Below are 45,859 nucleotides of genomic sequence, written 5' to 3'. Positions count from 1 at the left end.
CAGCAGCTCGTCCCGGGTGAAGATCCGTCTCGGGCTGCGGGCCAGCACGGCCAGGAACTCAGCCTCTCGACGGGACAAGTCGACCTCGGTGTCGTCGATGACGACCCTGGCCTCGGCGAGCCTGAGCTCGCCGCGTCCGAGCGCGAGGGTCGCCGCGTTCCCGCCGCGCGGTCGGAGCAGGGCTCGCAGCCGCGCCAACAGTTCTTCGACCTCGAAGGGCTTGCCGAGGTAGTCCTCGGCGCCCGCGTCCAGACCTTCCACCCGGTCTGTGACGGTGTCTCGGGCGGTGAGGACGAGCACCGGGGCGAAGACGCCGCACGCGCGGAGTCTCGCCACAAGCTCCAGCCCCTCGATCGCGGGAAGGCCGCGGTCGACGACCAGCACGTCCCAGTCGCCGACGAGACCCCGGTGCAGACCCTCCTGGCCGTCGCGGGCGATGCTGACCGCATAACCCTCACCCGTCAACAGCCGTTCGAGCAGCCCGGACAGCTCCTTGTCGTCCTCGACGAGCAGCACCCGGGCACCGGTCGGCATCGGGGCATCGTGGCACGCGCTCCTCAGATCTCTCTGAGATCCACACCCTTGCATGGGGACATGGCTACTCAGACTCACCGAGCCCGGCGACCCGCTCCGCGCCGCGACCCGCCTGAGGTGCGACGGACCGGGCCGCGCGAGCGTCGGTGGCGGGCCCGAGTCGGGGACCTCCTCGAGCTCACGGCACTGGCTGGCCTGCTCCTCGTTGTCGCGCTGTTCCTCAGGGACGGTGGCAGCCTCGACCTGACCACAGGGTCGTGGTCGGAGCGGCTCGTCGCCGTGGGTCGCGTCACGGGCCTCGTCGCGGTGAACCTGCTGTTGTTGCAGCTGCTGCTCGCCGCCCGGCTGCCGTGGGTGGACCGGGTCTACGGCAACGACCGGGCCCTGAAGGCGCACCGGGTGTTGGGCCGGGTGACGGTGCCGCTCGTGCTGGTCCACGTCGAGGCCCTGGTCGTCGGGTATGCGGCCCGCGACGGCCTGAGCGCGTCGACCGGCTGGGCCGTCGAACCCTTCCGGATGCTGCGCGACGTGCCGGACATGCTGACGGCCAACGCCGCGACCGCGCTTCTCGTCGTCATCGCGGTCACCTCGGTGCGCGCCGCCGTCCGCGCCGTCGGTTACGAGAGATGGCACCTGGTCCACCTGACGGCATACGCCGCCGTCGCGTTGGCGGTCCCTCACCAGTTGTCGACCGGCTCCGACCTGTCCGCGTCGCCGACGGTGCGCATCTACTGGGTCGGCTTGTACGTCATCACCGCCGGGGCCGTGATCTGGTGGCGGGTGGCGGTCCCTGTCTTCCGCAGCATCCATCACCGACTGCGTGTCGACCAGGTCGTGATGGAGGGTCCCGACACGTGGTCGGTCTGGGTCAGTGGCCGCAACCTGGCCCAGCTCGACGCGCGGGCCGGACAGTACCTGAACTGGCGGTTCCTCGCGCCTGGACTGTGGGCGTTCGCCCACCCGTGGTCCCTCTCGCGTCGACCCGACGGTCACCGGTTGCGGCTGACCGTGCGCGACCTCGGAGACCACTCTCGCGCCCTCGCCGAGCTACGACCGGGTACGCGCGTGCTCATCGAAGGTCCGTACGGGGCGTTCACGAGTCGTAGACGGACGCGTTCGCGGGTTCTGTTGATAGCCGCGGGAATCGGCGTGACCCCCGTGCGGGCGCTACTGGAAGAGATGGTCCGGGACCACGCCGCCGAGCCGGGTGCTGTCACCGTCCTCTACCGCGCCGACACCGAGGACCAGCTGGTGCTTCGCGACGAGGTCGTCACCCTCGCCCGGCGCGGCGGGCACCGATGCCACCTGCTGACGGGGCTGCCCGTACCGGGGTCGTGGTTCCCGGCCGGCATGCGGGGGTCGGACGATGCGGACCGCCTCAGGCTGCTGGTGGGCGATCCCCGGAGTCAAGACGTGTACGTCTGCGGACCCGCCGTATGGATGGACCTGGTCAGGCGCAGCCTGCGTCGGGCCGGAGTGCCTCCTGCCCAGATCCATGCGGAACGGTTCACCTGGTGAGGCCGCTGACCGCCGTTGCGGCCTCCGCCGTGGGGGTCGGGGCGTTGGTTCTTGCCTGGAACGCGGGCGACCGACCGTCTGAGACCAGCGTCGCAGGCAACAGTCCCGCACCCTCGTCGACGTCGACCGCACGCCCGACCCGAGACTCGACGTCGGCGTCGCCCTCGGCGCCCTCGTCCACGTCCGCCGGGGGATCGGTGCCCTCGCCGTCCGCCCCGACCCCGTCCAACCGACATGTCACCGGCCCCACGGTGTCGACGCGGTACGGTCCGGTTCAGGTGCAGGTCGCCCTCTCCGGCCCCAAGATCACCGACGTCGTGGCGGTGCAGCTGACGAACAGCAACCGGACTTCGGTGCAGATCAGCGCCTCGGCCGCGCCCATCCTCCGTCAGGAGGCGCTTCAGGCCCAGTCGGCACAGATCGACACGGTGAGCGGCGCGACATACACCAGCGAGGGCTACCAACAGAGTCTCCAGGCGGCCCTCGACGCCGCTCACGCGTGAGGGCTGGGGTCCGGCTCCGATCGGTGAGGTCGACCTCCCACCCAAGCCCCCGGTCGCGATCGGGACGCTGTCGTTCGTTGTCCGGGTAGGGGATGTCGCCGGGGGCGCCCCGAAAGCCGTCCGGAAGAGGAGGACTCGTGACCGGGTACCTGATCCCCTTCAACGGAGAGTGGGTCCAGCGCGCTCAAACCGTTGGTGGCCGAGATCAAGGCCACTGGTGTCCTGTAGGTCGGACGGTGGTGTGTTCGCTTGAGGAGCTCGAGGTCGGGTTTGACGACGGCTGTCGAATCGCCACTCCCCACAGGGCGTATCCAGCAAACACGGCTAGCCTCGACTTCGCGCTACACCTGGCGAGTCGGCGTTGACAGCCAAACCGGCTGGTTGCGGAGGACGTAGGTGAGAAGGCCGATGGTCGGACTGCTTTACGCCATAGCGATGATCATCGTCGTGGTCGGGGTGGACCTCCTGTTCTTCAGAGACCACGGCTGGGAACGGCTGATGGTGAACGTGGGAATCGTCTTGGTATTCGCCGCGTGTTACCTACGATTCCTCAAGCCGTCCTGAGGTACCTCGGCGCAGGTCAGCAAATTCGCCGCCTGGCACGGTGCAGAACGCGAGAGGTGATGGGTCGGTCCAGGTCGACGAGGGCCTTGCGATCATGTCGATGCCCGAGGAGCCTCGAGACGTGAACCCACCTGGCTCCCAGGTACGCCAGGGGAGCCCTTCGTGCGCCACCACGTCCACCGGTGTGAGCCACGGGCGTGGGACCTAGGGATCCTCCGACCGGGGCCGGTAACGGGACGATTCGCGGGGATCGCAGCCGTCAACGCCCGAGATGGGTTAACGACACAACAAGGGAGGATGGCATGAGCACGACCGAGGCCGACAACGATGCAAGCGGGACCGCGAGCAGCGACAACGTCGATGTGAAGCTGGAGGTGGTGGTCATTCCTGTCTCCGACGTGGACCGCGCAAAGGAGTTCTACGGGCAGCTCGGGTGGAGGCTCGACGCCGACTTCCCGTTCGACAACGGGTTCCGCGTCGTGCAGTTCACCCCACCCGGTTCCGGCTGCTCAGTCCAGTTCGGCTCGAAGATCACCTCGGCCACACCCGGTTCGTCACCGGGTGTCTACCTGATCGTCTCCGACGTCCGAGCCGCTCGTGACGAGCTCGTCGCCAGGGGTGTTGACGTCAGCGAGGTCTTCTACCCCGGAACGCCGGGTGCTCAGTTCCAGGGTGAGAACCTGAGCGGTCGGGTCAGCGGACCGGCTCCCGATCACGCCAGCTACAGCTCCTTCGCCACCTTCAGGGACCCGGACGGAAACGGCTGGCTGCTGCAGGAGGTCACCACCCGGCTACCCGGCCGGGTCGACGCAGAGACCGGGTTCACCTCGGCGGCGGACCTTGCGAGCGCGCTCCGCCGCGCGGCGGCGGCCCACGGGGAGCACGAGAAGCGGATCGGGCAGGCCGACGAGAACTGGCCGGACTGGTACGCCTCGTACATGGTGGCCGAGCATGCCGGTGAGCAACTGCCATCGTGACCGACGACGTCGTCATCGCTATCGGCGGCGGTTCGCCCGGCCAGCACTGCGCCGGCCTCCCGGTCAACGGACGACGCAGCGGAACCCGATATGGGTCGTGGCCGAGTCGACCGACTGGGGGGACCGTGCCGCCGGGCGGTAGCGCAGGCAGTACTCCGGAGCGCACAGGTGCGAGCCGCCCTTGAGGGCTCGACGGGGCTGGGTCTCGCCGGGCGCGATCGACCGCGCGGCGAGCTCGTCCTGCGTGAGCCCGGGTCGCACTGCGGCGGCCGACGGTGCGCAACAGGCATCAGTCGTATGCGCGTCGCCGGGGCCCGTCACGGCACCGGTGCCCGCCGCCGAGAACCGGTCGGGTCCGGCGACGTAGTACGTGGAGGTCCACTCCCAGACGTTGCCGATCATGTCGACCAGGCCGTACCCGTTCTCCGGGAAGGTCCCCACCGGCGAGGTGCCGACCCACCCGTCCGCTCCGGCGTTGAGATACGGGAACCGGCCCTGCCACGTGTTGGCCATCAACCGTCCACCGGGACGCGGCTCGTCGCCCCAGGCGTACACGGTGCCGTCACTGCCGCCGCGAGCAGCGAATTCGAACTCCGCCTCGGTAGGCAGGTCACGGCCGGCCCAGCGCGCATAGGCGAGGGCATCCTCGTAGGCGACCAGCACGACCGGGTGGTGCTCACGTCCGGCCAGCCCGGTGCCAGGTCCGCCCGGTTCGCACCACCGAGCACCCGGGCGCCAGTGCCACCAGGCCGTCCAGTCGTTCAGGGGCACCGGCTCCGGAGTCGGCGCGAACACCAGCCCGCCCGGGAGCAGGACCTCGGGGTCCGCGCCGGGGAAGTCGGCGGGGTCGAGCGGTCGCTCGGCGACCGTCACGTAACCGGTGTCCTCGACGAACCGCCCGAACTGCTCGTTGGTGACCGGGTGCCGCTCGATGCGGAACGCCTCCACCGAGACCTCCGTCACCGGCGCCTCGTCGGGGTAGAAGTCCACGGATCCCATGGCGAACGACCCCGGTTCGACGCCTACCAGCTCGCTGAGGCCAGGACTCGTGGACCCCGTCATCGCGCCATCTCCCTCGTCAACCGGCCTGCACTCGCCTCCGGCATCGAAACCAGGGCCAAGTATGACGACCGTCGTTGTGCCCCAAGAGTCATCCCTACGCCGGGGGATGGCGCGGGCCGCCGGCTTTCGTGAGGCGGTCGGACCGGTCCTACAGGCCGGTCGTGCGGCGCACGGTCTCGACGCCCGTGATCTCGATGTGCGGCGTGCCGTCGGCCTCCTTGGCCAGCCGGAGGGGAAGGGTGACCCCGCACCGCTGGAGACGACGTCGCTACCGTCAGGCAGGCCCTGGAGGCCGAACACGCGAGGGCCGATCCGCAGCTGCAGCTCACGGCCCTGACGAACGACGGACCAACAGCTCGTAGTACCCCAGACAGGGCTCGGTCAGCTTCAGGTCCGCCGGCCGAGCCTGCCGGGCGAGACCGACCAGCGTGGCCATCCGGGTCGCGTTCGAGTCGAGAACCTGTTGTGGACCGGCGGGGTTGATCCCGAACCGCTGGGCAAGGAGCAGGGAGAGTGAGTAGAACGGCCAGAGATCGCCGCTGACCATGGTGTTGAGGCTGGTCGTGACGACGAGGCCGAGGTCGTGCTCCGGGAAGAACGCCATGAAGGTGTTGAACCCGTCGATGGCACCGCCATGCGCGATGAGGCGGGTGCAGCCGGCGTACTTCACCTCGTTCCAACCCATTCCGTAGCTCATCGACAGGGAACCCGGCAGGCCGGCCGGCACGTCGACGTGCGGTACGTAGCACTCGGCCAGGTTGGCCGCCGACACGACCTGGTGACCCGAGACCGAGCGGCCCCGGCGCAGCTGTAGCTGGACCCAGGCCGCCATGTCGCTCACGCTCACCATCGCCCCACCGGACGGACCGTAGGCACCCATCGGCGCGAACGGCACCGAGACCACCGTTCCGCGCAGGTCGAACGCCTTGCCGGTGGCGTAGTCCTCCACCTGGCCCCGTGGGTCGCCGAGGATCCGCGCATCCGTCATTCCGGCGGGGGGCGAACACCCGCTCCCTCACCTGGTCGGCACTGAAGAGGAGAGCGCCCCGGCGACGTTGGGCAGCGCGTCGAACGCCGAGGCCACCTTGCGGCCGAAGTCCGATCAGTCGGTCAGCCGGTCCTGGGGTTTCGCGGAGGCCGGCGCCGTCATCCAGGGCACTGCCGCCGCGGCCACGGCCGAGGTGGTCAGTCCTCGCAGAACGGTGCGGCGGGGCAGGGGCTCGGTCACGGGGGTACTCCCAGGGGTCGGGGCGGCCTCGCGACCATCCAGCCGGTACGCCCCCGGGCGCAGGACCAGTCCTACCCTGTCGCTCAGCCCAGGTCCGCTGATTGGCCGAAGTCGAGTGCCGGAACAAGCCGCCCGTCATGGCCACTGACTCGCGCTCCAGGTGGCCAGCCGCCGGACGCCGGCATCAGCGGGGGCCGAGCAGTCGCTCCAGCTCGACGGCGAGCTCGCTGCTGGCGCGGCGCGCGTCCAGCTCGACCGTAGCCCCGGCTCGAATGCGAGGCTCGACGTCAGTGACGTTGCGGACGATCTCCGCCCGGTCTTCGGGGGAGTTGCCGTACGGGTTGGCGATGCGGGTCGCCACCCGGGCGAGCAGCACGTCGACCGGGGCGTAGAGGTAGACCACGTGCTCGAACCGGTCGTAGAAGAGGCCTTGGTTGTCGGCCGTCCCCGAGACCGCGATGGTCGGGTGGCGGGCGAGCAGCTCGTCCATCCGAGACTCGACCCACCGACCGTCGGGCCGATGCCAGCCCTCGTCATCGGTGTCAACCGTGAGGTGGCCGCGGGCCGCCACGCTCGCCAGGAGCGTGCTCTTACCGGCTCCGGACATCCCCGTGACGAGGACGCGGGCCATCCGTCCAGCGTAGGCGACCTCCTCGCGCCGCCGTCCCGAGTCCGCTCGGTGGACCGCGCCGGGCCGCGTTGACGCGGTCGCGAAGCGGAGGATAGGTTCGGCCCCGGATCCGGTCCCCTTCCGGATCCAGCTCTGCTGCCGTGTGGGGAAGCCGGTGTGAGTCCGGCGCTGTCCCGCAGCCGTGAGAGGTCGCAAGGTCTCGAGCCGGATTACCGCACGGTCGCAAAGACTCCGACAGACATCGTCGTGGCCTGCGATGGGAGTTCCGAGCGGTCGCCCTGTGGTCCGTGGACCAGCGGGTGTCGACTGGTCTCGGGCCTCTGACCGGCTGCGGACGTCCGAACCGCTCGAGGAGCGATCCCATGCCGGTGCCGGCCACCCGCCCCACCCACCGCCGCCGGCGTACCTCACTCGCCGCGCTCGCGGCCATCGGCATGGGCTCGGCGCTGCTCGTCGGCGCGCACCAGGCGTCGGCCGCACCGACCGGACCTGACCCGCAGCGGGCCGCTGCCTACCTCACCGCGCCGGCCCAGCTGGTCGACGGCCACTACTACGACCCGTTCGGTCTCGGGCAGGCGGACTGGGGCCTGACCATCGACGGCGCCTTGGCCCTCGCCGCACAGGGGGGGAAGGACGCCGCATACGGCAAGCTCGTCGACTTCCTCGCCGCCAACGGCAAGGACCACGCCGGCACGGACGTCATCTCGTGGACGGGCATCGGCACCGGGTTCGTCGACGGTGGCTCGATCGGGAAGCTGGCGCTGCTCGCGAAGGTCGCCGGACGCGACCCGCACCGCTTCGCCGGCCATGACCTCGTCGCGGAGCTGGCCAAGGCCACCTGCACGAGCACCACGCCGATCAGCCAGTCCCCTTGCGCTGGGGCGGGCAGCTACGCCGGCAGCTCCTCGGTCTTCAAGCAGGCCCTCGGCCTCATCGGCCAGGTCCGCGGCGGTGCCGGGGACGCCGTCGTCGCGCCGGCGGCCGCGTACCTGCTCGGCCTGCAGGACGCCGACGGCGGCTGGCCCAGCCTCATCCCGTCGGGGGGAGCCGCCTCCGACGTCGACAGCACGGCCATCGCGGTCATGGCCCTCACCCTCGTGCCAGGGGACGCCGCGGCGGCCGCGACGGCACGCGGGATCGCCTGGGTGGCGCGCACCCAGCTCGCCGACGGCGCCTTCCCGGGGTTCGCGCCATCCGGCAGCGAGCCCGCTCACAGCACCAACTCCACGGCACTCGCCGTGCAGGCGTTGCGGCTCTCGGCGGGCGACCACTCGGCCCAGATCGCCAAGGCCCTGACCTTCCTCGCCGGCGCCCAGAACGGTGACGGCGGGTTCGACATCGACAGCGCCAACGACTCCTCCGACGTGCGTGCGACGGCGCAGGTGGTGGGTGGGATCGTCGGGCGTTCGTATGCGACCCTGCTGCACGACCTCGGAGCCTCGGCGCACGCCGTGACCGGGGCCGCGTACCTCGTCGGCCGCCTGACCGACGGAACCCACCTGGAGTCGTCGTTCGACGACGGTCAGGGCGGCACCGTGACGTTCGTGGACTACGGCCTGACGGCAGACCTGGCACTGGCCCTGGCGAGCGCGAACAGCCAGGACGCGACGCTGGCCAAGGTCGTCGGCTACCTGCGCGCCCACGTCGGCGACTACGTCGACCAGACCGGTGCCGCCGGCGGGCCCTACAGCGGCGCGGCCGGCAAGCTCGCCGTCCTCGCGGAGTCGACGGGGCAGGATCCGTCGGCGTTCGGTGGTGTCGACCTGCTGGCCCTTCTCACGGGAAACGTCTGCACGACCGGCAACCCCGACCCGAACGCGTTCGACGCGTGCACCGCAGCCGGCGACTTCCGCGGTGCGTACTCCGGTGTGTCGCAAGCCCTCGCCGTGCTGGCCCTCGGCCGCGCGGGCGTCGCGGTCCCGGCTGCGGCGCTGACGAGGCTCGGACAGCTCCAGTGCGCCGACGGCGGGTTCTCCAGCGTGCTCATCGCGCCGGGGGCTGCGTGCACCTCGGAGGTCGACACGACCGGGTATGCGGTTCAGGCCCTCAGCCTGCAGCCCAGCGGCCAGGCTTCGGTCGCCCGCGGCTGGGAGTACCTGCGCACCGCACAGAGCGCCGGCGGCGGCTGGTCGGGTGCGGCGGGGGTCAACTCGAACTCGACGGGTCTCGCGACCCAGGCGGTGCTCGCCCTCCTCGACCGAGGCGGGTACGTCGGGACGAAGGCGGCCGCCGCAGCCACGTCCGCGAAGGCGGCCGCCCTCGCGGCCATCGCCGGTGGCTCGACCCCGGCCGGCTCCGTCAACGGGGCGCAGGCCGCGTTCGGGTTCCTCGTCGGTCTGCAGCGTCCCGATGGTGGCTTCGACGTGTCGCCGACCGAAGCCGGTGACGACGGCACCCGGACCCGCGCGACGACCCAAGCGGTGCCCGCCCTCGCCGGAGCGTTCCTCACGACGCTCGTCGACCCGGTCACTCCGGTCGACCCGGCGCCACCTACGACCACCGCGACCACGACGACCACGACGACCACGACGTCGCCGACCACCACGACGACGAGCACCACCCCTGATCCGTCGGGCACGACCAGCTCGACCAGCGCCACGACCCCGCCGACGTCCACCGGGTCGGCGTCGTCGACACCCAGCGGGGGCTCCACCCCGGCCGGAACGGTGGCCGCCAGCGGCGGCCTGGCGTCGACCGGCACTCCGGCCGGTCTCATCGTGGTGGTGGGCGTGCTGCTTCTCCTCGCCGGGCTGCTGCTGCTCGTCGGCCGACGGATGACCGCAGGCGGCGGCCGCCGGTGACCAGGTGCGGACGCTTCCTGCCTCGGGTGCTGACGGCTCTGGCCGTCGCCGCGGCGGGTCTCGTCGGCGCCGGGGCGGCACCCGCTCTCGCGGACCCCGGGGCCTGCACGCCGAGTACCGGTGTCGTCGTCGTGGTCGACTTCCGCCCCTTCGGCGGTGGCCTCGAACGGGGCTGTGACCCGACCCCGACGACCGGGTTCGAGGCCCTCCACTCCGCCGGGTTCCCCTCGGTGGGAACGGCACACGACGGTCCTGGGTTCGTCTGCCGGATCAAGGGCCTGCCCACTGCGTCCGCCGACCCGTGCATCGTGACACCGCCGGCCACCCGGTACTGGTCCTACTGGCATTCCGACCCCGGGCAGTCCGGCTGGTCCTACAGCCAGCTCGGTGCGGTGAGCTACCGGCCCAAGGCGGGCAGCGTCGACGCCTGGGTCTACGGCGCCACCGGCTCCGACGGCACGAGCGGCGGGCCGTCGTTCTCGCCGGCCTCCGTCCGTGCCACCGCGCCCGCGCCCGTGGCACCGGTACCGACGACCACGACCACGGGTGGCGGCGGCACCGGAGGAGGCACCGGAGGCGGCGGCGGCACTGGGGGAGGTGGCACCGGAGGCGGGACGGGAGGCGGCACCGGCACCGGCGGGTCGACCGGCGGCCGGGCACCCTCCACCGCATCCGCCCCGGCACCCAAGGCCGGTGCGGCGACGGCGACACCGGGCACGACGACGGGCAGCACGTCGTCATCCACCATGTCATCACCCACCACGTCGGCGGCTTCGGACGCGTCGGCGACGTCGAGCGACGCGGCCGCCTCGAGCACCTCCGCGGTCCCGTCGGGGACGTCGACCGGAACCGGATTGCCGATCACCGACGTGCGAGCCGCCCCTACCGCCGCGGAGACGTCGACCGGCTCGCCCTGGCCGGCGGTCACCGCGATGGTCCTCCTTGTCGCGTTCGGTGCGGCCGCCGCGGTGATGGCCCTGCGTCGCCGGCGCACCATGGGTTAGGCGACACTCGATCGTGGCGTACCTGCGGCCTCACGGAGCGGCGCGGATCCCGCGTGCGCTGCATCCGATTGCCTGGTGGGTCTGGGCGATCGGACTCGCGGTCGCGGTGAGCCGCACGACCAACCCGCTGCTGCTCGTCCTCGTCCTCGGCGTGCTCGGGCTCGTCGTCAGCTCCCGCCGCACCCGGGCGCCGTGGGCCAGGGCGTTCAAGTACTACCTGGCACTGGCCGGCGTCATCATGGTGGTCCGCATCGCCTTCCGCGTGGTCTTCGCGGCGCCGGTCTCGCTGGGGGACCACGTGCTGTTCGATCTGCCGGCACTCCATACGCCCGGTTGGTATGCGGGGATCCAGGTGCTCGGTCCGGTGACCCTCGAGGCGGTGCTGGCGGCCGCCGTGGACGGGCTGCGTCTCGGCACCCTGATGTGCTGCATCGGAGCGGCCAACGCCCTGGCCAACCCTCGGCGCGCGCTGCGCGCGCTGCCGGGCGCCCTGTACGAGCTCGGGATCATCCTCGTCGTCGCCATCAGCATCGCGCCGCAGCTGGTCGAGAGCATCCAGCGGGTGCGGAACGCCCGCCGGCTCCGGGCCGGGTCGGAGAAGGGCCTGCGCGCCCTTGGCGGGATCCTCATGCCGGTGCTTGAGGACGCCCTCGACCGGTCGCTGCTGCTGGCCGCCGCGATGGACTCGCGGGGGTACGGACGGCAGGGCACGGACACGCCGAGGACCCGGCGGCTCACCGGCGGGCTGCTCGTGGCGGGGCTGCTGGGCATGTGCGCGGGCGCCTACGGCCTGCTCGACGGAACCGCGCCCCGCCTGCTCGGGCTGCCCTCGCTCGCCGTGGGGGCGGTCCTCTGCGTGTCGGGCCTCGTCCTGGGCAGCCGGCGCGTGACGCGGACGACGTACCGTCCCGACCCGTGGTGGTGGCCGGAGTGGGTCGTCGCCGGGTGCGGCGTGCTTACCGCCGTGGTGTTCTTCGTGACCAGCAGCTACGACCCGCTGAACCTCACCCCGGTGGTCAGCCCTCTGGCGTGGCCGACGCTGCCCCTCGTCCCCACCCTGGCCGTCCTCCTCGCCGCGCTGCCGGCGGTGGTCGCGCCACCACCGGTCCGGTCGACCCGGACGTCCCGACCAGTCGCGCCCCCGGTCCGAGAGCCGGTGCGTGCGTGATCACCTTCGACCGGGTCACCGTCACCTACGTCGACGCCGGGCGGCCGGTGCTGCGCGACGTGAGCCTCACCATCGAGGAGGGCGAGCTCTGCCTGGTGGTCGGGCGCACCGGCAGCGGCAAGTCGAGCCTCCTCGGGACCATCAACGGGCTCGTCCCGCACTTCACCGGCGGCACGCTCGCCGGCCGAGTGGTGGTCGACGGTCGCGACACGGCGCACCACCCCCCGCGCGAGCTCGCGGACGTTGTCGGCGTCGTCGGGCAGGACCCGCTGGCCGGGTTCGTGACGGACACGGTGGAGGAGGAGCTCGCCTACGGCATGGAGCAGCTGGCCGTGCCGGCGCAGGTGATGCGCAAGCGCGTGGAGGAGACGCTCGACCTGCTCGGGCTCGCCGAGCTGCGGGCCGAGCCGCTGCTCGAGCTCTCCGGCGGTCAGCAGCAACGAGTGGCGATCGGGTCGGTGCTCACCGCGCACCCGCGGATCCTCGTGCTCGACGAGCCCACCTCGGCCCTCGACCCTACGGCGGCCGAGGAGGTCCTCGCCGCCGTCACCCGGCTCGTCCACGACCTCGGGGTCACTGTCGTCCTCGCCGAGCACCGGCTCGAGCGGGTCGCCCAGTTCGCCGACCGGGTGATCCACCTGCCGGGTGACGGGTCCGTCCAGGACGGTCTTCCGGCCGCGATGTTCGCCTCGACGAGCATCGCGCCGCCCGTCGTCGAGCTGGGCCGGCTGGCCGGTTGGTCCCCGCTGCCGTTGTCGGTCCGCGACGCGCGGCGGCAGGCCCCGGACCTGCGCCAACGGCTTGACGGGCTGGGCCCTCCGCCGCCGGTCCGGCCCGAACCACCCGCCGGTCGGGTTGTTCTGTCCGCGACCGGGGTCGTGGTCCGCTACGGCGAGCTCGTCGCCGTCCGGGAGGTCGACCTCACCCTCCGCAGCGGCGAGGTGGTCGCGCTCATGGGCCGCAACGGCTCAGGCAAGTCGTCGCTGCTCTGGGCCCTCCAGGGTTCCGGGCGGCGGCAAGGGGGCCGTGTCCAGGTGGACGGCCACGACCCACAGGCCCTCGGCACTGTCGGCGCGCGCCGGCTCGTCGGGATGGTCCCGCAGACGCCGGCCGACCTGCTCAACCGGGACACCGTCGCGGCCGAGCTGGACCAGGCCGGCCACGACGCGTCGAGCCTGGCTGTCGGCCCCGTCCCCACCGTGGGCGGACCGACAGCGCGCGACATCCTCGACGGGCTCGCGCCCGGCATCGCCGACGACGGCCACCCGCGCGACCTGTCCGAGGGGCAGCGTCTCGCCCTCGTCCTCGCCGTCCAGCTCTCGGCGTCGCCCCCGGTGCTGTTCCTCGACGAGCCGACCCGAGGCCTCGACTACGCCGCCAAGGAGGCGCTGTCACGCATCCTCGCTGACCTGGCCGCGGCGGGACGAGCCGTGGTCGTCAGCACCCACGACGTCGAGTTCGTCGCCGGGGCGGCCGACCGCGTCGTCGTGATGGCCGAGGGCGAGATCGTCGCCGACGGTGACACCACGGAGGTCATCGTCGCGTCGCCGGCCTTCGCACCGCAGGTCGCCAAGGTGCTGGCGCCGCTGCCGTACCTCACCGTCGACCAGGTCGCCCGCTCCCTCCACCTGGTGCGCTCGTGAGCCGGACCAGTGCTGGAGAGGCGCGAGTTACTCTCCGAGTCAAGGCCGTTCGGCTCCGACCCCGCTCTGCCCTGGCCATCGCGATGGCGTCGTTCCTCGGCATCGTCGCCTTCACGTGGCCGTTCGTCGTCGAGCCCGGCGCCTTCGGCAGCGCGCAGACAGCGCCGCTGATGTTCGGCGTGCTGCTCGTCGTCGTCCTGGCCGTGGTCCTCGCGGAGGTCGCCGAGGGCGGGATCGATGCCAAGGCCCTGGCCATGCTCGGCGTCCTGTCGGCGATCGGTGCGGCGCTCCGGCCCCTCGGCGCCGGCACGGCCGGGATCGAGACCGTCTTCTTCACGATCATCCTCGCCGGACGGGTCTTCGGCGCCGGCTTCGGGGTCGTCCTGGGGTGCACCACCCTGTTCGCCTCCGCCATCATCACCGGGGGAGTCGGACCCTGGCTGCCCTACCAGATGTTCGGGGCGGCCTGGGTGGGGCTGATCGCCGGACTGTTGCCTCGGGTGCGCGGCAGGGCCGAGATCGTCATGCTCGCGGTCTACGGGGCAGTCGCCGGCTACCTGTTCGGCTTCCTGCTCAACCTGTCGTTCTGGCCCTTCTCCCTCGACCCGGGCAGCTCGATCGCCTACCTCCCGGGCGCCGACTTCTCCGAACAGTGGCATCGCTACCTCCTGTTCGACGCCGCGACGTCGCTGGGGTGGGACACCGGTCGGGCCGCGACGACAGCGGTGGTGATCCTGCTCGTCGGACCGGCGGTCCTCGGCGCGTTCCGACGTGCTGCCCGCAAGGCGGCGTTCGAAGCACCGGTCAGCTTCGAGCCGGAACCGGCCGTGGACCGTACAGCCGCTAGGCCCTGACCGGCTCGATCGTCGCCGCGCTCGGTGGCAGGTCCGAGGTCGCTGCGGCCTTCGCCGCCACCAACCAGGCGCTGGTGGCCGTGTTCGGCGGCGTCGGGCGCATGGTGAGCATCGCCGTCGTCGCGATCCAGGTGGCGGCGTTCGGTGGGCTGGTGCCCATCGAGACCGCGCCGGCGACCCTGCAGACGCTGAACGGAGTCCTCCCGCTCCCGCAGTTCGTGGCGCCGGCGGGACGGCTCCTTCTCGGCGGCGGGGGCGACGTGGTCGGCCCGTGTCTGACCTTGGTCGGCTGGACCGTCGGCGCGTTGCTCGTGTCGGTCGTGTGCGCGGCGCGGCAGCGGCCCGACCTGGCCGTCGCGGCCCGGCCCCAGAGCGCCCCCGCCCCGTCGTCGGTCATGGCCGAGACCTCATAGCGGGGCTCACTCGTCCTCAGTGGTGCGGTGGCGCGCGGAAAGCCGAGCGCTGCCGCCCTCCTGTCCGATGGAGCAGACCGCGTGAGCCCGGGATTCCGCCCGAGGCGACCGTCGGGCGGACGCGGGCGACGGGCATCCGCCGGCGACGACCGCTTGCTCCTCCTCACCGTGACGTAGCCGGCTCGACATACCTCTGCGGGGAGCGACGTCGGGGTCACCGCACCGACTTCCCTCCCCAGGAGGCCCCGGCGGTGGAGTGCTGAACGAAGCGAGTGTCGCTGGTACGGCGCCTTCGCTCCACGGCGACGGGTCAGGCGTTCGTCAGCCGTCCGACCAGCTGCATGAACCGGAACACCTGGTCCGAACCCGTCGCCTCGGCGTAGGCGTCGACCACCTGTGCCACGAACGCCGAACCCTCCTCCGCCGCCAGGTGCCCCGTCCACCCTCCGAACCCCACCGCACACCACTCGGTGAACGCCTCACGCGACCCGAAGTCCCACGACAGGTCGTCGACGCGGACGTCGTCCACCCGAAGTCCCACCGACGTCGCATCCCTTTGCCATTGCTCGGGTTCCGGGTGAACGAACGGCGCGGAGAACCCCCCGAACGACTCACCCCAGCGCGGCGTCGCCGTGACCGACATCGCGACGTCCTCGACGCTGGGCCGCGGACCCCCACACACGAACACCAGCACCGCCCGCCCGCCGACGTGCAGGGCCGCCCGAACAGCGGAGAGCGCGCGCCGCTGGTCGGTCACCCAGTGCAGGGCGTTGAACGAGACGACGAGGTCGAACTCGTCGTCGAACCTCATCGTCCCGACCGCATCGACCTCGAAGGTCAGGTTGCCCGAGGCCGGCGCGACGGCGATCATCCCCGGTGACGGGTCGATGCCGACGCACCGCCCGTCCGGGATCCGCTGGGCGAGCGACTGCGTCACGCGGCCGTCGCCGCAGCCGACGTCGAGCAGGCTGGTGACCCCCGTCAGGTCCACGTCGTCCAGCGCACGACGAGCGAGCCACTGCTGCACCGTGTTGACGCGCCGGTAGCTCGCACCGTCCCAGTCGGTCAGAGCGTCACCGGCTGGCCGGTCAGGAGCTCGGCCCAGACGACCTTCCCGCCCGGGACGGTCTCACAGCCCCAGTGGTCGGCGACGTCGGAGACGATGGTCAGGCCGCGGCCACCGAGGTCGAGCAGCCGGCCGTGGTGCTCCTCGACGGTGCCGGGGGCGACGTCCGACACGGAGACCCGGACCGAGTTCTCGGAACAGGTGACGGTCACCTCGAACGCGGACCGCGCGTGGGTCACGGCGTTGGCCGCCATCTCCGAGGCGACGAGGCACGCGTCGGCGACCAGGAGCTCGTCGAGCGGCCGGCCCCGCTGCGCGGACCAGTCGGCCAGCGCCAGGGCCACGAGGCGCCGGGCGGCGCCGACCGCCTCGGGCGCCGGGACGAAGACGCCGGTCGTGAGACCGGGCGCGACGAGACGGTCCGGGCCCGATGCATACGTCTCCGGGGCGACGACGTCGGTATGCAGCGCGCAGAGCCGTCCGACGACGTCGAGCCGGCCGCCGTCGAGGACGGTGGCGGGGTAGGGGCAGAGCAGGTCGAAGTCCAGGTCGTCGGCCAGCCGGTTCCAAGCCGCCTCGAGCGCCAGAGCCCCGGTGACGTTGCCCTCGGCCCAGAGCAGCGCGACCATCTCGCCGGCCGCTCGAACCCGACGCCCACTCTCGTTGAGGCCGGACAGCAGGGTGCCGACCCCTTGCGCGAAGAGCTGTCGGTCCGGAACTCCGTCGACGAGGAAGGTGCTCAGGGTCTCGCCGGCGTCGAGGAGGAACAGCCGTCCCTCGTCCTGGTCCCGCTCGACGTCGACTCCTCGTTGCTGCAAAGCCGCCCCCAGGGTATGGGCGTGCGCCGGCATGAGGACCGTGATGACCGCTTCACCGGCGTAGAGCCCCTCGGCGACGTAGTCGGCCAGCTGATCGACGGCGTGCCGGGCATGGTCGTAGAACAGGACCGAGTGGTCCCGTGACAAGCCAGCCCCTGACCGCGGCACCCGCCCAGGGTAGGGCCGAATCGACCAGTAGTCGCATCGTTGTTGAATCTTCACAGGAACGTAGCGCGATGCGTCAACACGTACCTGGGCGCGGGGGTGCCGGCCAGCCCCTTCGCCAGGAACGTCAGCACGTCGGGCATCGCGGTGTTGGCGATCGTCCCGTGGGTGTCGGTGGGGTACAGGCGGAAGGTCATCCGCCCACCCCCACGGCACGACGCCGCCGCGGAGCCCTCCGTCGCACTGGGGATCACCAGGGTGTCGGCGCCGCCCTGCGCGACGAACACCGGCAGTCCCGCGGGCGGTGCCCCAGGGGTGTTCTCGGCGAGGATGGCCGACCAGGGCTCGGTTGTCCGGGGATCGCTGGGCAGGTACCTTCCGAGCAGCGGCGTCGCCAGAGCGTGCAGCTTGTCGATGTCGCCGAACAGGCAGAGACCGGCCATCGTCTGGGTGACCGCCGCTCCGGCGTCCGTGAGGATGCTGGTCAGCTCCAGGCCCGGGGTACTGCGCCGCGTAGGCCTGCTGGTACGCCGCGACGGCGTACGACCCGATGGTGACTCGCGAGACGTCGCCGATGTCGTCGTCGAGCAGAGTCCCGAGGTCGGCGGCCGGGGCGACGACTGCGGCGGCGCGGACGATGAGCTCCGGCGCATACGACGCGGCCTGCAGTGCGGCGAGGAGGACGGCGTGGCCGCCCTGCGAGTGGCCCCAGTGGACGGTGGTGGTCGTCGCACCGGTCGGTAGCTCATGCGCGGCGCGAACGGCGTCGAGGAGGCACCGCGACCGCTGGTCCGATGAGGTAGGAGCTCGGGGCTGGGACACCCCATACCCGGGTAGTCGGGGGCGACGACGACGTAGCCGGCCCGGATGAGGTCCGGCAGCCCTTCGACGAGGAGGTACGGGTCGACGCCGTTGGAGGGGCGCAGCTCGCCGCGGCGCCGGTCGTGGGATGTCCCCAGCCGACGACGGCGCGCCCGGCCGCCGGCGCGGGGGAGTCCGGGGCGACGACGATGCCGGAGAGCACGGTGTCGCGGCCGGCGGGGTCCGTGGAGTGGTAGAGGACGCGCCACGCGCGCGACCCGTCGGGAACCGAGAGCAGCTCCTCCGACCGGACCACCGTCCGTGTGGCGCGGCGGGCGTCGACGTGGGGACGGCGTAGAAGGCCGGGTCGCCGGCCTCCAGAGCGCCGGTGACGAGCCGTCGCGGGCTGGCCGCCGGCAGCAGCAACATGGCCACTGTCACGACGACGAGCACGAGCGTCGCGACGACTGCCGCTGTGACGACGAACCCACGCCGAAAGCCGCCCCCGACCCGCCATGGCGTGGTGTCTAGCACGACTCCTCTGTACGACACGGGCGCTTTGCCGTCACACTTCGAGCAGCACACCCTCCGAGAAGGGCGACGACCTTGGACGGCAACATCGAGAAGACCGACTGGACGACCGTCTCCTCGTACCCGCCGATCGCGGAGTACGCGTTCCTGTCGGACTGCGAGGTGACCGCCCTTGTCGCTCCGAGCGGCAACGTCGAGTGGATGTGCCTGCCCCGGATGGACGGTCCCTCGATCTTCGGGTCGATCCTCGACCGGGACGCCGGCGGGTTCCGGTTGGGGCCGGCCGATGCCCGCGTGCCCGCCGCCCGGCGCTACCTGCCCGGCACGATGATCCTCGAGACCAGCTGGGGCACGCCGACGGGCTGGGTCATCGTCCGGGACTGCCTCCTCATCGGTCCGTGGCACCACGAGAACTCGCGGTCCAACAGCCACCGCCGAGCGCCCACCGACTACGACTGCGAGCACGTCTTCCTGCGCGAGGTGCGCTGCGTCAACGGCGAGGTGCAGATGTCCCTGGACTGCAGCCCGATGCTCAACTACGGCCAGGAACCGGCGATCTGGACCTTTGACGGCGACGGCTATCACGACGCCGTCACCGAGCCGAGCGAGTACGCGCCCCGGCTGCGGCTGACGACCGACATGCGGCTCGGCTTCGAGGGCCACCGGGCTATGGCGCGGACGCTGATGAAAGAGGGTCAGACCCACTTCGTCGCGCTCTCGTGGTCGCAGTACGAGCCCCCGCACACCCACGAGGACGCCTACAAGCGCCTCGTCTGGACGGCGCACCACTGGCAGCACTGGCTGGCGCGTGGCCGGTTCCCCGACCACCCGTGGCGCATCCACCTCGAGCGCAGCGCACTGACCCTCAAGGGCCTCACCTTCGCGCCGACCGGTGCACTGGTCGCCGCCGCCACGACTTCTCTCCCGGAGACCGTTGGGGGCGAACGCAACTGGGACTACCGATACACCTGGATCCGGGACTCGACCCTCACCCTCTGGGCGATGGGCCGCCTCGGTTTCGACTGGGAGGCCGACGACTTCTTCTCGTTCATCGCCGACGTGGCCGGCGTCGGTGACGACGTCCAGATCATGTACGGGATCGGCGGCGAGCGGGAGCTCGAGGAGCGGCTCTTAGACCACCTCGACGGCTACGAGAGCTCACGCCCGGTTCGCGTCGGGAACGGGGCGTTCGACCAGAAGCAGCACGACGTCTGGGGCTCCATCCTCGACTCGGTGTGGGTGCACAAGGGATCCCGCGACCGAGTGGACGACCGCCTGTGGACGATCCTCGCTCGGTTCGTCGACGCGGCCATCAAGAACTGGGCCGAGCCGGACTGTGGGATCTGGGAGGTACGCGGGGAACCCAAGCACTTCACCTCGTCGAAGGTCATGTGCTGGGTCGCCGCTGACCGTGGCGCGAAGCTGGCCCGCGTCCGTGAGCAGCACGAGCGGGCCAAGGAGTGGCAGGCGGCCGCCGACGAGATGAAGGCCGACATCCTCGCCCACGGGGTCGACGAGCGGGGCGTCTTCACCCAGCACTACGGGAGCTCGGCCCTCGACGCGTCGACCCTGCTCATCCCCCTCGTGGGGTTCCTGCCGGTGGACGACGAGCGGATCCGCAACACCGTCCACGCCATCGCCGAGGAGCTCACCGACGACGGCCTGGTGCTGCGCTACCGGGTCGAGCACACCGACGACGGGCTGAGTGGTGAGGAGGGCACCTTCACCATCTGCTCCTTCTGGCTGGTGTCCGCCTTCGCGCTCATCGGGGAGGTCGAGAACGCCCGGCGTCTCTGCGAGAAGCTGTTCTCGATGGCCAGCCCGCTCGGGCTCTACGCCGAGGAGATCGACGCCGCCAGCGGCCGGCACCTCGGGAACTTCCCCCAGGCCTTCACCCACCTCGGCCTCATCAACGCGGTCCTGCACATCATGTCTGCGGAGGAGCGGCAGAAGTCGGACTGACTCGCACCACCTGCTCGTCTAGGACTGAACGGCGAACCCCCCGTCCAAGGGACTTGCTGGGCCGCAGCCAGCTTGATCTGGAGGAAGCCCAGGGCTTCGAGCTGCCGGGCCCGGGAGCTCGATCCGGCGTAATGGCGGTCTCCTGCGGGTGTGAGGGTGGACGGATCTTCGGCCACGCTGACCCGCGGCGGTCGAACCCGGCGCGCCGGGACGAGCGGGCGTGGGTACCGTGGCCGGGTGGCCCTGATCAAACCGGCGCCGATCGACGACATCGACGAGTCGCAGCTCGAGGTGACGCCTCAGAAGGACGCTTCCGCCGGCGTCACGGCGGTCGGGGTGTCGATGGATCGCGCGGTCCGCTCGATGGGCGTGAGCCGCGCGACGCGCAGCCTGCTCAAGCTCAACCAGGTCGACGGCTTCGACTGCCCGGGGTGCGCGTGGCCGGACCCGGACCCGGGCCACCGGCATACGGCCGAGTTCTGCGAGAACGGGGCGAAGGCGGTCGCCGAGGAGGGGACCAAGCTGCGGGTCGGTCCGGAGTTCTTCGCCGCGCACTCGGTGGACGACCTGGAGTCGCACACCGACTACTGGCTCGGCCAGCAGGGCCGGATCACCCAGCCGATGGTGCGGCACGAGGGCGCCAGCCACTACACGCCGATCGACTGGGAGGACGCCTTCCGGCTCGTCGGGTCGACGTTGCGCACGTTGGACCACCCCGACCAGGCGATCTTCTACACGTCCGGCCGCACGTCCAACGAGGCGGCCTTCCTCTACCAGCTGTTCGTCCGGACGTTCGGGACCAACAACCTGCCGGACTGCTCGAACATGTGCCACGAGTCCACGTCGGTGGCCCTCGCCGAGGTCATCGGCATCGGCAAGGGGAGCGTGAGCCTCGAGGACGTCCACAGCGCCGAGCTCATCCTCATCGTCGGCCAGAACCCCGGGACCAACCACCCCCGCATGCTCAGCGCGCTGGAGATCGCGAAGCGCCGGGGGGCCACGATCATCGCCGTCAACCCGCTCGCCGAGGCCGGCCTCGCCCGGTTCCGCAACCCCCAGACGCCGCGTGGGCTGTCCGGGGTCGGGACCGAGCTCGCGGACCTGCACCTGCCGGTCCGGGTATGCGGCGACCTCGCGCTGTTCCAGGCGCTCGGCTCGCTCCTGGTCGCCAAGGAGGACGCCGCCCGGGCCGCCGGACGACCCGGCACGGTCCTCGACCTGGAGTTCGTCCGCAAGCACACCACCGGGTTCGACGCGTGGGCGGACCACGTGCGGGCGTTGGACTGGGACGCCGTCGACGCCGCCACGGGACTGGACCGCTCCCTCATCGAGCAGGCCGCCGACCTGCTCGCCACCTCGAAGCGGACAGTGACCTGCTGGGCCATGGGGATCACCCAGCACCGCAACGCCGTCGCGACGATCAAGGAGATCGCCAACCTCGCCTTCGCGCAGGGCAACATCGGCAAGCCGGGGGCGGGACTGTGTCCCGTGCGCGGGCACTCGAACGTCCAGGGTGACCGGACGATGGGGATATGGGAGAAGGTCCCGGACCACTTCCTCGACGCGTTGCGCGACGAGTTCCACTTCGAGCCGCCCCGCGAGCACGGGTTCGACACCGTGGACGCGGTGCGCGCACTACGCGACGGCAAGGCCCGTGTCTTCGTCGGGATGGGCGGCAACTTCGCGTCCGCCGCTCCCGACACCGCCGTCGTCGAGGAGGCGATGCGCGGGGCCGACCTGACGGTCCAGGTCTCGACCAAGCTGAACCGGTCGCACGCCGTCTGCGGGCGGACCGCGCTCATCCTCCCCGTGCTCGGTCGCAGCGAACGGGACCGGACCGGCGGCCGTGACCAGCGCGTCACCGTCGAGGACTCCATGTCGGCGGTCCATGCGTCCCGAGGGCCGCTCACCCCTGCTTCGCCGCACCTGAGGTCCGAGGTCGACGTCGTCTGCGGGCTGGCGCTGGCGACGGTCCCCGGGGTCGGGCGCATCCCGTGGGCCGACTTCCGCAGCGACTACGGGACGGTCCGCGAGGCCATCGGCCGCGTGGTCCCGGGCTGTGCCGCATACGCCGAGAAGGTCGACCAGCCAGGCGGATTCGTCCTCCCGCACCCGCCGCGCGACACCCGCACGTTCCCGACCACGGTGGGCCTTGGCATCTTCACGGTGAGCCCGACCGACGTGCTGCACGTCCCCGAGGGCCGACTGCTGCTGCAGTCCCTGCGCAGCCACGACCAGTACAACACCACCATCTACGGGCTGGAGGACCGCTACCGCGGGATCCACGGAGGTCGACGGGTGGTCTTCGTCAACCCCCTCGACATCGTCGACCTGGGCGTCGAGGACGGCGAGATCGTCGACCTGGTCAGCGAGTGGAAGGACGGCTCGGAGCGAGTCGCGCCACGGTTCCGCGTCGTGCCCTACGACACCCCGCGCGGGTGCGCCGCCGCCTACTACCCGGAGGCGAACCCCTTGGTGCCGCTGGACTCCACGGCGATCGGCAGCAACTGCCCCACCTCGAAGTCCGTCATCATCCGGCTGGTGACCCCATCGGGGAACGACCCGGGCGGTGACAGCTCGGCGGGCGCCGCCGTGGGTTCCGACGCCGGTCACAAGTCCGACGTGGAGCCGTTCCACCTCAGCTGAGCGGGTGTGACAGGGTCATGGGCGCTATGAGCGATCCACAGACCGACCTAGAGACCCTGGCCGTACGCACCGTGATGGCGTCGTTCGACGGAGGCACCCTCCCGGAGTGGGCGCGCCGACGGCTCGTCGGCGGAATGGCCGGGATCTGCCTGTTCGGCGAGAACGTCACGTCGATCGAGGCCGTCGGCCGGCTCTGCGCCGCTATTCACGAGGCCGCCCCCGACGCGATCGTGTCGCTCGACGAGGAGGGTGGAGACGTCACGCGGCTCTACTACCGGGTCGGCAGCCCGCACGCCGGGCACGCTGCCCTGGGAGCGGTCGACTACCCGACCCTCACCCGGGCGGTGGCCCAGGACATCGGCTCCGAGCTGCTGGCCGTCGGCGTGGACCTGGACCTCGCCCCCGTGGCGGACGTCAACTCCAACCCGCTCAACCCGGTCATCGGGGTCCGCAGCTTCGGGGCGGAGCCGGAGCTGGTGGCGCGCCACGTGGCCGCGTTCGTCGACGGGCTGCAGTCCGCCGGGGTCGGCGCCTGTCTCAAGCACTTCCCCGGACACGGCGACACGGTCGCCGACTCCCACGTCGCCCTGCCGGTGGTGGAAGCCCCCGTGGAGGTCCTTCGGGAGCGGGAACTGGTGCCTTTCCGAGCGGGGATCGCCGCCGAGGCGGTGGCGGTGATGACCTCCCACGTCGTCGTGCGGGCGCTGGACCCGGATCGGCCGGCGACCTTCAGCGCGCTGGCGACGCGGCTGCTGCGCGCGCCCGAGGCCGACGGTGGACTCGGGTTCGACGGGCTGTTGGTCAGCGACGCCCTGGACATGCAGGGGGCCAGCGGGGAGATCGGCGTCCCGGCCGCCGCCGTGCAGGCCCTGGCCGCCGGTGTCGACCTGCTCTGCCTCGGCCCTCACGTCGTCGACGACCAGGTCCAGGCGGTGCTCGACGCGATCGTCGCCGCCGTGCGTTCGGGCGAACTATCGCAGGACCGCCTCGTGGAGGCGGCGGGCCGCGTGGACACCGCATCCGCGCGGCTACGGGAGCTCCGGGCCACGGCGCCGACCGCGAGCCTCGGCGACGGCGCCTCCAGCGCGGCCGCCCGAGAGGCCATCACGGTCGACGGCCCGCTAGGGCCTCTTCCCGGGGCGCAGGTGCTCCGCTTCGTCGCCGGCGCCAACATCGCCGCCGGCCATGTGCCGTGGGGGCTGCCGCACGACGGCCGGGTCCTCGCCGGCTCCGCGCCCGTCGAGGTCGTCGAGGGGCGCCACCTCCCGGACCTCGACGCGGACCGCCCCGTCGTGGCGCTGGTCCGCGGCGGACACCGGTATGCGTGGGTCGTCGCCGGCCTCACGGCCCTTGCTCGTCGGCGTCCGGACCTCGTCGTCGTCGAGCTCGGCTGGCCGGGACCGGACCGGTTGCCCGGCCGGACCGTGGTCCACACCTTCGGTGCATCCGCGGTCTCCGGGCGGGCGCTGGACGACCGCCTCTCCGGCGCTCTGGAAGGATGACCGCCCGGTGAACCGCATCCTGGGACGAGAGGTGGGCTGACCGTGGAGGTCGTGGTCCTCGAGACCGAGCAGGAACGCGCCGACCTCGTCGCGGACGCCGTCGTCGCGCTCGTGATGGCCAGACCCACGGCAGTCCTCGGGCTGGCGACGGGATCCAGCCCGTCGCCGGTTTATGCAGAGCTGGTGCGCCGGTACGAGGCGGGCGAGGTGTCGTTCGCGGAGGCGTCGGCCTTCACCCTCGACGAGTACCTCGGGCTGCCACCGGGCCACCCGGAGGGGTATCGCCAGGTCATCGAGCGCGAGTTCGCCTCCCTCGTGGACCTCCCGGCCGACCACCTGCACACGCCGGACGGCCAGACCGACGACGTGCCGGCCGCGTGCGTCGCCTACGAGAAGGCCATTGCTGCCGCCGGGGGCGTCGACCTCCAGCTGCTCGGGATCGGCAGCGACGGGCACCTGGCGTTCAACGAGCCGGGGTCGTCACTGGCCTCACGGACCCGGGTCAAGACCCTCACGCCGCGCACCCGTGCCGACAACGCGCGGTTCTTCGACTCGCCGGACGAGGTCCCGCACCACGTCCTCACGCAGGGCCTCGGGACCATCCTCGACGCGCACCACCTCGTCATGCTGGCCACGGGGGAGGGCAAGGCCGAGGCGGTCCGTAGCGCGGTCGAGGGCCCGGTCAGCGCCCGGTGCCCCGCGTCGGCGCTGCAGCTGCACCCGCACGTCACCGTCGTGCTGGACCCCGCGGCCGCGTCGCGGCTCGAGCTGCGCGAGTACTACGGACAGGTGTGGGACGACAAGCCGGACTGGCAGGGCATCTGAGTCCGGGAGGATGGCCCCGTGCCCTCCACCACCGGTCCGTCGTTGGGGAGGGCTCTCGACCGGCTCACGTCGCTGCCTGAGCGCCCAGGACCGGACGACGTGTTCGGCGCGTTCGTCGACTGGACCACCGACCAGGGGATCACCCTCTACCCCGCGCAGGAGGAGGCGCTGATCGAGGTCGTCTCCGGCGCGAACGTCATCCTCGGCACCCCGACCGGTTCGGGCAAGAGCCTGGTAGCGCTGGGCGCGCATCTGTCGGCCCTCGCGACCGGCGGCCGGACCTTCTACACCGCGCCGATCAAGGCGCTCGTCTCGGAGAAGTTCTTCGCGCTCTGTGACGTCCTCGGGCCCGAGCGGGTGGGGATGCTCACCGGGGACGCGTCGGTCAACGCGCAGGCCCGGTTGGTCTGCTGCACGGCGGAGGTGCTGGCGAACATCGCGCTCCGTGAGGGTGCCGAGTCCGACATCGCCCAGGTCGTCATGGACGAGTTCCACTTCTATACCGAGCCGGATCGCGGCTGGGCGTGGCAGGTCCCGCTCCTCGAGCTCCCTCGGGCCCAGTTCCTCCTCATGTCGGCGACGCTCGGTGACACCGCCCGGTTCGAGGAGGACCTGATCCGGCGCACGGGGCGGCCGACGGTGTCCATCGCCTCGGGTGAGCGGCCCGTCCCGCTCTTCTACTCGTGGGCGATGACGCCGCTGCACGAGACGGTGACCGAGCTGCTGGACACGCATCGCGCCCCCGTCTACATCGTCCACTTCACCCAGGCGGCCGCTCTCGAGCGCGCCCAGTCGATGCTGTCCGTCCCGGTGGCCAGCCGCGAACAACGTGACGAGATCGGCGCGCTGATCGCCGGGTTCCGCTTCTCGCCCGGGTTTGGGCGAACGCTGAACCGGTTGGTACGTCACGGGATCGGGGTTCATCACGCCGGGATGCTGCCCAAGTACCGGCGCCTCGTGGAGCAGCTTGCCCAGCGCGGTCTGCTGCAGGTGGTCTGCGGTACCGACACCCTCGGCGTCGGCATCAACGTGCCGATCCGGACCGTGCTCTTCACCGCCCTGAGCAAGTTCGACGGCTCGCGTCAGCGCCCCTTGAAGGCCCGGGAGTTCCACCAGATCGCCGGTCGCGCCGGACGCGCCGGGTACGACACGGCCGGCTACGTCGTCGTCCAGGCGCCGGAGCACACCATCGAGAACGCGCGGAACCTGGCCAAGGCCGGCGACGACCCCAAGAAGCTGCGGAAGGTGCAGCGCAAGAAGGCGCCGGACGGGTTCGTCACGTGGACCGAGGACGGCTTCGAGCGTCTGGTGGCGGCGCCGCCCGAGCCACTCGTGTCCCGGATGCGGGTGACGCACGCCATGGTGCTCAATGTCATGGCGCGGCAGGGGGATCCGTTCGCCGCGATGCGAAAGTTGCTGCGGGACAACCACGAGGACCCGCGCCGGCAGGTCCGGCACGTTCGACAGGCGGTACAGATCTACCGCTCGCTGCTGGCCGCCGGCGTCGTCGAACGGCTGGAGACCCCTGACGCCGAGGGGCGGCTGAGCCGCCTGGTCGAGGACCTCCAGCTCGGCTTCGCGCTCAACCAGCCGCTCTCGGCCTTCGCCCTCGGCGCGGTGGAGGTTCTCGACCCGGATGCACCGGCATACCCGCTCGATGTCGTCTCCGTGGTGGAGGCGACGCTCGAGGACCCGCGCCAGGTTCTCCTCGCCCAGCAGTTCAAGGCGCGCGGAGAGGCCGTGGCCGAGATGAAGGCCGACGGCATCGAGTACGAGGAGCGGATGGAGCTGCTCGAGGAGGTGACGTGGCCGAAACCGTTGGTGGAGCTACTGACCGCGCTGCTCGCGACCTACCGCCAGACTCATCCGTGGGTCCCCGAGGAAGCGCTGTCTCCGAAGTCGGTGGTCCGGGAGATGTGGGAGCGGGCGATGACCTTCTCGGAGTACGTCGCATGGCTGGGACTGGGGCGGTCCGAGGGACTACTGCTGCGCTACCTCTCCGACGCGTACCGGGCCCTGCGGCAGACCGTCCCCGACTCCGCCCGGACCGAGGGTGTGGACGACATCGTCGAGTGGCTGGGCGCGGTCGTCCGCCAGACCGACTCCAGCCTCGTGGACGAGTGGGAGGCACTGGTCTCCGGCGCCCCGGTCACCCCCGAGCCGACGCCGGACAGCGTCCTCGGTATCCGTAGCGTGACCGCCGACGCGCGAGGGTTCCGGATCATGGTGCGCAACGCGATGTTCCGGCGGGTCGACCTGCTCGCTCGCCGACGCTGGGCGGACCTCGCCGCACTGGACGCCGGGCTCACCGCCGAGCAGTGGCAGGACGCGGGGGAGGCGTATGCGGCCGAGCACGGAGAGGTGGGCATCGGCCCGGACGCGCGCGGGCCGGCCATGTTCCTTCTCGGCGAGCCCATCGACGGCCGGATGTCCGCGGTCCAGATCCTCGACGACCCCGACGGCGAGCACGACTGGCGGATCACCACGGCGGTCGATCTCGAGGCGTCCGACGAGGCGGGGGAGCCGGTCCTCACGACACTGGCCGTGGCACCGTTCGGCTGACCGACCGTCAGCGAGCCTGGGAGGACGCTGGCAATCCGGTCTCCATTTCGCCAAGGCATCGGCAATTCTTCGTCGGCGACGCGTCCGGCCCTTGTCCTCACGCGATCGTGCTGGCTTGGGTAGGCGAGGCGGCCGACCCGGCGGCCGTTCGGGAGCCCCTCAGGAGACCACCGGATGCGCAGGACTTTAGGGACCGTTCTCGCGACGTTGACCGCCGCGATCGGACTGACGGCAGGCGCCGTCGGAGCAGCGAGTCGCGCGGACGCAGTACCCGGCGCGCACGGTCAGCGAGTCTGCGTCGACGCCAAGGCCGGGGAGGCCAGCTGTCACGCGCTCAAGCTCGTCGACGCGAACGGCCGTGGTGTCTCGCCGGACACCGCCAGTCCATCGGCCGGAGCGAAGACGCCCAAGGACATCCAGTCGGCATACAAGCTCACCGGGTTGAGTTCCGGCGCGCGGACCGTGGCGATCGTCGACGCATACGGGTACCCGAACGCCGGGCACGACCTGGGTATCTACCGACTCCGGTCCGGCTTGAATTCCTGCACGACGGCCAGCGGCTGTCTGAGGATCATCGACCAGAACGGCGGCACCAACCTGCCCCGGTTCAACCTGGGGTGGTCGCAGGAGCAGGCCCTCGACCTCGACGCCGTCTCCGCCACCTGCCCCGACTGCAAGATCCTCCTCGTCCAGGCGAAGTCGGCCTCGTTCGCCGACCTCGGGGCCGCCGTGATCACCGCCGCCAAGCAGGCCGGCGTCGTCGCGATCTCCAACTCCTACGGCGGCGGCGACGCCGCGGACACGACCTACGGCACCTACTACAACCACCCGGGCATCGCCGTCACCGCGTCCACCGGGGACAACGGCTACCAGGGCGCCTCCTACCCGGCGTCGTCCCCATACGTCACCGCCGTCGGTGGCACGTCGCTGACTCTCGCCACCGGAACGACCCGCGGCTGGAGCGAGTCGGTGTGGAGTGGCGCGGGTTCCGGCTGCTCGACCTACAACCGCGCCCTCGCGGCGGCAGCGACCTTCGGCACCGGGTGCGCCAAGCGGGCGATGGCCGACGTCTCGGCCGTGGCCGACCCGCAGACCGGGCTCGCGGTCTACGCGCCGACCAGTCGCACAAGCAGCACCTGGGGCCAGTACGGCGGCACCAGCCTCGCGTCGCCGATCATCGCGGCGGTCTACGCGTTGAGTGGCAACACCTCCAGGAACCCCTCCGGCTACGCGAATGCGCTGCCGTACCAGAACGCCGGCGCACTGTTCGACGTGACCTCGGGCGGCAACGGCTCCTGCCCGACGCCGCAGTGGTGCCACGCCAGAACCGGTTGGGACGGCCCGACGGGTCTCGGGACGCCCAACGGAGTGGGTGCCTTCTGAGCCTGGGCGTCTCCTGACCGGCTCGACACCTCTCCACCTCGGCGGGGCCGTCCACAGTAGGACGGCCCCGCCGAGCGGTGTCCCCATGGTGACCAAACGCACCACCAACCGGTTTGAGTCCGCAACCGGTCTCTCCGTAGAGTGAACCTGCGGGTCGAGGGCGACTGCCTGGCCCAGCATGAGTATCGCGGCATGACCTCGTGGGGTTACAGGCGTGCACACCCGCCGTCCCGATAGTCAGCCAGTAGCCAGAGAGTTCGCCTTGTCCCCGCACGCCCAGACGGCCCGCCTCGTCGCGCCGTCCCCTCGTCGTGAGATCGCCCGCATCGCCGTTCCGGTGAGTGCGGAGTTCGTCCTCACCCTCGTCCTCAACGTCGTCAACCAGATCGTCGTCGGCACCCTCGGCGCCACCGCCATCGCAGCGGTCGGCTTCGCCAACAGCCTGACGATGATCCTCGTCCTCACCCTCGGCGCCATCGGTGCGTCGGTGAGCATCCTCGTCGCCCGCGCTCACGGCGGCGGCGACGAGACCAGGCTCAACCAGACCGTCTCGGCCGCGCTGTTCCTGGCTGGCGGCGTCAGTGTGCTTGCGGCCGTTCCGATCCTCGTCTGGGGCGAGTCCCTGATGCGGTTGGTCGGCGCCTCCGAGAACGTAGCCGCCGCGGGTGGCGGGTACCTCAGCCTCGCCGGGCTCGCGGTCGTCCCGATCGTGATCGGCGCGCTGTTCAGCGGCGTGCTCCGATCCACCGGTCGTCCGCGCAGCCCGATGGTCGCGACCATGGCGACGGTTGGCCTCAACGCCGCCCTCGCCTACCTCCTCGTCACGGGCACCGGCCCGTTCCCCGAGCTCGGCGTACCCGGCGCCGGACTCGCCACGCTCATCACGGCCTCTCTCAAGGCCGGGATCCTCGCGCTGCAGGTGTTCGGGATCCACCGGGTCGTCCGTTGGCAGCCGCCGACCGGGTATGCGTCGTGGTGGCGGGTCTCCCGGGCCCTGGTCGTGCTGGCCTTGCCGCTCGGGATCACCGAGCTGTTCTGGACCACGGGGACCTTCCTCTACAACGTCGTGTTCCAGCAGATCTCCGACGACGCCCTGGCGGCGGCGCAGATCGTCAACATGCTCGAGTCCCTGTTCCTCGTCGGCAGCATCGGCCTGATGGCCGCGACGACCGCGTTGGTCGGCCGTGAGGTGGGCCGCGGCGACGGGCGTGGCGCTGCGGCATGGGTACGCCGGATCAAGAAGGCCGGCACGGTGACGGGAGTGGCGTTCGGGGTGCTCTTCGGCACCACGGCGTTCGTGCTTCCGTTCCTGTTCCACGACACGACCGACGAGGTGCAGGCGATGGCGACCGTCGGGATCGCCCTGTATGCGATCTCCCAGGTCGTCAAGGTGCGCAACATGATTCTCGGGGCCGGGGTGCTCCCGAGCGCCGGCGACGTCCGCGGCGTGATCTTCGGGGACGTGGTGGGGGCGTTCGTCGTCGGCCTGCCGCTCGCGGTGGTCCTCGGCCTGCACACCCCGCTCGGCGTCGCCGGCGTCTTCGCCGCACGGGTCATCGAGGAGCTGGCCAAGGTCGTCATCTTCTCTCGGCGGAGCCGTCGGGTCCGGTGGGACGCGGTGGGGGCGGGGTCAGCGGCGGCGGAGCACCGAACGCAGCCGCCGGTGGCTCGCGAGGTCGACGAGCTGGAGCAGCTCGCCTGACTCCGGGTTCGCGGCCCGGTCACCACGTCTGCGCAGACGTCGTGGTCGCCGCGCAGAGCGTGGACGGTCTGCGCCCTGACATCAAGATCTGCGCAGACCTAGGCGTCAGAGCTCGGCCGGCGCTGTTTGGCGGGGGGTTGTGGTCGGGGTAGGGACGTGGTGGTCGCGCTGCAGCCTGAGAATTCGGTCGCTGGCCCGAGGGCCAGCGACTGCGCACCCTCGACGAGGACTGGGGCCACGTGCGCACATGCGGTCCGGTGCGAGGACGGCCCCCGCGGTGGAGGCCGAAGTGTCCGTTTTGCGCATCCGGAACTGGCACTCGTTGGACGTGCTACCCGTTCGGAGGGTCCGGCTCGCCGCGGGGCGTGATTGGGTGCGTTCATGCAGGGTGCCGAGGTCGGCCAACCGGCCGGGACGCCGCCGGTCGGCGTCCTTCTCGCCGCGGGCGAGGGGCGCCGGATGGGTCAGCCCAAGGCTCTGGTCCGCGACCCCGACGGGACGTCCTGGCTGAACCGCGCGGTCGACACAGTGTCCGCCGGCGGCTGCAACCCGGTCGTCGTCGTGCTCGGCGCAGGGGCGGAACGGGCGGTCGACATCCTCAACGAACGCCAGGACGCCGACCTTCCGGTGCGCTGGGTGGTGGCGACCGACTGGGCAGAGGGCATGAGCGCCTCCCTTCGGCGAGGGCTCGAGGCCGCCACCGACACCCTCGCCACGACCGTCGTCGTGACCCTGGTCGACCTAACCGACGTCGGTCCCGACGTCGTCCAGCGCGTCGTAGAAGCGGTCGGCGACGACCCCAGCAGCCTCGGGCGGGCCGCCTACCACGGAGTCCCCGGACACCCCGTCGTCCTCGGCCGCGAGCACTGGTCCGGCGTGGCGGCGGGGGCGGTCGGCGACCGGGGCGCGCGCGACTACCTCTCGGCGCACGACGTGCTTCTCGTCGAGTGCGGCGACCTCGCCAGCGGCGTGGACCGTGACCTACCCCCCGCTGTTCCCGAGCGGTCCCCTCGGGGTGATGATCGGGGAGTGCAGCCCACTGTGGATTCCGCCGCCGACCTGGCCGCGCGTCTCGGACGCACCGGCTACCTCGTCGACGAGGCGCTGGCCACCATCGGGTACCTCGCGCTCACGCTCGGCCGGCCGCTGCTCCTCGAGGGCGAGCCCGGGACCGGCAAGACCACGCTCGCCGAGGCGGTCGCCGAGGCGCTGGACCTGCCGCTGATCCGGCTGCAGTGCTACGAGGGGATCGACGCGAGCCAGGCCCTCTACGACTGGGACTTCCCCCGTCAGATCCTCCATCTGCGCGCGGTCGAGGCCGGTGCCGGTGGTGCCGCGCAGGACGTGAGCGAGCTCGAGAAGTCCCTGTTCGACGAACGGTTCCTGCTGTCCCGACCGGTGCTCCGGGCCCTGCGGGAGGCGCCGGCCGTCCTGCTCGTCGACGAGGTCGACCGGGCCGACGACGAGTTCGAGGCGTTCCTCCTCGAGGTCCTCTCGACCTACCAGGTGACCATCCCCGAGATCGGCACCGTGCGCGCCGCCCACCCGCCGATCGTGGTCCTCACCTCGAACCGGACGCGGGAGCTCCATGACGCCCTCAAGCGCCGCTGCCTCTACCACTGGATCGACCATCCGGGCCTGGAGCGCGAGCTGGCCATCGTCCGCAGCCGTGCGCCCCATGTCGCCCCCGCCCTCGCCGAGCAGGTGGTCCGCCTCGTCCAGCGGCTGCGGCAGCGCGACGACCTGATCAAGCCACCGGGTGTCGCCGAGACGCTCGACTGGGCCCGCGCGCTCGACGCCCTCGGGGCCGCCGACCTCGACATCGAGCTGGCGGCGGCCACGCTGGGCGTGGCCGTCAAGTACCGCGAGGACGCCGACCGCGTCCGCGCCAGCCTCGACCAGATGCTGCGGACGTGACGCGATGACCGTGACGACCACGCGTACCGTGTCCACCCCGCCGAGGAACGCCCCCGACGCCCTCCTCCTCGGCTTCGCTCGAGCCCTGCGCGCCGCCGGCCTCCCGGTGACCGCCGACCGTGAGGCGGGGTACCTCGAGGCGGTCGCCGTGGTCGGCCTCGACGACGAGGCCGCGACCTTCTGGGCGGGCCGCGCCACCCTCTGCTCCAGCCGGGACGACATCGCCCGCTACGACCAGGTCTTCGCGACGTGGTTCACCCACCGTCTGCCCGGATCGCCGACCGTCACGCCGCAGGCTCCGCCGGTCCAGCAGGCCTCGCTGGAGGAGTATGGCGGCGAGGGGGACGGCGATCGCGACGCCGAGCTGCTGCGGGCGACCGCCAGCGCGACCGAGGTGCTGCGGCACCGCGACGTCGCCCAGATGTCGCCGGCCGAGAAGGCCGCCCTCACCGCCCTGTTCGGCTCCCTGCGACGCCCCGACCCGCGCCGCCGGGCCTCGCGCCGCCGCGAGTGGCACCGCGGGGAGATCGACGCGCGCCGCACCCTGCGGCGGCAGCTGCAGCGGATGGGAGAGCCCGGCCGCCTCGAGTGGCGACGCCGCGGCACCCGGTCGCGACGGGTCGTGATGCTCGTGGACGTCTCCGGGTCGATGAGCTCGTATGCGGACTCCCTCCTACGGTTGGCCCACCGCTGGAGCGTAGGGCGCACCAACGTCGAGGTGTTCACCATGGGCACCCGGCTCACTCACGTGACCCGCGCGATGCGGCAGCGCGACCCCGAGCGAGCCCTCATCGCGGCCGGCGACGTGGTGCCCGACTGGTCCGGCGGCACCCGGCTGGGGGAGTCGCTCAAGGCATTCCTGGACCGCTGGGGACAGCGAGGCATGGCCCGCGGCGCCGTCGTCGTCATCTTCAGTGACGGCTGGGAGCGCGGCGGCGTCGACCTCCTCGACGAGCAGATGCGGCGCCTGCGCTCCCTCGCCCACCGGGTCGTCTGGGTCAACCCGCATCGTGGCAAGGCGGGGTACCAGCCGATCCAGCAGGGCATCGTCGCCGCCCTCCCGCACTGCGACGACCTCGTCGCGGGTCACTCGCTGCGCACCTTCGACGCCCTGGCGGAGGTGGTCGAGCATGCGTGAGGTCCTGCCCGACCTGCTGCGCTGGTGGCGCGACGGCGCCTCGGTAGGAGTCGGCACGGTCGTCGCGACGTGGCGGTCCGCGCCGCGCCAGCCCGGTGCCTCGATGCTCGTCGGACCCGAGGGCGAGGCGGTCGGATCCGTTTCCGGCGGCTGCGTCGAGGGCGCGGTCTACGAGCTCGCACAGGAGGTCGTCGAGTCGGGGACCCCGGCACTCCAGCGGTACGGCGTCAGCGACGAGGACGCCTACGCCGTCGGTCTCACGTGCGGAGGCATCCTCGACGTCTGGGTGGAGACCGTGTCGCGGGAGACCTTCCCCGAGCTCGGCGACGTCGCCGCCGACATCGAGGCCGGCCGGCCGGTCGCGGTGGCCACGGTGGTCGAGCATCCGGATCCAGCTCGGCTCGGCAGACGCCTGATCGTCCGGGCGGAAGAGGACCTCGGCGACCGGGGCGGCTCCCTCGGCAGCCTGCGCCTCGACGACGCGGTCACCGACGACGCCCGCGGCCTGCTGGCCTCCGGCCACAGCGAGACGCTGACCTACGGACCCGACGGCGAACGACGCGGCGAGGGGATGCGGGTCTTCGTCGACGTGCACGCCCCGGCGCCGCGGATGCTGGTCTTCGGGGCCATCGACTTCGCGGCGGCCTGCGCCCGGATCGGCAAGTTCCTGGGCTACACGGTGACGGTATGCGACGCCCGTCCGGTGTTCGCGACGGCCAGCCGGTTCCCCGACGCCGACGAGGTGGTCGTCGACTGGCCGCACCGCTACCTCGAGGCCGAGGCGCAGGCCGGCCGGATCGACCGTCGCACCGTCCTGTGCGTTCTCACCCACGACCCCAAGTTCGACGTGCCGCTCCTCGAGGTGGCGCTGCGGCTGCCCGAGGTCGCCTACATCGGTGCCATGGGATCGCGGCGCACCCACGAGGACCGGCTCGAGCGGCTGATCGAGGTCGGGATGACCGACGCCGAGCTGACCCGGCTGTCCAGCCCGATCGGACTCGACCTCGGTGCCCGGACACCGGAGGAGACCGCGGTGAGCATCGCCGCGGAGATCATCGCGGTCCGGTGGGGTGGTCAGGGTTCGCGTCTGGCCGACGTCGAGGGCCCGATCCACCATCCGACCGGGCGGCACTCCGGCCCCGTCGACCTGCCCGACTCGCCAGGTTCGGCCGCAGAAGCGGCGAAACCCCTGCAGGAAGCCCGTCCAGCCAGCACGATCTGAACACCCGCCCCAGCGCAAGGAGTCAAGGATGACCCTGATCAACGTGACCGTCGACGGCGTCGAGTACCAGGACGAGGTCGAGCCTCGGATGCTGCTCGTCTACTACCTGAGAGAACGGCTGGGCAAGACGGGCACGGTGGTCGGCTGCGACACGAGCAACTGTGGCGCGTGCACCGTCCACCTCGACGGCCACAGCGTCAAGTCCTGCAACGTTCTCGCGGTCCAGGCCGACGGCGCGGAGATCGGGACGATCGAAGGTCTGGCCCAGAACGGCGAGCTGCACCCCATGCAGAAGGCGTTCCACGAGAACCACGCGCTCCAGTGCGGCTACTGCACGCCCGGGATGATCATGCAGTCGATCGACCTGCTGAACGACAACCCTGACCCGACCGAGCAGGAGATCCGGGAGGGTCTCGAGGGCAACCTCTGTCGCTGCACCGGCTACCACAACATCGTCAAGGCCGTCCAGGCCGCAGCGGGAGGTGCGAAGTGACCGTCACCGAGGAGCGCACCGAGGCGCCGGCTCCCGAGGTCGGCAAGGCCCGGGCTCGCAAGGAGGACGAGCGGCTGATCACCGGCCGGACGCGCTGGACCGACAACATCACGCCGCCCGGACTACTCCACATGGCTGTGGTGCGCAGCCCCTACGCCCACGCGAAGATCACCTCCATCGACACCACCGCGGCCAAGGAGATGCGCGGGGTGTCCCTCGTCGCCACCGGCGAGGACCTCAAGGACGTTCAGGGCGTTCTCGCCAACGCCTGGCCGATCACGGCCGACCAGAAGACCCCGGTGCACCTCCCGATGGCCATCGACCATGTGGCCTGCGCCGGCGAGATCGTGGCCGTCGTCGTCGCCCGGTCGGCCGCCCGCGCGCGCGACGCCGCGGAGCTGGTCGACGTCGACTACGAGGTGCTGCCGGCGGCGCTCGACCTCAAGGAGGCCGCCGCCGACACGGTGCTCGCCCACCCCGACCTCGGCACCAACAAGAGCGCCTTCTGGAAGCTGGACTCCGCCGAGCAGGGCTCCGGCGGCAACGTGGACGAGGCCATCGCCAAGGCCCGCACCGACGGCATCGTCATCGAGCGCGAGTACCGGCAGCAGCGCCTCATCCCGGCCTTCATGGAGCCCCGGTCGGTGGTCGTCGACCCGACCCAGGAGCAGATGACGGTCTGGTCGGCCACCCAGGTCCCCCACATCCTCCGGTTCCTCATCGCCGCGACGATGGGCATCTCCGAGTCCAAGGTCCGGGTCATCGCCCCCGATGTCGGTGGCGGGTTCGGCGGCAAGCTGCAGACGACGCCGGAGGAGTACGTCACCATCGCCGTGGCCCGTCGACTCGGCAAGCCGGTCAAGTACACCGAGACCCGGTCCGAGTCGCTGCTGTCGGCTCACCACGGCCGCGACCAGTGGCAGAAGCTGACCCTCTGCGCGGAGAAGGACGGCACGGTCACGGGGCTCAAGGTCGAGCTCCTCGCCGACATGGGCGCCTACATCGCCCTCGTCGGCGGCGGCGTTCCGGTGCTCGGTGCCTGGATGTTCAACTCGATCTACAAGTTCCCGGCCTACCAGTTCTCGGTCCAGACCGTCCTCACCAACAAGACGTGGGTCGACGCCTACCGAGGCGCGGGCCGGCCCGAGGCGACGTACGCCATCGAGCGGCTCATGGACGAGCTCGCCGCCGAGGTCGGGGTCGACCCGCTCGAGATCCGGGAGAAGAACTGGATCACCCACGAGGAGTTCCCGTTCACCAGCGTGGCGGGGATGACCTACGACTCGGGCAACTACGAGGCGGCGACCGCCAAGGCGCGTGACCTGTTCGGCTACGACGAGCTGCGCGCCGAGCAGCAGCGACGCCGCGACAGCAAGGACCCCGTCCAGCTCGGCATCGGCGTCTCGACGTTCACCGAGATGTGCGGTCTCGCCCCCTCGCGGGTCCTCGGGTCCCTGAGCTACGGGGCGGGTGGCTGGGAGTCGGCCACGATCCGGATGCTCCCCACCGGCAAGGTCGAGGTCGTCACCGGCACGTCGCCGCACGGCCAGGGCCACGAGACGGCCTGGAGCCAGATCGTCGCCGACCGGCTCGGCGTTCCCTTCGAGGACGTCGAGGTCCTGCACGGCGACACCCAGATCGCTCCCAAGGGGCTCGACTCCTACGGTTCGCGGTCTCTCGTGGTCGGTGGTGAGGCCGTGGTCAAGGCGGCCGACAAGGTCATCGAGAACGCCAAGCCGGCGGCGGCGCACCTGCTCGAGGCCGACATCGCCGACATCGAGTTCAGCGCGGGCCAGTACCACGTGAAGGGCACCGACAAGGGGGTCAGCCTGACGGACATCGCCCTCAACGCGTGGACCGGCCACAACCTGCCCGACGGGATGGACCCCGACATCGACGGCAGCGCGACCTACGATCCGGTCAACTTCTCCTTCCCGCACGGCACCCACCTCTGCGCGATGGAGGTCGACACTGAGACCGGCCAGTCGACGATGCGCAAGTACGTGTGCGTCGACGACATCGGCGTCATCGTCAACCCGCTCATCGTCGAGGGCCAGGTCCACGGCGGCCTGGTCCAGGGGATCGCACAGGCGCTCTGGGAGGGCGCGGAGTTCGACGACAACGGCACCCTCGTCACGGGGTCGTTCGTCGACTACACGCTGCCCACGGCGGCCGACACGATCAGCTTCGTCACCGACCACACCGAGTCGCCGTCGACGACGAACACGTTGGGTACCAAGGGAGTCGGTGAGGCGGGGACGATCGCCTCGACCCCCGCCGTGGTCAACGCGATCGTCGACGCGCTGCGGCCGTTGGGAATCAACGACATCCTCATGCCGTGCACTCCCGAGCGGGTGTGGAAGGCCATCCAGTCGGCCGGCGCGACTCCGGACGCCGAGACCATCACCGAGGCGCAGCCGCACTTCAGTGAGGGCGCGCTCAACCAGGACGATCCGAGCAACGCGACGGAAGGTGGCCAGCAGTGATCCCCGCCCTGTTCGACTACGTGGCACCGGACTCGCTCGAGGAGGCCCTGTCGGCTCTCGCCGAGGCCGGTGACGAAGCCAAGGTCCTCGCCGGGGGCCAGAGCCTGCTCCCCGTTCTGCGGATGCGGCTCAACGCGCCGGAGAAGGTCGTCGACCTGCGCCGCATACCCGGCTTGACGGACATCACCGAGGACGGCGACGCCATCGTCATCGGCTCGATGGCGACGCACGCCGACGTCATCGTCAACCCCCTGGTGCGGGAGCACGTCCTGCTGCTGTCCAAGACGGTTGCCGAGGTCGCGGATCCGCAGATCCGCCACCGCGGGACGGTCGGTGGGGCCCTGGTGCACGCCGATCCTGCGGGCGATGTGGGCGCGGCGGCGCTGGCGCTGGACGCGGAGTTCGTCATCGCCGGCCCGGGTGGAGCGACCCGGACCGTCGGCGCGGCCGACTTCTTCGTCGACCTCTTCGAGACGGCGGTCGGCGAGGGTGAGCTGCTCACCCAGGTGCGGATCCCCAAGCACACCGGCTGGGGAGCCCACTACGAGAAGTTCGTCCGGGTGAAGCACCAGTGGTCGATCGTCGCGGTCGCGGCGACCGTCCGGGTGGATGGCGGCATCATCGCCGAGGCGCGGATCGGGTTGACCAACATGGGGTCCACGCCGTTGCGCGCCACGTCGGTCGAGGAGGCGCTGGTCGGCAAGGCGGCCACCGAGGACGCCGTGCGCGAGGCCGCAGCGTCGGCGGCGGACGGGACCAACCCGCCGTCGGACCTCAACGGCGACAGCGCCTACCGCAAGCACCTTGCCACCGTGCTGACCCGCCGAGCCGTGCTCGCGGCAGCCGGAGCCTGAGCCCGTGGAGCTGCAGCACATGTTCACCGTGCCGGCCCCGGTGGGGACGACGTGGGACACGTTCATGGATCTCGCCGGGGTGGCCGCGTGCTTCCCCGGCGCGACCGTGACGTCGGTGGAGGGCGACCGGTTCGAGGGGACCTGCAAGGTCAAGCTCGGACCGATCGCGCTGATGTACACGGGTTCCGGCCAGTTCGTCACGCGGGACGACGACGCCCACCGGGCCACCATCGAGGCGACCGGCAAGGACAAGCGCGGCAACGGCACGGCCGGGGCGAAGGTCACGATCGCTCTCGACGAGGCGGCCGACTCCTCCACGGCGGTAGAGGTCACGACCGACCTGAACATCACCGGCAAGCCGGCCCAGTTCGGGCGGGGCGTGATGCAGGACGTCTCCGACAAGCTCCTGATGCAGTTCGTCGCGTGCCTCGAGCAGCGGCTCACCACCCCGCAGCCGGCGGTCGAGGCCGTGGCGGCGGAGACGGCGCCCGTCCCGACCGAGGACGCCGAACCCGACCCGGGCTCCTCCACCGGGCCCGGGCCGGCGTCGGTCGAGGCGGCGGTCGGCTCCGAGGCGGCACCGGCGGCGGCTGCTCCGGCCTCCCCGCCCGTCCGCTCGAACGTGGACCGGCCGGCCTTCGTGCGGGCCAGCGCGGGCCGCGCGAACGACGACGCCATCGATCTCGGGGCGACCGTCCTCCCGGTCATCCTCAAGTCGTATGCGCCGCAGCTCGCCGTCGCGGCGGTCGCCCTGGTCGTCGGCATTCTCATCGGCCGCCGTTCCCGCCGCTGACCCCCTTCCAGACGTCCGTTGTTACGGGTTCCGGGATCCGAAAGGGCCCGAAACCCGTAGCAACGGCGGTCTGGAGGTCAGGCGGCCAGCAGGTGTCGGGCCAGGGCCTCGGGGATCGGCTGCTTGGTCTGCCCGGAGAAGTACGTGTATGCCGGTGACGGGTTGACCTCGAAGCAGTAGACCTCGCCGTCGGGCGTGATCTTCAGGTCGATGCCGGCGAACTCGAGCCCGAGGTCGGCGGTCAGGGCGACGCATCGCTGAGCGACATCGTCGGCGAGGTCGTGGGGCTCGAGGCGGGCCGGCTCCTCCACCTGTGCCGTCGCGTACCGGTAGTCCGTCGCTGTGGTCGTGATGGCTGTTGCGAAGACCTCGGAACCGACCACGTGGACGCGCACGTCGGTCCCGGGTACCCAGGTCTGGAACTGAACGGGGCAGGCCCGCAACGTCCCCAGGCGCCCGAGGTCACCGGGTTCCATGGTCTGGACGATCGACCGCGCGCCGCTGGCGGACTTGAAGACGACACGGGGTCGTGAGGCGTAGAACTCGCGAGCCACCTGCGGGTCGTTGGTCAGCAGTGTCTCCGGGGTGAGCAGGCCGTGCCGGGCGATCAGCTGCCCTTGGTAGGGCTTGGCGGCGTTCGAGGCCATCGCCGAGCTGCGGTTGACGATGGTGCCGGGGGCGACGTCGACCCAGGCCGAGAGGGTGTCGTTCAGGGCCGCCCACCGCTCCCGCTCAGGGTCGCCGACGTCGAGGCGCTGGTACTCCGGGACGTTGCGGTGGTCCATCAGCCGCGCGTAGACGCCGGTGATCTCCCGCAGCGCGATGTGGCGACGCCCGATCCGCAGGACTCCGTCGACCGCGCCGGCGGAGTCGACGGCGAACGCGAGGTCGATCTCGGCGCATCGGCGCTGGCTGAGGACGACGACGTCCGCGCGCTGGTCGCTGAGCGCGTCGAGCGCCTCCTGGAGTGGCGGCTCCGACGGGATGCCGGCGACGAGGATCATGCCGGCACCGGCTCCCGGACCGACAGAGCGGCGTGGAGGGCGTCCACGACCGCCTCGCCGCCGGGTCGGAGGTCCGGCCAGGGCGTTGCGTTCTGGAACGCCCAGGTGCCCCCCTCCACGGCGAAGTCGAGACCCACCAGGCCACCGCCGTGCCGGGCGGCCAGGGTCCGGCTGCCGGCGACCACAGCGTCGGGGACCTCGACGCCCGAAGGCGTGACGACCTCGCCGGCCACGACGAGGACCGTCTGAGAGCTGTGCACCTCGTCCGACCCGCCCGACCGGTACCCGACCCCGACGAGGCCGGCCCGCCCCGCCGCCACCATCCACTCGGCGGGCCGCCACCAGACGCCGCACAACCCGCGCGGGTCGGCCCGGCCGACCACCACTCCCGGCCACGCATACAGCAGGCTGACCAGGACGGCGTGCAGCTCCTGGAGCAGGTACCCGCGTTCGGTCGAGGGAGTCGCCTCCAGATGCGCCGACGGGAGCCGGGCGACCCGGTTCAGGGTGCCGCGCAGGTTCGGACCGAGCACCGTGCCGTCGCCGAGGCGGACCTCGGTGACCACGCCCGTACCGACCGTCGCGTAGCGGATGCTCGGCGCGTAGACGAGCTCCTCAACGGTGACCACCCGAAGCGACAGCCCGCGGTCGCGGAGCCGGGCCGCGGCCCAGAGGGCGGAACCGTCCTCCGGGCCACAGAGCACCGCATACTCGAGGTCAGTACCCGCCAAGGTTCTCCTGGTCCTTCATGTCCTTCATGTCCTTGGAGTCCTTGGAGTCCTTGAAGGACTTGGGAGCGTCCGGTTCCGCGGACAGGTCGGCCTCGCGGGCCAGGGCCCCGGAACCCAGTTCCGGTCGCAGGTCGGCGCCGATGAAATGGGTCAGCGCCGCGACCGACTGCTCGACCGCCGCGAGCCGGGCCTCGACGCCAGCGCCGGCCGCCGACGCGGGGTCGATGCCGCCACCGCCGAAGCCTCCGCCGCCGCCCTCGACCAGCTGTTTGCCGCCTCCGCCTCCGCCCTCGACGACGAGGTTCTTGCCCCCGCCGTCGACGATGAGGTGCTTGCCCTCGATGACCTCGATCTTCTCCTTGCGCTCCTTGATCTCGGCCTTCTCGTTCTTGAGCTCCTTGGCCTCGACCTTGTGCTCCTTGACCTCGATCTTCTCCTTGCGCTCCTTGATCTCGGCCTTCTCGTTCTTGAGCTCCTTGTGCTCCAGCTTCACGTCCTTGGCGTCCTTGAACGTCGCCTTGTCGATGGCGATGTTGCCCTTGACGTGGGCCTGGATGAGCGCCTTGAGGTCCGGCCGGTTGCCGATTCGCTGGGTGGCCGGACGACCGGGCTCGTCCTGCTGCGGCGAGCCGGTCGCGCGGAGCCACGCGCGGGCTGTCGCCGGGGTCATCGGAGTCTTGCCGGCGGCCCGCAGCGCACCCTGGAGCGCGCCGAGGACCCCGACGAGGATCGGAGACGCGCTGGAGGTCCCAGAGAAGTGGTCCGTGTACCAGATCCGAGCGTCGCCGCCGCCCTGCAGATCGCCGTACCCCGTGCTGGAGACCTCACGGCCCCAGCCCTGGGCGTCGATGAGGGCGCCGTAGTTGGAGAAGTCGAGCCGGGACCGGTCGGCACCCCAGCTGACGCCGTGGGTCCCCGGCGGGGGAGCGCCGGCACCGACGACGACGGCACCGGAGTCGCGGTTGGCCCGGTTGAACGGGTTGGTCCACGAGTTCGGGAACCCGGCCGGCCGCACCGAGTACAGCGCGTCGTCGAGGTTCTCCGCCCCGTTGCCCGCCGCCTCGACGACGATGATCCCGCGCGAGTTGGCGTAGCGGATCGCGTCGAAGTCGTCCGGCCACCACTCGATGGCGACGTAGCCGAGCTGGTCGCTGCGCGCCTGGAAGTTGTGCCGGGGCCCGGCGCGATGGATCTCGAGCAGGATGATGTCGCCGGCCCCGAGCTTGTCGGCGGCGCTGTGGATCGTGGACGCCGTCGGGCCCGAGAAGGCCGCCCCCCGGATGAAGGCGTCGGGGCAGATCCCCGTGATGCCGAACGCGTTCCGGTCGCCGCTGATCTCGCCGATGACCGCGGTTCCGTGGTTGGTGTCCGAGCTCGCCGTGCCGACGACGACGCCGCCCTGCCCGACGGAGAGATCCTCATGGTCGAACCGCCAGCCCCACTCGCAGTCGATGATGCTCACCCCGGCACCACCGCCACCCGGCCAGGTCCAGGCGTACCGCGCGTCGACGCCGCCCGGCGCCGCCTCGAGGTAGAGCTGGTTGCCGACGAAGTCCGGCGTGGTGGGCGGGGCGTCCTCCCCGGCCGGTGCCATGTCGTTGAGGACCGGCGGTTCGCTCGCCGGCTTCACGTAGGCGGCCTGCACGCCCTCGCTGCCCGCGAGCTCCTCCGCGAGGTCCGCCAGATCGCCGACCGGCGCGTCAACGTGGTAGTAGACCGACAGGTCGGGGACCGGGCCGATCGCCGCCGGGGCGAGGTTGCGGGCCTCCAGCCGAACGCGGTCCTCGGGACCGAACAGCGGGCGCAGCGTCACGGCGGCGCGGGCGGCCACGCGGTTGAGGGCCCGGGTGTCGGCGCCCCCTCCGGACTCGACCCCACGGGTGCCGATACGCAGCGCCGCGGCGGGATCGGCGACGACGATGAGCTCCGGCGCACCGAAGGGCGCCGCCGTCACGGCGGACGTGCGTCGACGGGTCGGCGCGGTCTTGGCGGCGGTCTTCGAGCTGGCGGACGTGCGCTTCCTGGGTGGCATGCGAATCCTCCGTGAGGTGGTGAGAGTGACGTTTGGTCGGGGCCCCCGCGACGTATCGGAGCGGAGCGGAGAACGTCGTAGGGCGGGTTACGGAGGTCCCTGGTCCGGTGTGACGTACGCCGCGGTCACTCCGGGGATCCGGAGCAGCTGAGCGTCGAGGTCGTCCGGCTGGCCACCGTCCGTCTCGACGAAGAACCAGACCGTCGGCTCGGGGTCGGCGTCGCCGGTCGCGTCATCGTCGGGTTCGGTGTCGCGCGCGTCGAGAGCGCGGGCGGTCTGCGGCTGCAGCTCGACCTGCGCCTGCGCCGTGATGTCGCGCAGGCGGGTGGTGTCCCTGGTCTGTTCACCACGGGCGAGGGCGCGGGCCAACGCCGGGGTCAGTCCGACGACCAGCTGGGCCATGCTCGCCTCCGAGTCGAACACGCGGCGGGTCGCCATCGGGACGCATCCGTGGTTGACCCGCTCCCAGGCTAACGACGGGACCACGCGCGCGTGACCGGAATGCCCGAAGTCCTCCCGACCCGCGGCACCTATCATCGAGCGGTGGACGTCGCCCGGTTCGGTGATCGCGTCGCCACCAACCCACAGGTCGTCCTGACGGGGCTTGAGGCGCTCGAAGCCCTTGACCAGCAAGGCTTTTGGGCCGTCGTCATGACCTTCGAAGGTGCATTGACCGCCGTCCGGTTCGCCGACGTCCGCCACGGCGCGCCGGTCGCCCCCTCGGCGCCTTGGACCGGGCTGGACGATGCGTGGCGCTCGTCGCTCGACGCCGACGCATACCGGGCCTCGGTCACCGTGATTCGCGAGCGGATCGCGGCCGGCACCGTCTACCAGGCCAACCTCTGCCGGGCGCTCGAGCACGACCTCGACGAGTCCGCGGACCTCGACGGCCTGGACGCGCTGCTGCGGGAGGGCAACCCCGCGCCGTATGCGGCCCGTATCCGCGTCGCGGCCGCCGGGCTCGACGTCGTGTCGGCCTCACCCGAACGGTTCCTCAGCCGATCGGGGGAGCGGCTCGTCTCGTCACCGATCAAGGGCACGGCGACGACGGCCGACCGCCTCCTCCCCAAGGACGTGGCCGAGAACGTCATGATCGTCGACCTGGTCCGCAACGACCTCTCCCGGGTGTGCCACGAGGGCACGGTCGACGTCGAGGCTCTCTGCGCGGTCGAGCCGCATCCCGGCCTGGTGCACCTCGTGTCGACGGTGGCCGGTCGCCTGCGACCCGGCGTCGGCTGGGCCGGGATCCTCGACGCGACGTTCCCGCCCGGTTCCGTGTCCGGCGCACCGAAGTCGAGCGCCCTGACGACGATCCGGGACCTCGAGCCGGTGCCGCGCGGCCCCTACTGTGGCGCCATCGGGTGGGTCGACGCCGACCGCAACGAGGCGGAGCTCGCGGTCGGGATCCGGACCTTCTGGGCGGAGCGGGACGTGCACGGGCTGCGGGTGCTCCGGTTCGGTACCGGTGCCGGCATCACCTGGGGCTCCGACCCCGATGCGGAGTGGGCGGAGACGCAGCTCAAGGCGTCTCGGCTCGTCGGGCTCACGGCGTCGACGCGAGACGGGCACACGACCGGGCCTGCACCCACGCCGTCTGCTGGCTCGCCGCAGCCGCGGCTTCCGGTGGGCGCGGCACCCCGTCGTCCCCGATGAGCAGGGGCGTCCACGCCGCGCCGGCGACGACCGACGGGCCGGCACCCCTCTGGGCGTGCGCCCTGGCCGGGTCCACGCTGCCCGGTGAGAACGCCGCTGACGGCGTCGACCGGCCCGCGGGTGTTGAGCCAGACGAAGTTTCCCAGGCCATAGGCCACGTACGCCCGGCCGAGCCAGCCCGCGCCCTGCACCCGGTGGGCGTGCCCGCCGACGACCACGTCGGCTCCGGCCGCCGCGAGGGCGGCGGCAGTCGTCGTCTGGGCGCCGTCCGGGCAGCTCGTGTAGTCACTGCCCCAGTGCAGGTAGACGACGACGACGTCGTACGCGGTGCGCGCGGCCCGGACGGCCGCGAGCAACCGCGCGTTGTCGAGGTTCCCGGCGATGCCCGGCTTCGTGGTGGTGGCCGGGTACGTGTGGACCGTGTAGTCGTTGATCTGCGTCGAGGCGATGACCGCGAGACTGGTGCCCGGACCTGGAAGACCGCGGGCGCGAACGCCTTCGCGGCGTCGGGACCGATCCCGATCACCGGGATGGGGCTCGACGCCTGCGCCGCGAGCGTGTCCGTGAGACCGTCCGGCCCGTAGTCGACCGCGTGGTTGTTGGCCATGCTCACGGCGTCGACGCCGGCGTGCTGCAGCGTGACGAGCGCCTCCGGCGTGGTCCGAAAGTGGTA

38 protein-coding genes, 4 pseudogenes and 1 riboswitch are annotated in these 45,859 nt (G+C 71.6%); of the genes and pseudogenes, 26 read left to right on the top strand and 16 right to left on the bottom strand.

The genetic code is table 11. The features are described from left to right. A partial coding sequence (locus VIG79_RS06675; protein ID WP_331883723.1) for a response regulator transcription factor occupies positions 1–534 on the bottom strand: 534 nt, incomplete at its 3' end. A gap of 60 nt (positions 535–594) precedes the next feature. On the opposite strand from VIG79_RS06675, the gene VIG79_RS06670 reads away from it, so the two are divergent. Continuing rightward, on the top strand, positions 595–2,052 hold the full coding sequence (locus VIG79_RS06670) for a ferredoxin reductase family protein (RefSeq protein WP_331883721.1): 1,458 nt from the start codon (positions 595–597) through the stop codon (positions 2,050–2,052). On the opposite strand, the gene VIG79_RS06665 is transcribed toward VIG79_RS06670, so the two are convergent. Further along, a complete protein-coding gene (locus VIG79_RS06665) occupies positions 2,042–2,293 on the bottom strand; it encodes a hypothetical protein (RefSeq protein ID WP_331883718.1) in 252 nt (83 codons plus the stop codon). The two genes, VIG79_RS06670 and VIG79_RS06665, sit on opposite strands and share 11 nt — an antisense overlap. Positions 2,294–2,330: 37 nt before the next feature. Between VIG79_RS06665 and VIG79_RS06660 the strand changes: the two genes are divergently transcribed. Continuing rightward, entirely contained in the window at positions 2,331–2,555 is a 225-nt protein-coding gene (locus VIG79_RS06660; protein ID WP_331883715.1) for an FMN-binding protein, read from the top strand. An 866-nt stretch (positions 2,556–3,421) separates the two neighbouring features. Then, positions 3,422–4,096 carry a VOC family protein gene (locus VIG79_RS06655; RefSeq protein ID WP_331883712.1) on the top strand — a complete coding sequence of 225 codons (675 nt, stop codon included), beginning with the start codon at positions 3,422–3,424 and terminating at the stop codon, positions 4,094–4,096. Between the two features lie 63 nt (positions 4,097–4,159). On the opposite strand, the gene VIG79_RS06650 is transcribed toward VIG79_RS06655, so the two are convergent. From VIG79_RS06650 to VIG79_RS06635, 4 genes are all read right to left on the bottom strand, one after another. Then, positions 4,160–5,158, bottom strand: coding sequence for a formylglycine-generating enzyme family protein (locus tag VIG79_RS06650; RefSeq protein ID WP_331883709.1), 999 nt, complete (start codon positions 5,156–5,158; stop codon positions 4,160–4,162). Positions 5,159–5,483: 325 nt separating this feature from the next. Next, a complete protein-coding gene (locus VIG79_RS06645; RefSeq protein WP_331883706.1) occupies positions 5,484–6,146 on the bottom strand; it encodes a serine hydrolase domain-containing protein in 663 nt (220 codons plus the stop codon). A gap of 114 nt (positions 6,147–6,260) precedes the next feature. After that, positions 6,261–6,386: a hypothetical protein gene (locus VIG79_RS06640; RefSeq protein ID WP_331883703.1), complete on the bottom strand. Its 126-nt coding sequence runs from the start codon at positions 6,384–6,386 to the stop codon at positions 6,261–6,263. A gap of 184 nt (positions 6,387–6,570) precedes the next feature. Beyond that, positions 6,571–7,017 (bottom strand): AAA family ATPase, encoded by a 447-nt coding sequence (locus VIG79_RS06635; RefSeq protein ID WP_331883700.1) that lies wholly within the window; start codon positions 7,015–7,017, stop codon positions 6,571–6,573. Positions 7,018–7,162: 145 nt separating this feature from the next. After that, positions 7,163–7,231: riboswitch (cobalamin riboswitch) on the top strand. A gap of 148 nt (positions 7,232–7,379) precedes the next feature. On the opposite strand from VIG79_RS06635, the gene VIG79_RS06630 reads away from it, so the two are divergent. The 6 genes from VIG79_RS06630 (at position 7,380) to VIG79_RS06605 (ending at position 14,900) form a co-directional block, all read left to right on the top strand. Then, positions 7,380–9,818, top strand: coding sequence for a prenyltransferase/squalene oxidase repeat-containing protein (locus tag VIG79_RS06630; RefSeq protein WP_331883697.1), 2,439 nt, complete (start codon positions 7,380–7,382; stop codon positions 9,816–9,818). A 26-nt stretch (positions 9,819–9,844) separates the two neighbouring features. Further along, positions 9,845–10,822 carry a hypothetical protein gene (locus VIG79_RS06625; protein WP_331883694.1) on the top strand — a complete coding sequence of 326 codons (978 nt, stop codon included), beginning with the start codon at positions 9,845–9,847 and terminating at the stop codon, positions 10,820–10,822. Between the two features lie 13 nt (positions 10,823–10,835). Next, a complete protein-coding gene (locus VIG79_RS06620) occupies positions 10,836–11,990 on the top strand; it encodes an energy-coupling factor transporter transmembrane component T (protein WP_331883691.1) in 1,155 nt (384 codons plus the stop codon). After that, the gene (locus tag VIG79_RS06615; protein ID WP_331883688.1) at positions 11,987–13,633 is read left to right on the top strand and encodes an ABC transporter ATP-binding protein; all 1,647 of its coding nucleotides are present in this window, start codon (positions 11,987–11,989) and stop codon (positions 13,631–13,633) included. Before VIG79_RS06620 ends, VIG79_RS06615 begins: the two co-directional genes overlap by 4 nt. A gap of 83 nt (positions 13,634–13,716) precedes the next feature. Beyond that, the gene (locus VIG79_RS06610) at positions 13,717–14,487 is read left to right on the top strand and encodes an ECF transporter S component (protein ID WP_331883685.1); all 771 of its coding nucleotides are present in this window, start codon (positions 13,717–13,719) and stop codon (positions 14,485–14,487) included. Between the two features lie 74 nt (positions 14,488–14,561). After that, positions 14,562–14,900, top strand: a complete 339-nt coding sequence (locus tag VIG79_RS06605; RefSeq protein WP_331883683.1) for a hypothetical protein — start codon at positions 14,562–14,564, stop codon at positions 14,898–14,900. Positions 14,901–15,210: 310 nt separating this feature from the next. On the opposite strand, the gene VIG79_RS06600 is transcribed toward VIG79_RS06605, so the two are convergent. The 3 genes from VIG79_RS06600 to VIG79_RS06590 all read right to left on the bottom strand — a co-directional run bounded on the left by VIG79_RS06600 (position 15,211) and on the right by VIG79_RS06590 (position 17,392). Beyond that, complete coding sequence (locus VIG79_RS06600) at positions 15,211–15,927, bottom strand: class I SAM-dependent methyltransferase (protein WP_331883681.1); 717 nt, start codon at positions 15,925–15,927, stop codon at positions 15,211–15,213. 38 nt (positions 15,928–15,965) lie between these two features. Beyond that, positions 15,966–16,931: an MEDS domain-containing protein gene (locus VIG79_RS06595; RefSeq protein ID WP_331883679.1), complete on the bottom strand. Its 966-nt coding sequence runs from the start codon at positions 16,929–16,931 to the stop codon at positions 15,966–15,968. A 71-nt stretch (positions 16,932–17,002) separates the two neighbouring features. After that, a complete protein-coding gene (locus tag VIG79_RS06590) occupies positions 17,003–17,392 on the bottom strand; it encodes a hypothetical protein (protein WP_331883677.1) in 390 nt (129 codons plus the stop codon). A gap of 7 nt (positions 17,393–17,399) precedes the next feature. On the opposite strand from VIG79_RS06590, the gene VIG79_RS06585 reads away from it, so the two are divergent. Beyond that, positions 17,400–17,693: a hypothetical protein gene (locus tag VIG79_RS06585; RefSeq protein ID WP_331883674.1), complete on the top strand. Its 294-nt coding sequence runs from the start codon at positions 17,400–17,402 to the stop codon at positions 17,691–17,693. Here the strand turns inward: VIG79_RS06585 and VIG79_RS19760 are convergent. Continuing rightward, positions 17,592–18,179 (bottom strand): annotated as a pseudogene (locus VIG79_RS19760) (hypothetical protein); the annotation flags it as partial. The gene VIG79_RS06585 and the pseudogene VIG79_RS19760 sit on opposite strands and share 102 nt — an antisense overlap. A 177-nt stretch (positions 18,180–18,356) precedes the next feature. On the opposite strand from VIG79_RS19760, the gene VIG79_RS06580 reads away from it, so the two are divergent. The 15 genes and pseudogenes from VIG79_RS06580 (at position 18,357) to VIG79_RS06510 (ending at position 39,766) form a co-directional block, all read left to right on the top strand. Next, positions 18,357–20,243, top strand: coding sequence for a glycoside hydrolase family 15 protein (locus VIG79_RS06580; protein ID WP_331883671.1), 1,887 nt, complete (start codon positions 18,357–18,359; stop codon positions 20,241–20,243). Positions 20,244–20,486: 243 nt separating this feature from the next. Continuing rightward, entirely contained in the window at positions 20,487–22,889 is a 2,403-nt protein-coding gene (locus tag VIG79_RS06575; RefSeq protein ID WP_331883732.1) for an FdhF/YdeP family oxidoreductase, read from the top strand. 26 nt (positions 22,890–22,915) lie between these two features. After that, the gene (locus VIG79_RS06570; protein WP_331883669.1) at positions 22,916–24,391 is read left to right on the top strand and encodes a glycoside hydrolase family 3 protein; all 1,476 of its coding nucleotides are present in this window, start codon (positions 22,916–22,918) and stop codon (positions 24,389–24,391) included. 42 nt (positions 24,392–24,433) lie between these two features. Further along, complete coding sequence (nagB, locus tag VIG79_RS06565; protein WP_331883666.1) at positions 24,434–25,216, top strand: glucosamine-6-phosphate deaminase; 783 nt, start codon at positions 24,434–24,436, stop codon at positions 25,214–25,216. Between the two features lie 18 nt (positions 25,217–25,234). Beyond that, the gene (locus VIG79_RS06560; protein WP_414672593.1) at positions 25,235–27,778 is read left to right on the top strand and encodes a DEAD/DEAH box helicase; all 2,544 of its coding nucleotides are present in this window, start codon (positions 25,235–25,237) and stop codon (positions 27,776–27,778) included. 174 nt (positions 27,779–27,952) lie between these two features. After that, positions 27,953–29,161 carry a hypothetical protein gene (locus tag VIG79_RS06555; RefSeq protein ID WP_331883664.1) on the top strand — a complete coding sequence of 403 codons (1,209 nt, stop codon included), beginning with the start codon at positions 27,953–27,955 and terminating at the stop codon, positions 29,159–29,161. A gap of 262 nt (positions 29,162–29,423) precedes the next feature. Next, entirely contained in the window at positions 29,424–30,863 is a 1,440-nt protein-coding gene (locus VIG79_RS06550) for an MATE family efflux transporter (protein WP_331883661.1), read from the top strand. A gap of 381 nt (positions 30,864–31,244) precedes the next feature. Next, positions 31,245–31,781: pseudogene (locus VIG79_RS06545) on the top strand (nucleotidyltransferase family protein); the annotation flags it as partial. A 111-nt stretch (positions 31,782–31,892) separates the two neighbouring features. After that, on the top strand, positions 31,893–32,780 hold the full coding sequence (locus VIG79_RS06540) for an AAA family ATPase (protein WP_414672594.1): 888 nt from the start codon (positions 31,893–31,895) through the stop codon (positions 32,778–32,780). A 10-nt stretch (positions 32,781–32,790) separates the two neighbouring features. Next, on the top strand, positions 32,791–33,918 hold the full coding sequence (locus tag VIG79_RS06535; RefSeq protein WP_331883658.1) for a vWA domain-containing protein: 1,128 nt from the start codon (positions 32,791–32,793) through the stop codon (positions 33,916–33,918). Beyond that, positions 33,911–35,140 carry an XdhC/CoxI family protein gene (locus VIG79_RS06530; RefSeq protein WP_331883655.1) on the top strand — a complete coding sequence of 410 codons (1,230 nt, stop codon included), beginning with the start codon at positions 33,911–33,913 and terminating at the stop codon, positions 35,138–35,140. Before VIG79_RS06535 ends, VIG79_RS06530 begins: the two co-directional genes overlap by 8 nt. A 28-nt stretch (positions 35,141–35,168) precedes the next feature. Further along, positions 35,169–35,633 carry a (2Fe-2S)-binding protein gene (locus tag VIG79_RS06525; protein WP_331883652.1) on the top strand — a complete coding sequence of 155 codons (465 nt, stop codon included), beginning with the start codon at positions 35,169–35,171 and terminating at the stop codon, positions 35,631–35,633. After that, entirely contained in the window at positions 35,630–38,119 is a 2,490-nt protein-coding gene (locus VIG79_RS06520; protein ID WP_331883650.1) for a xanthine dehydrogenase family protein molybdopterin-binding subunit, read from the top strand. Before VIG79_RS06525 ends, VIG79_RS06520 begins: the two co-directional genes overlap by 4 nt. Next, positions 38,116–38,973 carry a xanthine dehydrogenase family protein subunit M gene (locus VIG79_RS06515; RefSeq protein ID WP_331883648.1) on the top strand — a complete coding sequence of 286 codons (858 nt, stop codon included), beginning with the start codon at positions 38,116–38,118 and terminating at the stop codon, positions 38,971–38,973. Before VIG79_RS06520 ends, VIG79_RS06515 begins: the two co-directional genes overlap by 4 nt. 4 nt (positions 38,974–38,977) lie before the next feature. Continuing rightward, positions 38,978–39,766 carry an SRPBCC family protein gene (locus VIG79_RS06510; protein WP_331883646.1) on the top strand — a complete coding sequence of 263 codons (789 nt, stop codon included), beginning with the start codon at positions 38,978–38,980 and terminating at the stop codon, positions 39,764–39,766. 77 nt (positions 39,767–39,843) lie between these two features. Here VIG79_RS06510 and VIG79_RS06505 read toward each other — a convergent pair whose 3' ends face one another. The 4 genes from VIG79_RS06505 to VIG79_RS06490 all read right to left on the bottom strand — a co-directional run bounded on the left by VIG79_RS06505 (position 39,844) and on the right by VIG79_RS06490 (position 43,971). Further along, positions 39,844–40,770, bottom strand: coding sequence for a hypothetical protein (locus VIG79_RS06505; RefSeq protein ID WP_331883643.1), 927 nt, complete (start codon positions 40,768–40,770; stop codon positions 39,844–39,846). After that, a complete protein-coding gene (locus tag VIG79_RS06500; RefSeq protein ID WP_331883640.1) occupies positions 40,767–41,501 on the bottom strand; it encodes a hypothetical protein in 735 nt (244 codons plus the stop codon). Before VIG79_RS06500 ends, VIG79_RS06505 begins: the two co-directional genes overlap by 4 nt. After that, entirely contained in the window at positions 41,488–43,533 is a 2,046-nt protein-coding gene (locus tag VIG79_RS06495) for a S8 family peptidase (protein ID WP_331883637.1), read from the bottom strand. Before VIG79_RS06495 ends, VIG79_RS06500 begins: the two co-directional genes overlap by 14 nt. An 87-nt stretch (positions 43,534–43,620) precedes the next feature. Next, positions 43,621–43,971 (bottom strand): hypothetical protein, encoded by a 351-nt coding sequence (locus VIG79_RS06490; protein WP_331883634.1) that lies wholly within the window; start codon positions 43,969–43,971, stop codon positions 43,621–43,623. Between the two features lie 105 nt (positions 43,972–44,076). On the opposite strand from VIG79_RS06490, the gene VIG79_RS06485 reads away from it, so the two are divergent. Further along, positions 44,077–45,186 carry a chorismate-binding protein gene (locus VIG79_RS06485; protein WP_331883632.1) on the top strand — a complete coding sequence of 370 codons (1,110 nt, stop codon included), beginning with the start codon at positions 44,077–44,079 and terminating at the stop codon, positions 45,184–45,186. 143 nt (positions 45,187–45,329) lie between these two features. Here VIG79_RS06485 and VIG79_RS19755 read toward each other — a convergent pair. Next, positions 45,330–45,635, bottom strand: a pseudogene (locus VIG79_RS19755) (CapA family protein); the annotation flags it as partial. Positions 45,636–45,664: 29 nt separating this feature from the next. Next, positions 45,665–45,859 (bottom strand): annotated as a pseudogene (locus VIG79_RS19750) (CapA family protein); the annotation flags it as partial.

Origin of the sequence: Lapillicoccus sp. (assembly GCF_036559105.1) — a bacterium.
In the GTDB taxonomy this organism is placed as follows: Bacteria; Actinomycetota; Actinomycetes; order Actinomycetales; family Dermatophilaceae; genus Lapillicoccus.
The sequence above is the reverse complement of the archived record's forward strand: the minus strand, read 5'-3'. Positions and strand labels throughout refer to the sequence as shown.

Coding starts and splice junctions, on each gene's coding strand:
- VIG79_RS06670 (WP_331883721.1), top strand. CDS start 595: ATGGCTACTCAGACTCACCGAGCCCGGCGACCCGCTCCGCGCCGCGAC.
- VIG79_RS06655 (WP_331883712.1), top strand. CDS start 3,422: ATGAGCACGACCGAGGCCGACAACGATGCAAGCGGGACCGCGAGCAGC.
- VIG79_RS06650 (WP_331883709.1), bottom strand. CDS start 5,158: ATGACGGGGTCCACGAGTCCTGGCCTCAGCGAGCTGGTAGGCGTCGAA.
- VIG79_RS06645 (WP_331883706.1), bottom strand. CDS start 6,146: ATGACGGATGCGCGGATCCTCGGCGACCCACGGGGCCAGGTGGAGGAC.
- VIG79_RS06635 (WP_331883700.1), bottom strand. CDS start 7,017: ATGGCCCGCGTCCTCGTCACGGGGATGTCCGGAGCCGGTAAGAGCACG.
- VIG79_RS06630 (WP_331883697.1), top strand. CDS start 7,380: ATGCCGGTGCCGGCCACCCGCCCCACCCACCGCCGCCGGCGTACCTCA.
- VIG79_RS06610 (WP_331883685.1), top strand. CDS start 13,717: ATGGCGTCGTTCCTCGGCATCGTCGCCTTCACGTGGCCGTTCGTCGTC.
- VIG79_RS06590 (WP_331883677.1), bottom strand. CDS start 17,392: ATGGCCGGTCTCTGCCTGTTCGGCGACATCGACAAGCTGCACGCTCTG.
- VIG79_RS06570 (WP_331883669.1), top strand. CDS start 22,916: ATGAGCGATCCACAGACCGACCTAGAGACCCTGGCCGTACGCACCGTG.
- VIG79_RS06555 (WP_331883664.1), top strand. CDS start 27,953: ATGCGCAGGACTTTAGGGACCGTTCTCGCGACGTTGACCGCCGCGATC.
- VIG79_RS06530 (WP_331883655.1), top strand. CDS start 33,911: ATGCGTGAGGTCCTGCCCGACCTGCTGCGCTGGTGGCGCGACGGCGCC.
- VIG79_RS06525 (WP_331883652.1), top strand. CDS start 35,169: ATGACCCTGATCAACGTGACCGTCGACGGCGTCGAGTACCAGGACGAG.
- VIG79_RS06505 (WP_331883643.1), bottom strand. CDS start 40,770: ATGATCCTCGTCGCCGGCATCCCGTCGGAGCCGCCACTCCAGGAGGCG.
- VIG79_RS06495 (WP_331883637.1), bottom strand. CDS start 43,533: ATGCCACCCAGGAAGCGCACGTCCGCCAGCTCGAAGACCGCCGCCAAG.
- VIG79_RS06490 (WP_331883634.1), bottom strand. CDS start 43,971: ATGGCGACCCGCCGCGTGTTCGACTCGGAGGCGAGCATGGCCCAGCTG.